The following is a 57,671-nucleotide window of genomic DNA, read 5'->3' on the forward strand; positions in this document are numbered from 1 at the left end:
AATAATCTTTTCTTTTTTTAATTTAGTTGTTAATGCTTTTTTAGTGTTTCCTGACTGTAAATCATCAAGTACATGAATTGCTTCTTCAATATAAATATCTTTAGAAAGGCTCTCATGCCATCTTTCGCGTTTTTCTTTTAGTGTTACATCGCTTTTCATTTGCTCTTCTTCATAAGGCAACGATTTAAACCTAAACGCATTTGTATAATCAGCAATTGACTTATACTTTTTATTAGTTTCTTCTAATTGCTTTTGCTCTTGCTTGAATTTGTCAATTTGCAAACTATATACATTTTCATCATTACGAGCTTGACGCCATTTAGCATTTTCATAAATCAAATTCATTTGTGGATTACTTTCAATACGTTTCTTGCTATTTTGAATTGCCAAATCATAATTAGCAGCTTTACTCCAAAGTTTGTAATCAGCAGCTTCTATTTTATCCCAAGGCATTGCATTGTCTACGTCACGTTCACCCATTTTTAAATAAGCATAACTATCTGGCATCACAATATCGCTACTTACTCCTTCTAATTGCGTTGAACCACCATTGATTCTGTAAAACTTTTGAGTAGTGGTTTTTAACGCACCTAAATCACCCAAAGTATTACCTCTTACAAACTGATTCAAATCGATAACATTTTGAACGGTTCCTTTACCATAAGTTTGTTTACTTCCTAAAATAACGGCACGTTTATAATCTTGCATTGCTGCAGCCAAAATCTCTGAAGCAGAAGCAGAAAATTCATTGGTCATAATAACTAATGGTCCGTCCCACTCTACTTTAGCATCTTTGTCATAAAGAACTTCTCTTTTTCCGGCAGCTGATTTAATTTGTACAATTGGTCCTTGCTCAATAAACAATCCGCCAATATCAACTACTGTTTTTAAAGAACCTCCTCCATTATCTCTAACATCTACAATAATTCCTTTAACTCCTTCGCTTTTCAATCTGGCTACTTCTTGAGCAACATCTTTTCCGGCATCTCTACTGTCTTTATTTTCAAAATCGATATAGAATTTTGGTAAATAGATAATTCCATACTTCACACCATTTTTCTCAACAACACTTGATTTTGCATAGGTTTCTTCAATTTCAACTTCATCTCTTATAATTGAAATTACCTTAAGTGAACCATCTGTTTTCTTAACAGTAAGACGAACTTCAGTTCCTTTTGGACCTTTTATCTTTTTAACCACGTCATCCAAACGCATTCCTACTACATCTACAGGATCGCTATCAGCTTGAGCAACTTTTAGAACTACATCGCCTGCTTCTAATTCTTTTCCTCTCCAAGCTGGTCCTCCAGAAATTAATTCTGTGATTTCAGTAAAGTCATTTTTCTTTTGAAGGCGTGCTCCAATTCCTTCCAATTTTCCACTCATACTTACATCAAAACGCTCTTTTTCGTCTGGTGCAAAATAAGAAGTATGTGGGTCAAATCTAGACGCGATGGCATTTACATAAACCGAAAACCAATCAGAACGATCTAATTCTTTACTTATAAAAGTGAAATTTTCATTCAATGATTTTAAAGTACTTTCTCTTGTTTCTTTTTCTAATTGCTCAAATGTTTTTGGAGTATCATTCTCAGTTTTAGCAATACTTTCTTGAAATTTCTTCTCCAATTCAGGAGTCAACTTATCACCCATTTTTAAACGATATTCTTTCAAACGCTCTTCTGGAGATTTATTTTTATTCTTTTGAATGTCTTCTTGAATTTTTTGTTTTTCAACTAAAGAAGATAATGTTGAAAGTTTCACTTGTTTTCTCCAACGCTCTTTTAAATCAGAAACATTTTTAGAATAAGGTGCTTTCTCATAATCTGTATCAATATCTTCATTAACAGAATAATCAATAGGATTTTCTAATGCAGCTTTATAGTAGCTTTCACTTTCTTTCATTCTTTTGATAAGACGTGTATAAGTCAAATCAAAAAAAGTAAGTTGTTTGTTATTGATTTGATCATCAATTTGCAATTCATATTTAGAAAACTCATCAATATCTGATTGCAAAAAGAATCTTTTTGATGGATCTAAAGCCGTGATATAATCTTTGTAAACTCCTTTAGAAAAAGTATCATCTATTTGAGCCGGACTGTAATGTCCTTTTTCAATTACATAAGTCAATAACTCAATAAGCAATTTATCTTTTTCTGGATCATTTTTATCTTTTGGGATAAAACTCCATAAACCAACGGAAAGCGCTAGCACTAAAAGTACTATTTTATAATGTCTTTTCATAAATTGAACTATTGTATTCATTAATTTTTCTACTAAAATACATAAAAAACTATGCCATAAAATAAAGACATCGCATAATTTTTTGTTAAAACCATTGCTATGGCTCAAAGTTATAAAATTTGTAATGGAATAAGTCTTAAAATAATTACTTTTGTTACACAAATAAAATTCAAATGTCTAAGAAACCTTTAATTCTAATAACCAACGACGACAGCATTTCTGCACCAGGAATTCGCACATTAATTGCTGTTATGTCTGAAATTGGTGAAGTTGTTGTTGTTGCACCTGATAGTCCGCAAAGTGCCATGGGACATGCTATTACTATTAATAACACTTTACATTTGAATAAAATTTCAGCAGAAAATGCTCAAATCACCGAATACAGTTGTTCTGGAACTCCAGTAGATTGTGTAAAAATGGCAGTAAACGAGATTTTGAAAAGAAAACCCGATTTGTGCGTGTCTGGCATCAATCATGGTTCAAATTCTTCCATTAATGTAATTTATTCAGGGACAATGAGTGCTGCTGTTGAAGCTGGAATTGAAGGAATTCCTGCTATAGGATTTTCATTATTAGATTATAATTGGAATGCCGATTTTGAACAAATAAAACCTTTTGTAAAGAAAATTGCTTTACAAGTTTTAGAACATGGTTTACCAGATGGAACGGTTTTAAATGTGAATTTTCCTAAGTTAAAAACAGAAGAAATTAAAGGCATTAAAATATGTCGTCAAGCAAAAGCCATGTGGCAAGAAAAATTTGACAAACGAGTAACACCTTTTGGAAAAGAGTATTATTGGTTAACTGGCGAATTCATTAACCAAGATAAAGGAGAAGATACAGACGAATTTGCTTTGGCTAAAGGATATGTTTCAATTGTACCTGTTCAATTTGATTTGACGGCACATCATGCAATCCAAACCCTAAATACATGGGATTTATAATACTATAATTTAAAAAAATGAAGAAAACAGATTTACTTATCGGATTTTTTATTGGACTTGTTACTACATTTATAGGTTCCTATTTATTTTTAAAAACTCAAACCGAATATGATTTAATTGAAGACTTTTCAATTTTAAAAAGTGAAGGAATTCTCGGAAAAGTGGTGGCACTTGGCGCAGTTTTGAATATTATAATCTTCTTCATTTTATTAAAAAAGAATAAAGAATTAATGGCAAGAGGTGTTGTAATGGCAACAATAATTTTAGCAATAACGACAATGTTTTTATAATTTTATGAAATCGCCATTAACAACTAGTTAGCGTAAGTAAACACCAATAAATAAAAGGCGATAACATATATGACAGCCAAAAAACAACTTTTACATATATGAAATATTATATCATTGCTGGAGAAGCATCAGGCGATTTACATGGTTCCAATTTGATGAAAGCATTGTATAAAGAAGATACAAATGCTGAAATTAGATTTTGGGGTGGTGATTTGATGCAAAATGTGGGTGGAACTTTGGTAAAGCACTATCGTGAATTAGCTTTCATGGGATTTGCTGAAGTGGTTATGAATCTAAAAACCATTTTAAATAACATTAAAATTTGCAAATCAGATATTGAAAAATTCAATCCAGATGTGGTAATTTTCATTGATTATCCAGGTTTTAATATGCGCATTGCAAAATGGGCTAAAGAGCGAGGTATAAAGACGCATTATTATATTTCGCCTCAAATTTGGGCATGGAAAGAAAGTAGAATTAAAGACATCAAACGTGACTTTGACAAACTTTATGTCATTCTTCCATTTGAAAAAGATTTTTATGAAGTAAAACATAATTTTCCGGTAGAATTTGTTGGTCATCCTCTAATTGATGCAATACATAATCGTAAATCAATTAATTCGGAAACATTTAGAAAAGAAAATAATTTAGATGAAAAACCAATAATTGCTATTTTACCAGGAAGTAGAAAACAAGAGATTTCTAAAATGCTTTCAGTAATGCTAAGTGTTGTCGATGATTTTCCAGACTATCAATTTGTGATTGCAGGTGCTCCTAGTCAGGAATATTCTTTTTATGAGCAATTCCTAAATGTGAAAAACATAAGGTTTATTTCAAATAAAACTTATGATTTATTGAGTAATTCTTATGCTGCATTAGTTACCTCTGGAACGGCCACTTTAGAAACAGCTCTTTTCAAAGTTCCAGAAGTGGTTTGCTACAAAGGCGGTTGGATTTCTTATCAAATTGCAAAACGAATTATTACTTTAAAATATATTTCGTTGGTAAATTTAATCATGGATGAAGAAGTAGTGACTGAATTAATTCAAGATGATTTTAATCCAAAAAATATTAAGGTCGAATTGACTAAAATTCTCGAAGAAAATCACAGAAAAAAGTTGCTAAAAAAGTATGATGATTTAGAGCAAAAACTGGGAGGAATTGGTGCAAGTGAAAAAACGGCATGCTCGATAGTTGGTTCATTAAAATAATATTAGCTCCATTTTATCGTTAGAAAATAATAAAGTCTACTATTTTGAAAAAAATCCTACTACTTTTCACACTACTTCCAATTGTCTATTCTTGTAAAACAAGTTCTTCATTAACAAGTTCAAATAACAAACTAGTAGAAAAAATCATTGATGAAGCAAAGAGTAAAATTGGATCTCCATATCGTTTTGGAGGCACTACAAATTCTGGATACGATTGTTCTGGATTAGTATTTATATCGTTTAAAAAGTATGATTTATCACTTCCGAGAACTTCAAAAGAAATGGCTAAAGAAGGAAAAATTATTACTAAAAGTAACGCTCAAAAAGGTGATTTAATTTTTTTCAAAACTGGTGGCTCAAGTCAAATTAATCATGTTGGATTGATTGTTGATGTTAATCGCGATGATATAAAATTTGTTCATTCGTCAACCAAAAAAGGTGTAATCATCTCTTCAATAACCGAAGATTATTACCAAAAATCCTTTGTTCAAATTAATCGAATTTTAGAATGATTATTTTTTTGTAGGAATATACTTTTTTGTATACTTTTATAGAAATGAAAGCATTACAATTTCCTTTAGTAAGAATAACGCTTTGTTTTGTGTTTGGAATAATTTTTTCTCAAATCACAAAACCAAATTTGACGTTGGTTATTATTTTATTATGTCTTGGAATTTTTTCATTACTTTTTTATTATTTCAAAAATAAAAACGACTTAATTCAAAAACCTTTTTTTGGTGTAACTTCTCTTTGTACGGCTTTTTTGTTAGGTGCTTTTACTTTATGCATTAGTAATCAAACTTTAAATAAGAATCATTATTTACGCCATATTGACCAAACAGAAAATGAAATTTCTACAGAACTAATTATCAAAGAAAAACTTAAAAACACTTTGAATAATGATCGTTACGTTACCGAAATGATTCTATTGAATGGCAAAAAAAGTTATGGTAAAATAATTTTAAATATCAGAAAAGATAGTGTGCTTGCCACAGTAGAAATTGGTTCTCATTTAATGGTTGATGGCTCTTTCTACAAAAACAGAAAGCCCAACAATCCAAATCAATGTGACTATGGAAAATATCTCGAAAATCAACAAATATACGCTCAGATTTATGCCGATGCGACAGATATTAAAATCAATCCAATTATAGACAAAAGTATCTCTTATTACGCAAGTAAACTACGTAACAAAATTATAAAAAATTTAGAAAAAAGTAATTTTAACAAAACCGAATTAAGTGTTGTTGTTGCCTTAATTCTTGGCCAACAACAAGATATTTCTCAAGAAGTAATACGTGATTATCAATATGCTGGTGCGGTTCATGTTTTATCCGTTTCAGGTTTACATGTTGGTTGTATTCTATTATTCGTAACCTTTTTACTAACTCCAATTCCAAATACAAAAAGAGGTTCAATTATTAAATTAGTTCTTGTCATTCTATCACTTTGGATATTTGGAATATTAGCTGGATTAGCACCATCTGTTGTTCGTTCTGTAACAATGTTTTCTTTTGTTGCAGTTGGAATGTTTTTAAGACGAAGCATCAATATTTATAACACCTTACTTGTGTCTGCTTTGCTAATCCTATTGGTAAAACCGTCTTTTCTTTTTGATATTGGATTTCAATTGAGTTACGTTGCTTTATTTTTTATTGTTTGGCTGCAACCACTTCTAACTTCCATTTGGACACCAGAAAATAAAATTGTTAAGTATTTTTGGGACATAATTACGGTTTCATTTGCGGCTCAAATTGGAACATTTCCGTTGAGTATTTATTATTTTCATCAATTTCCTGGATTGTTTTTTATTACCAATATTGTAATTCTTCCTGGTTTGAGTTTAATTCTTGGTGTTGGAGTTATTGTAATGATACTAGCTGCTTTTAATGTTGTTTGGATTCCGTTGATGAAATTGTTAGAATGGAGCATTTGGTTATTGAATAAGATTATTTCTTGGGTAGCATCGTTTGAAGATTTTATTTTTAAAGATTTATCGCTCAACTCCTACATGATGTGGTGCTGGTATTTAGTCATCATCGGAATAATTATTTGGTTCAAAAAACCGACTTTCAAGAAACTAACATTTAGTTTAATTGCCATTATTGGATTACAACTTGTTACAATTTATGCAAAATATGACAGTCAGAAGAACAGTGAATTTATCGTTTTTAGCAAAAAGAAAGTAACTATAATTACTGAAAGACAAGGAAATAAGGTTACACTTTATAGTAACGATAGCATACTAAAAACAACTGACGACAATCTTGCTTTAAAATCTTATTTAGTTGCCAATTTTTGTAAGATTGAAAAGAAAAAAGCTTTGTCAAACTTGTTTTATTTCAAAGACAAGAAAATTCTTTTAATAGATAGTAGTGCTGTTTTTATTGAAGATGAAAAACCAGATATTTTATTACTTACAAATTCACCAAAAGTAAATCTAGAACGTATCTTTCAATCATGGAAACCTGAGCAAGTTGTTGTTGATGCTACCAATTATAAAACCTATATCAAAGTGTGGCGAGAAACTTGTAGAAAAGAAAAAATCCCTTTTCATGATACATCAGAAAAGGGATTCTATAAATTGTAACTAAGATTTTTTCTTTTTAGCTGCTTTTTTAGCTGCTTTTTTAGCTGCTTTTTGTTCTTCTGCCGTGTAAGGAACAAATTTGTCAACCATTTTATTGGCTCCATCTAACCAAACTATTGGTCCACCAGCTAAATAACCAGTTTCTCCTAGAAGTTCAAAACTAGTTTTACCATCAATAGGCCCACCAGCTTTTGCAATTCTAACTGAAGGATAACCACGTATAGCAAAAAATTGTTGCAATTGACTGTTTTGAATTTTTAAAGCATCTGATTGTGGTGTTCTCCTTGGAAAATCTAACTCTACCAAAACCACTTTCTCTTTTGCCCATGCGATGAACTCCGGTGTTTTAAAAACTTCGTTTTGTAAACGAATACACCATCCGCACCAGTCACTTCCTGTGAAGAATAAGAACAATGGTTTGTTTTCAATTTTTGAAACTGCAATGGCTTCATCGATATTAGTATGCCAAGTTAATTTTTCTTGGGCTTGAATTGTCATTGATGAAACGACAAGTAATAATGTTATAAATAATTTCTTCATTTCTTTTTTTTTACAAATATATTCAAAAATAGTACCAAAAAATGTCGGCTACTTTACTTCCTGCATTAGTTTTTTAATTAGTGGAGAAATTGCTATTAAAACTAATCCAGCAGCTAAGGCGTAAATTGCTAATTGGTAGTAACCATCAGCATATACGTTTAATTTCTCTAAATTGGATGCGTTTTTGGAAGCTTTTGCAATGTTTGCACCTAGTAATCCTGCAAAATATTGACCATAAGCACTTGCTAAAAACCACATTCCCATAATTACAGCTTGTGTTTTTTGTGGCGATAATTTCGTCATGGCCGACATTCCAATTGGCGATAAACAAAGTTCTCCAAAAGTGATTACAAACCAACCAAAAGTAAATAAATCTAGAGAAGTTTTACCAGAAGCATCTGCGAAAAATTTAGTATAATAGAAAACCCAAAAACCACCAGCTAAAAATAAAAATGCTAAACCAAATTTAATAACTGTATTAGGTTCAATTTTTCGTTTTGCCATCCATAGCCAAACCAATCCAACTAATGCTGCAAATGCAATTACAAAGAAAGAATTTGCCGAATTATTAACACCATTTGGGTCTAATGAAATTCCCAAAACAGTGCTATTCAAATTTTCAGCAGCAAAATCGCTTAAGGAACCTCCGCTTTGTTCAAAAAATGCCCAAAAAATAATTGAAAATAACATAAAAATTACTGCAGCTACAAGCTTTTTGTTTTCTACAATTGAAAAGCCTTTCATTTCATAAGCTAAATACAAAATTGAAATTGGACCAATGGCATACATAAAGTAATCAGTATAAACAGTATTAGAAACCATTACAATAATTATTGGAACAATTAAAATAGAGCCAATATAGGTTATCCATTCATAGATTCTCCTTTTAGATTTTTCTAGATGTAGTAATGGAGAAAGACCAATTTCTCCCAAACTTTTTTGAGTTTGTGTAAAGGTTAATAAACTAATTAACATAACAACTGCCGCTAAACCAAATGCAACATTCCACTTTAGGTTGTCAGGAATTAAATTAGAAAGCATTTGTCCTTTTCCAATAGCAATACAAACATATCCACCAATTAAAGCACCAAGATTTACACCTGCATAAAATAATGAAAAACCTGCATCCGTTCTTGAATCACCTTCCTTGTATAATTTACCAACCATTGAAGAAATATTTGGTTTAAAAAAACCTGTCCCCACAATGCTAAAACTCACACCTACGAAGAAAAATGATTTTGGATTGATTGCTAAAATTAAACTTCCAACAATCATTAACAAACCACCCCAAAAAAGTGATTTTCTAAAACCAAAAATTTTATCAGCAAATAAACCACCAATAAAAGTAAAAGCATAAACCCATGCTTGGGTAGCACCATATTGTAAATTTGCTGCTTCTTTATCCATCAATAAATAATGAACCATATAAAAATAAAGCATTCCACGCATTCCGTAGAAGCAAAAACGTTCCCACATTTCACTAAAGAACAAATACCAAAGCTGTTTTGGATATTTTCCTTTAAAATTTTGAATCTCTTCTATTGACTGATTGATTTCCATAATTAATTAATTCCGTGGTCTTTCATTACTTTATTTAAATTTTTCACTAAGGCAAACATTAATATTGTTGCAAACATTAACAATCCGAAATTTACCCAAAAGAAATTAGCTTTATCGTCATATTGGTCCCACATACTTGCTAAAACTCCAGATAATTTATTTCCGATGGAGGTTGATAAAAACCATCCGCCCATCATTAATGCAGTAATATTTTTTGGAGATAATTTAGAAACAATCGATAATCCCATTGGACTTAGGAATAACTCACCAATAGTTATAATTCCGTAATTAGCAACCAACCACCAAACGGATACTTTTTCCATTCCGTTGTTTCCAATATGAACCGCAGCAACCATAACTAGAACGGATAAAGCCGAAATTAATAATCCAAAAGCAATTTTTGTTGGAGTTGATGGTTCTTTCTTTCTACTTCTTAAAAAGGTAAAAAAGGCGACAACAAGTGGTGTCAAAATGATAACCCAACCTGGATTAATAGACTGACTTAAATTGGTTGCCCAAATAGAAACTTTGGAACCTTCTTGAGGTAATTTCTCTTTTTCAACATTTCTAAAATAAATTGGATAATCAACTACTTTTTTAACTTCACCATTTTCTTTTTGAAGTCTAAAACTTGCATCGTATAATTCGGTTGAATCCTTTTTGTATTCAATATCTTTTGCTAATTTTAAATTACTAAAAACAGCTTGAGTCGTTCCGCTTATTTCTCTATCTGTATACCTATCAGCCCATGTTGTTAATGCCGAACCATTTAATTTAAAAACTGCCCAAAACAAAATTACCACAGCAAATATTGAAAGTAAAGCGCCAATTGGTCTTTTCTCTTCAGGTTTTGCTTTAAAGTATAAACTTCCGTAAAAGTAAACTACTGGAAGACAAGCAAAAATAAAAGCATCAGTACTATCAGAACCAAAAATGGCACTATCAAGATTTACATCTGATTGTACTCCTTTAATCAACCAACCAATAACTCCAAAAACTACCGATGGGACTAAAATGTACAATACAATTTTTGAAAACGGCATATCACCTTCTTGAATTCCTTTTTTATCGGTTTTATCGCCATAATGTTTTGTTCCTAAAAGAAACACGATTACACCAATAAACATTCCTAAACCAGCAGCCATAAAAGCATATTGCCAACCTAGTAAAATTTGTAAAGCAGCACCAAAAAAGTTACAGATAAAAGCACCAACATTGATTCCCATGTAGAAAATGTTGTATCCTTCATCTTTCTTCTCTTTGTATTGGTCTTCGTTGTAGAAATTTCCTAGTAAAGTTGAGATATTTGGTTTAAAAAATCCATTTCCAACGATAACTAAAGTCATGGCAAGATATAACATTGGTAAACTATGAATTCCCATCATAAAATAACCTGCACCCATCATTATTCCACCAATTACAATTGATTTTTTGTAACCTAAATATCTATCAGCAACTAAACCACCAATGAAAGGTGTTAAAAATACCAAAGCGATAAAAGTTCCATACAAATCGGATGCTTCTTTCTCTGTCATTGCGAAACCTGCTTCTACATCTTTAAGATATAGCGTAAAAATTCCAATCATTAAATAATAACCAAAACGTTCCCACATTTCAGATAAAAATAAGTAAGGCAATGCTTTAGGATGACTTTTCCACATAATAATTCAATTTAAAAAACAAACCTACAAGGATTTCTTGTAGGTTTGAAAGATATAAAAATATTTTTTAAAATTATCTAATGCCGTGCATCATCTTTTTAATCACTGGTGTTAAAGCAAATAAAATAACTGCAGCAACTCCTGTTAACACAACGAATACCATAAAGAATTCAAATAAGGTTTTAATTGTAAATCCAGCAAAAACAGGATAAGTTACCGTTACTACTTTTTTCTCCTTAATTAAATCTAATTCAGTAGCTGTAAAAGTTGTGTCAGAAGCAATAAACTTATTTACAAACTGTTTTTTATCTTTCTTAGCAATCTCCTTTAAACTTTTGATTTCAGCAATATTTTTAATTTTTCTATCAACATCAAGTTTAAACTCTATAGCCTTTTCTTTATCAATTTTTGCTAAATTTAATTTCGCCAAGGTAAACAACTGAGTTCCGTCAGCAACTTTGTTTCCATCTAAAATTCCTCTCAAATCAATATTGTTTTTTTCAGCCGTTAAATATTTATCCCCAGTTGGAGGAAGAATTGAACCTAAAGTTCCTGATAAAGCATAACCTGCAGCATTTGATAAAAAGAAAACTCCAAATAATAGTGAAGCGAAACGCTTTGGAGATAATTTACCAACTAAAGACAAACCAATTGGAGACAAACACAATTCAGCAAAAGTTTGAATTAAATATAAAAGTATTAACCATTTGATAGCTAGCAATCCGCTATTTCCTAAATCTTTCACATTGTGAGCAATAATGAAGTAACTAACTGCAATTAAACCTAAACCTATTGCTTGTTTTACAGTTGACAATGGCTCTTTTCCACTTGCTCTTAATTTATCCCATAAAATACTAAATGGTAATGCAAAACCAAAAACGAAAATTCCATTAAAAACTTGTACCATTGAAGCTGGCATTTGCCATCCAAACATAAAAGTTCTATCCGTTTGATTTGCTGCAATAAATGTTAAAGAGGAACCAGCTTGTTCAAATGCAGCCCAAAAGAATATGATGAAAAATCCAACTATATAAATTACAAAAATTCTATCTCTTTCAATTTTGGTTAATGAACTATCAGAAACAATTAATCCAGCTAATGTTAAACCACTTGCATAGATAATTGGATATATAATAGTTTTAATAAAATTATCCCCATCCAGAAGAAATCTAAAAGCAAAAAATAAAACTATAAAGGCTATAACAGCACCAATTAATGATTTAGTTGAAAACACAGCGCTTTGAGATTCACCTTCTTCATAATCTGAAGTATCATTATATTTTGGTAATCCGCCAAGTGGTTTTCCTTCTGGAGTTACTACATATTTATTTTTCAATACATAAAATACAGCTGTACCAATTAACATTGCAATTGATGCTGCTAAAAATCCCCATTTGAAAGCATGAACATTTTGAACACCATTTACTACTTCATCACCTAAATAGGGACAGATAGTTTGACCTAAGAAAGCTCCTAAGTTAATTCCCATATAGAAAATTGTAAAAGCAGTATCTAATTTTGTTTTTTCTTGTTTTGGATACAAACTTCCAACCATTGAGGAAATATTTGGTTTAAAGAAACCATTACCAAAAATGATAATTCCTAATGCTGACCACATTAAAGTATTTGCCAAAGATAAATTTGTTCCAAACACACTTGCACTTGTAAACAATAAAAATTGCCCAACTGCCATCATTAAACCACCCAGTAAAATACAGTTTCTGTTTCCAAAAAATCTATCGGCAATGAATCCACCTAACATAGGTGTTAAGTAACAAAGTCCTAAAAATCCACCATAAATTAATGATGCCTCTTCTTCTTTCATCATCAATGAATTTACTAAGAACAATGTTAAGATAGCTCGCATTCCGTAGAAGTTGAACCTTTCCCACATCTCGGTTCCAAATAATACCCAAAGTCCTTTTGGATGTCCTGTTTTTACTGCTGTTTCACTCATTTTAATTTATTTTAGTTTGTATTTAGTTGATTATAGTTTCTCTTTAATGTAATTCGTCATTTTGTTAAACAACTGAATTCTTGTTTTACCACCGTATATTCCGTGGTTTTTGTCAGGATAAATTGCCCAATCAAATTGTTTATTAGCTTGAACTAATGCTTCAATCATTTGCATTGAATTTTGAACATGCACATTATCGTCAGCCGTTCCATGAATTAGTAAAAAACTTCCTTTTAATTTACTAACATGATTGATTGGCGAATTGTCATCATAACCACTTGCATTTTCTTGTGGTGTTGTCATGTATCTTTCAGTGTAAATACTATCATAAAATCTCCAATTAGTAACCGGAGCAACGGCAATTGCCATTTTGAAAACATCAGCACCTTTGAACAAACAATTGCTCGACATAAAGCCACCATAAGACCAGCCAAATATACCAATTCTAGATTTATCTACATAAGCATAGTTTCCTATAACTTTTGCAGCATCGATTTGATCTTCTACTTCAAATTTTCCTAATTCATTTTGAGTACATTTTTTAAAAGCAGCACCTTTATAACCTGTTCCTCTTCCGTCAACACAAGCAATGATATAACCTTGTTGTGACAACATCATAAACCACATGTCGTTAGTATCTAACCAATTATTGGCCACTTCTTGCGAACCTGGTCCAGAATATTGAAACATGAAAACTGGATATTTTTTAGTTGCATCAAAATCTTTTGGTTTGATCATCCAAGCATTTAGTTGGTGTCCTTTTTCCGTCGTAAGTTCAAAAAACTCTTTTGTTGGTAAATCATATCTTTTTAATTTATCAACCAAAGCTGTGTTGTTTACAATTTCTTGAGCTTGTTTTCCGTCTTTAGAGCTATTCAAAGTATACGTTGGCGGAGTTGTCACACTTGAATAAGTATTGATAAAATAAGTAAAATCTGGACTAAAAGTCGCTGCATTTGTTCCAACTTGTGAAGATAATTTTACTTTCTTTTTTCCGTCAAGCGAAATTTTATAAACGTCTCTCAAAATAGAACCTTTCTCTACTGATTGATAAAAAACTGTTTTAGTTTTTTCGTCAAAACCATAATAAGAAGTTACTTCCCAATTTCCTTTGGTAACTTGATTTTTTAGTTTTCCGTTTTTATCGTATAAATAAATGTGATTGTAACCATCTTTTTCTGAAGTCCAAATAAAACTGTTGTCTTTCAAGAATGTTAAATTATCAGTAACATCTACATAAGCCTTATCTTTTTCATTCAAAACTACTTTTGGGCTAGCTGTAGTTGCATCAACAAAAATTAAATCTAAATTGTCTTGATGACGATTAAGAACTTGAACCGAAACTAAATTAGCATCGTTAGTCCATTTCATTCTTGCAATATAGAAATCAGAATAATTTCCTAAATTAATTGGTTGAGAAATATTGCCGCTTAAATTATAAATATGCAATGAAACTAAGGCGTTTTTCTCACCAGCTTTTGGATATTTAAACGTTTCTGAAGTTGGATATAAGTCCTTTTTGTACATATCCATTGAAAATTGTGGTACTTCGCTTTCGTCGAAACGAATGTAAGCTAGTTTTTTACTATCCGTACTCCAATCGAAAGCACGAACAAAGGCAAACTCTTCTTCGTAAACCCAATCAGTGATACCATTTATTATTGCATTTTTCGCACCATCATTAGTAACACGAGTTGTATTTCTTGATGCTATGTCATAAACATACAGATCATTTGCTTTTGCATAAGCAATTTTAGTTCCGTCAGGAGAAAATGTTGGCTCTTGAACTTGACCTAAAAATCCAGAAATTTTTTGAGATTTTGTGTCATACAAAAAGTAATCTGCAGTAAACGAATGACGGAAAATTTGGTTAGAATTATTAGCAATTAAAATTTGCTTTTCATCATTACTAAACACATAACTATCAATTCCATCATCGGATAATTCCTTGAAGTTTTTAGTATCTATTAATGTCGACACTTTTTTTAATGTTGCAAAATCATAAAGATCGATTTGCTGGCTTTTTGTAGCTCTGTCAGTATTTAAAACCGTATACTGATTAGTGTTTTTCATGGATTGTAATGCATCCATTCCTTTGGCACGAAAAGCGCCTGTGTAAATTTCTTCAACCGAAATTTTTTGCTGTGCTACAACAGAAAAAGTTGTTAAAAGAAAGAGCGTAATAATTTTAGTAATTTTCATTTTCTTGATTGATTATAAAACGAGTTCAATTTTAGTGAAAAATTCCCAAATAATGGCATATTTTTATGTTAAATGCAATTTTTAGTATTTTTAAATTCCTCCAAAACAAAATATAAGAATTAATTCTAAAGCGTATCTTTGCTAAAAATAAGAATTAATCATTTGAACATGAATAACGCTGTTGCCGGATTTTCAAAATTAACAAAAGAAGATAAAATCAATTGGATTGCTAATGAATACTTTACCAATCCATCAGAAGCTATTGCTACCATAAAACAATACTGGAATTCTGATTCCAAATTGCAACAATTGCATGATGAATTTATTGAAAACACGATTACCAATTTCTATTTACCAATGGGAATTGCGCCAAATTTTCTAATCAACGATAAATATTATTCAGTTCCAATGGTAATTGAAGAAAGTTCAGTTGTTGCTGCGGCTGCGAAATCGTCTAAATATTGGAGTACTCGAGGCGGATTTAAAGCCACTGTTTTGAATTCTGAAAAAATCGGACAGGTACATTTTATTTATAAAGGTGATGTTCAAAAATTAGAAAACTTCTTCAATACAACAAAATCAAAATTCTTTTCCGAAACCGAAAACATCACCAAAAACATGCAAAAACGCGGTGGTGGAATTTTGGATATTGAACTAAGAAATAAAACCAACGAATTAGAAAACTACTTTCAATTGCATGCTACTTTTGAAACGAAAGATTCTATGGGAGCAAATTTTATAAATTCTTGTTTAGAGCAATTTGCAAAAACATTAAAAGTAGAAGCTCAAAATTATGATGGTTTTTCTGAAGAAGAAAAAAACATTCAAGTGGTGATGAGCATTCTTTCTAATTATGTTCCCAATTGTATTGTTCGTGCTGAAGTTTCATGCAAAATTGAAGATTTAGCCGAAAAGAAAATTGAGAATCCTCAAGAATTTGCAGAGAAATTTGTTCAAGCGGTGAAGATTGCAGAAATAGAACCTTATAGAGCAGTAACGCACAACAAAGGAATTATGAACGGGATTGACTCAGTAATTCTTGCAACTGGAAATGATTTCCGAGCTGTTGAAGCTGGAGTTCATGCTTATGCTTCTCGAAACGGAAAATATTCAAGTTTATCTCATGCTAAAATTGAAAATGGAGTCTTTACTTTTTGGATGGAAATTCCATTAGCTTTAGGAACTGTTGGCGGATTAACTTCATTGCATCCTTTAGTTAAAATGGCTTTACAGATTTTAGGAAAACCATCGGCACACGAATTAATGCAAATAGTTGCTGTAACTGGATTAGCACAAAATTTTGCTGCTTTGCGTTCCTTAACTACAACCGGAATTCAGGAAGGCCATATGAAAATGCATATAAATAATATTTTGAATCAGTTTCAAACTTCTGATGAAGAGCGAATAATGATTAAAAAGCACTTTGAAAGTAATACTATTTCTCATGCTGCAGTTGTAGAATTTATTGAGAATTTAAGAAAATAATCTTGTGAAAAAAGAATTCTACAGCAACGGAAAATTACTAATTACAGGAGAATATGTAGTTCTTGATGGTGCAAAAGCATTGGCTCTGCCTACAAAATTTGGTCAGAATTTAATTATTGAATCTTCAGAAAATGAAGTTATTCAATGGAGAAGTCATGACAATGATGGAAGTATTTGGTTTGAAGAAAACATTCCTTTTTCCAGTATCATTGAAAAGAAGAATTATGATGAAATTCATAACATCAAAAATACATTGATTGAAATTTTGCATGAAGCTTACTTAATGAATTCTGATTTTATTACAAATTCAAAAGGTTATAAGATTACAACAGAGCTCACCTTTCCTAAATTTTGGGGTTTGGGCACTTCTTCTACTCTTATTAATAATATTGCTCAGTGGTTAGAGATTGATGCCTATGAATTACTTAAAAGAAGTTTTGGAGGAAGTGGATATGACTTGGCTTGTGCTCAAAATGATTCAGCAATTATCTACCAATTAATCAATGAAAAACCAACAGTAGAAAAAATATCTTTTGAACCTGACTTTACTGATAAAATACATTTCGTTTATTTGAACAGAAAGCAAAGTAGCAAATCTGCAATTGCTTCATATCTAGACAAGCAAGGAGATATTGGGAAAACTGTTAAAATAATTGATGCAATTACAAAGACAATTGTAGATGCAACCGAACCAAAAGAATTTGCATTAGCATTACATAAACATGAAATTGAAATGAGTAATGTTTTAGAACTTCAAACAGTTCAAGAAGCTTTGTTTGATGATTTTCATGGTGTTATCAAAAGTCTTGGTGCTTGGGGTGGCGATTTTGTTTTAGCCATTTCAAAAGAAAATCCATCAGAGTATTTTAACAATAAAGGATACAAGGTAGTGATACCTTATAAAGACATGATATTATAAAACTAAAAAATCCCGAAATAATTCGGGATTTTTTATATAATTATTAGAAAGAATCTACTAGTAGAATTCTAATCTATTATCATCAATTTTAGCATCATTTTTCAAAGCTGGGAAAACTCTTCCTGAAGCTTGACCTGCATTAGACTTCAACTTGTTTACATAATCATCATACTTAGGCAATTTTGGTGCTTTAGCAACAGATTTTGTTTTGATAACATAAACTCCAGAATTTCCTTCGATTGGAGCAGATACTTTATTTGCTGGAGATCCAAAAGCAGTTCCAACTACTTTTTGCTCTAATCCAACATTTGCTAAAACAGCGTTATCAACAGATGCAGCTGGAGCATTTTGAACAGTAGTTGCATTAGCTTTAGCAATCGCTTCTAATGAAGAACCTTTCATTTTAGCAATAATTTTTTCAGCTTTCTTTTTGTTTTTGATAATGCTTTCAACCATTGGTTTAGCTTCTTCAACAGTCATTAAACCTTTTTCGTTGATTTTTTTTAATCTAGCAATGATGTTTCCAACGTTAACGACTTCAAATCTTTTTACATCACCAACATTAGTATCATTGCTGTAAGCCCATTTTATAACTTGTCTTTGATTACCAGCAGCACCAAAAGCTTCATCCATTGGTTTAGCTTTTATTGATGGATTTACAGTAAGTTTAGCTGCTTTTGCAACTGTAGCAAAATCTTTACCTGCTGCGTCCATTTCAAATTGTGTAGCTTTTGTAAAAGCTTCGTTTGTTGTTTGCTCTGATGCTTCAATTTTTTGAGCAACTGTAGCTAAACGAACTGCGTCTTGCTTATCAGTAACATTGATAATATGGTAACCGAATTCTGTTTCTGCAATACCTATTTTTCCTACTGGATTTGCAAATACAAAATCTTTATATCCTTTAGCAAAACCAGTTTCTTTTGAGATGAATCCCATATCACCACCATTTTGTTGAACAGATGGATCTTCAGAATTTGTTAACGCCATCATTTGGAACATTGAAGGATTCGCCAAAACTTGAGCTAACAATGCATCAGCTTTAACTTTAGCTTCTTCTTTAGTTCTTTTTTCTTTTGGAGCAGCTCTTTCAGCACCAACCCAACTAATCAAGATGTGACTAGATTTAACTTGGTCACCAGCTTTTCTTCCCATCACTTTAGAAATACAGTAATAGTTTCCGTTGATGTATGGTCCGTAGATTTCACCTGCTGGTAAAGCAAATAATTTATCAGCATGTTCTGCAGGTAAATTTTGTTTTGTTACGTATGTTGAATCGTACGGTTTATCTGAATTAGCGCCAACGAAATCAGCAACATCAGTAGCAGTTTTAAAACTTGGTAAAGTATCGTTTTTACCTGTTTCTTTATTATAAACAACGCTACCTGTTAAAAGTCCGTTGATTTTAGCTTTCATTTCTTCTTCATCTTTTACAGATGGTTTGTCTTCAATTAAAACATATTCAATTTCACGAGTTTCCTCAGATTTGAAACGTTTTTCATTTTTCTTCATATATTCTAAGATGTCAGCATCTGTAACTTTTACATCACTATCTTTAATTGTAGAATATAACACAGAAACGTAATCAAAATTAACTTTGTTGGCTTCCAATTCATACTTGAATTTTCCTTCAGCATTTGTTGTGTACATACCAGCTTTAATCATTGAGCTATAGATTTGAAATTTAGAGTTGATTTCTGCATCTTTTTCTCTATCTTTCATCATCTGAGCTTGCTCTGGATTATTTTTAAAATATTCTTTAAACTTAGCCAAATCAAACTTTCCTAATTGATTTAAGAACATCGGATTTTGACCAATATTTGGGTCTTTTTTGAAAAATTCAACAATATGATTATCACTAGTACGTATACCAGCTTTTTCAAATTGCTCATTTATTAAAGCAATTGCAACTTCTTGGTCCCAAACTTGATTAGCTGCTTGCGTTTGCGTTACAGGTTGTCCGTTTTGTCCGTTCTTTTCAGTGTTTGCAACTTTAATTCTAAAGTCTTCAAAAGCAATGTCTTTTCCATTAACGCTTCCTACATCATGTGATTGACTTTTCATTCCATTTGAAAACAAATCTTGAATAACAAATGCTAACAAAGCAAGACCAATAACTAATAAAAGTAATCCTGAGCGCTTTCTAATTTTTTGTAAAACTGCCATTTTTTATATATGTTAATTTTTTAATTCAGTTTGCGAAAATACAATTATCTATGAAATAATTATAGTTGATATGCTATAATTTACAATAAAATGTGATTTTTTTTTATTCTTAGTCAGAAATAGTCATTTTTACTACTTCAATTTTGGTGTTTGTTGCCTCTTCAATCACAAAATGGAAGTTATCAATTGTAATTTGATTACCTTTTTGTGGAATTTCTTTTGAAGTATTAACTATAAATCCGCCAAGAGTTCCGTAGGAATCATTTTCAGGAATATTGAGTTTGTATTCTTGATTAAGATATTCTACATCTAAACGTGCAGAAAAAAGATAGGTAGTTTCATCAAGTTGTTGTTCTACCAATTCTTCATCGCTATCGTGTTCATCTTCAATCTCTCCAAAAAGCTCTTCGATAATATCTTCCACAGTCATTATTCCTGCAGTTCCTCCATATTCATCTAAAATTACTGCAACACTTTTTCTTTTCTTGGTTAGTAAATTTAAACCATCCTTTATAAAAATCGTTTCAGGCACATACTCAACTGGAATCATTACCGATTTAATACTTCGTGGTTTTTTAAACAATTCAAAGGAATGAACATAACCTATAATATCATCAATAGAGTTTTGGTATACTAAAATCTTAGAATAACCAGTTGAAATAAACAGTTCTCTTAATTCTGTGACAGAATCGTATATATCTACTGCAACCAATTCTGTTCTAGGTGTCATAATATCTCTTGCTTTTACACCAGAAAACTCAAGTGCATTTTGAAATATCTGAATTTCAGAATCAACATCCTCATGATCTTCAACAGAACTCATTTGCTCATTAATATAGTTTCCTAATTCAACTTTACTAAAAAATGATGGAACGTAATCACCTTCTGTATTGAAGAATTTTTTTAAAATAAAATCAGAAATCCATATGATAAATGTTGATATATAATTGAAAATTAAATAGAATACATAAGATGGAATCGCAAAAAATTTCATCAAATTATTAGAATAAATCTGAAAAAAAACTTTTGGCAAAAACTCTGAAGTAATTAAAATTATTAATGTAGAAATAACCGTTTGTAATAATAAATTTGAAAATTCAGAAAATTGAAATTCGAAAGAATTAATCCAATTCATTAACAAATCACCCATAAAAAAACCATAAACTACAATTGCAATATTGTTCCCAACAAGCATTGTTGCGATAAATTTGGATGGTTTTTCAGTAATTTTAGTTAAAATTTTTGAAAGAAATGTATCTTGTTTTTTTTCAATTTCAAGATAAATTTTATTGGATGAAATATAGGCAATTTCCATCCCTGAGAAGAAAGCAGACAGTAATAAACATATTATAATTACTGTTATCTCCATTAAGTATTATTAGGTTTGTTTTGACTTTTTCTGTCTTCAAATTTCTTTGCAAAACGGCTTCTAAAGAAAAAAGTGAAAAAAGCTAATCCTGCAAGAACAACGCTCAACCATGGTTTTTCCGCATCATTCCATTTTGAAATTGCATCATAAACCATGATGAAACCAATTAGTAAATAAATATATTTTGTTATTTTAAGATAGTTCATGTTTAATTATCGTTTTCAACTTCTCCAGAAACACTCTGAGAGTTTATTATTTTAAAATCTTTACTAAAATCTACGCCTTCACCAAAAGACACTCCTTTTGGATCGGTAAATTTATATCTTTTTTCGGTATAAAACCATTCGTTTTTTTGATCAAAATACAATTGTTCCGTTTCAAATAACTGTCCTGTTTCATTTGTGATTTTCACGCTACCTTGCAAATCAATTAAATCGGTGTTTTTGAAAGTCACAGCGTATTTTGAAGTTACAAAGGTTCGCTTTCCATTTTCATCATACAAAGTTACATTTACACCTTTTGGAAACTCTGTAAAAGGAAATTCTACAGTAGCATAATCTAACATTTTATCGCTAATAAGAATAGATTTAATTCTACCAGAATCTGTGTATTTAATATTTATAGAGTCTGCCTCTCCACTTGGAGTAAACTCTGCAAAAGTAGATTTTTGAACTTCTTTAAAATTACTTTCACATGAAAATAGTAAAAAAACCACGATTGCAGTTAATGAAAAAAGTAGTGATTTTTTAAACATTAATTGCATTACAAAATTACTGTTTGATTAATCCAACAACCAATTTTTACAGATTTTGTATTTGACTTAGTTGTAATTATTTTCTGTAAATATGATTTAGACAATTCTTCTGAAGTACCTTTTAATCGTGGCTCGACTGTAATTGCCTTTAAAACTGTATCAGAAGCCAATTTGTAAATAGCATTTTTTTCTAAATCATTTGTACCACATTCTGAAACAGCATTTGCATATAAATTACCTAAAAAGATAAAGTATTTTCCATTTGTTGGATTGTTTTCAATTGCTGTAAGAACCATTTCTTTTGACTTTTCCTTATCAGTTATTGAAAGTATTGATGCAATTGTATAAGCTGTTGTTGCTTTGGTCATTTTATCACTTTCTAATTTCACTGACTCCGAAAAAAAATCTATTGCTTTATCTTGTTTAATTGTATTTAAATAGTAGGTTGCAAGATAATAAGCCGATTTTCCAGAAGGTTTTTTAGAATGCAATTCCGCTGCAATCGATTCAAAAATTGGCACTTTTTTACATGAAACTGAGAGCATTTTTGCTACAGATTGCAACCAATTAATATCGTTTATTTTATTTTGGAAATTTGCTTTAGCGTGAGAACCAATGTTTTCACAAACCAAAAAATCTTTCATAAGGGATTCCATAGAAACAAGAACTCTATCATAAATTTCTTGATTAGCAGGCACTGTTTCCTTATTCATTTCTATAAGTGAAATAACTCCAATATACTTACTGAATAAATTATCAATAGTAATCGTTGACTTTTCAGCTTTATACTTTTCTACATACAACTGAAGATAAACAAAAATTGCTTCTGGATCTTGAAATGTTTTTTTCTGTAACTCAAATGCTTGATCTAATAAACTGTAGATTTCATTGTTGGTTCCAACTTTATTTAAGTACAAAGCCATGGCACTTTTCTCAAAGTTACCATTACTATTATTTGGAAAGGTTTTATCGTATAATTTATAAATCCCTAAAATTTCTCGAACTTCTTTCTCTTTATCTTCTCTTGATGCAATCTCAATGTTATATTGTTGTAATTGCAAACCTAATTGAAGCGACTTTTCACTAGAAGTAAGACAAGTCATTTTTATGTCGTTCCAAACTTCTTTTGCTTTAACATAATTATTTTCTGATAAATACTTTGCAAGCTTACTTTCTTTATCTGCACAATTCGCTTCTTGAGCAGTTCCAAATTGGAATGCAAAAATCATTAATAGAATAATTAATTTACGTTTCATGCTAATTGAGATTTAAAATTAGTCGTATTTTCTTTTTTGGAACCATCTATCATTAAGAGATAATCCAATGCTAAAGTTCATGTAATGCTCTCTAACTAATCCTCCTTTTTGAGTTCCTCTGTTTCCTAACTCGAAGCCAACATTTACATTTGAGAAAGCTCCTCTTAGAGGCAAACCTAATCCAAGAGTTAGTGCTGCATCTTCTATTGGTTGGTTATTGATAACTAAACCAGTATTTTCAAATCTAAACCCACCTCGATAAACTACTCTTTCAAAGTAATTTGTAAATGACTTATAGTTTGGAATATAATAACCTCCTACAGTAAATCTAGTAGCATTCTCATACGACACATTGTCTATATCATTAAATCGATTTCCGAAATTACTTGTTCCTTGAAAAGTAAGTTCTGTACCAACAATCCATTTTTTTGTATCACCAATACCTACTCCAAAAGAAAACTTAGAAGGCATTTTTAGTTTCGTATCAGCTACTTGAATCTCTTCTTCATCACCAACAACTGCATCTGCAACACCATCAACAGATTGAACAATTGCTATAAATCTTTCATTATTCAAAGTAATTGTTGCTTCTGGAGTATATGTTAAACTAGAAAAAAGAGAAATATTTTTATATAGTTTAGTATTGTATGACAAACCTGCATTGAAATTCACTCCACTAGCAGATGATGAATTAGTTTCTCTAGTACTATATTGCACTTGCTCATATTCATTTGATGAATTTAAAGTAAACTCTGTCGATAAGCTTCTGGTATCTATTTTTCCAAAATTATATTGAACATCTGCACCAATACTGAAGTTTTTAGCTAATTGATATCCAAAACCAAAGAAAACTTTATTTAGACCTCCAGTCCCTTTATAGTAATTATCCGTTCTTCCATCTGGAGCATAAACTGAATTTTTGATGTTGTATCCAACAGACGAATAAGGAATAAGACCAAATCCAAGACCAACTTTTTTCAATGGAATCCCAATAGCAAGATAATCAAGAGTGGTACGCTGTGCTTTTTCGTCTTTTTGATTTGTTTTCAATTGATTTACTGAATAAGTACCTCCAACTGAGAAAGAAGTTAATTTCAAACTAGAATACATCGCTGGATTCTGAAGGTTGATATGAATACTATCTGGAAGAATTGATAAACCTGCCATAGAACGTGTCTCTACTGTACCTCTAAATCTAACATCACCAATTCCGTAGAATGAATAAGGAGAAGACGTTCCTTCTTGAGCAAATGAAACTAGCGAAAAAAGTAAACTAATGCTTACTATAATTTTTTTAATCATTGTTATTGTATTGAAAAGTTTGGTTCAAACTTTCTAAAAGAAAATTTGGATTGGCAAATATGGTATTTTTTAATCGTTCAGCCAAAAAATCTGAGTCTCCACCAGTTAAAATTATGATAAAGTTATCATTTTTATCTAAAACAGAGTTAATAAATCCATCTAATTCAAAAGAAATTCCATTAATAACTCCTGAGTGAATTGATTGTAGCGTTGAATTTCCAATAACTTCTGAAGGAGATTCTCTCTTTAATAACGGCAATTTTGCGGTGTAATTGTGTAATGATTCGTATCTCAATCTGATTCCAGGCGATATAGCTCCGCCTAAATAATTATCATTTGAATCAATAAAGTCATAGGTGATACAAGTTCCAGCGTCAATCACTATCCTATTTTTATTAGGATACTGAAGTACTGCACCTGAAGCCAATATCATTCTATCGATTCCTAAGGTTGATGGTGAAGCATAAAGATTATTAAAAGGAAACTTACTTTCTCTAGTGACGAAATAAACATTTAGTCCTGAATCTAATGTCAAAAAATCATTTTTTTCTAGTTTTCCAACCGATGCAACTACTAAAATACTGATTTCTGAAAATTTTTTTATGACTTTTTTCAATGAGATTTGCCAGTCTTCATAGGCTATTATTTCTTTTTTCAAAAGCGTATTCTGTTCAAAAACAGCCGCTTTGATTTGTGTATTTCCCACATCGATGACTAAAAGCATAATTCTAAGTTTAGAGTTGCAAAGTTACAAATAGATTTTTTTTAAAAATTGTTTTGAATAAATTAAAAATCGTTCTATATTTGCAACCGCAATCAAGTAGCAGTAATGCTCCAAATTGTAAAGGTACCTTAGCTCAGATGGTAGAGCAATGGACTGAAAATCCATGTGTCCCTGGTTCGATCCCTGGAGGTACCACAAAACCCGAATAGCAATATTCGGGTTTTTTGTTTTTAAAAATACCCAAATAGTGTCTAACTTTTTTGTGGCATGGGTAAATGCTTTTAAACTAATCCAAAGTTAGTGACGGAAAATGATTGAAAAAGGAGAGATTTGCTTCTTTAAAATTTAGTTCACCTTTTAGATTTTCATTTGCAAAACTTTTAATTCCCTTTTCAATTTTACCAGGAAAAATTATTGGAAATAAAAACATTACCAACAATAAAACTGCAATTGTGATGCCAAAGACTTTTAGGGATTTTACTACTAATTTCTTCATTTAACTATTGACAAATAATTCTGCAAAGTTATAGTATAAAAAAGACCCTTCAAAATTATGAAAGGCCTTTAGAAAATTCTATATTAAACTAACTAAACAAAATTATTCTTTTATTAATCTTAATGTTTTTTCACGATTATTTGCATCTGAAATTTTAACGATGTAAACACCTTTAGTTAAATCTTCAATAGAGAAACTATCGTTGATTGAAGTACTTGAAAACGCTTTTACTAATTGACCCGTGATAGAATAGATTTGAACTTTCTCTACCAAAGTATTAATTGTAAAATAAGTTGAAGCTGGATTTGGAGACAATGCCACAAAATCTAAAGCATCAAATGCATCATTATTAAGAAGTGATCTATTTCCAAAAACTCTGTATCCTCCTGGCTCAATACTGATATTCATATTAACATTTGATACATTAAATGTTGTATTATCCATTAAATTTGCCCAAGTTCCGGTGAATGGAAAACCTCCAACAACATTGTAAGTATTGTCAGTAAAATTAGTTAAAACAAAAACATAGCTTAATGCAGCTGTTTGTGTGGTACTTGTCCAAACATCCAATCTAGGATGTCCTGTATTTCCAATATTCCAAGCATAAGCTCCATTTTCAAAAACATTTTCAGTTTTTTTTATGTCTATCATTTTTGCCCAACTATTGTAAATAGCACTTCTATTTGTATCTGTTAACCAGTTTCCTGTCCATTGTGGTTGTGGTTTAGTATCTAATTTACAATCTGGGTTTGAATAAGAAACTACACCATTATTACATGTCCACAAAGAGCTACTCCATCCTAGTTCACCAAAATGCCAAATCATTTTTGGTCCTGGCACTAATAAATGTACAGCTCCCATTGCTTGAAGTCTTTGATGTACCTTAGTAAGATTACCTTGTGTTTGACCTGCTTCATTTAATGCTTTGTATGCAACTCTCTCTTCATCATGACTTTCTGCATAACCAATAAATCTGTCAGTAGCGTCTGCAATTCCTGAAATATCTGCAAAGTTACCTTTTAATAAATCTGCATATGGGTCAGTCATTTTTCTCCATTGCATTATCCCTTTTGTATCTCCTGAACGAAGATAATTTGCCCATTCTACTTCTTCTGTATATGAACCGCCATTACCAAGGTGCTCAAATATCACAAGAAAATTTGGATCGATTTCCCATTGTTTGTCAGCGTACCATTTTAGTTTTGCAACTCTATCTGAACGATATCCATTAGTACAAGCATCTTGACCTCCAGAAACATTTGGTGGACATTGTTGTGTAAATCCTTTTGTCAAATCCCATCTAAAACCATCAATTTTATATTCTTGAATCCAGTGCTTAATTGTAGCAACTGAATATGCGTTTGTTAAATTATCTGGTTCTCTAAAATGATTTAAATCACTACCTACACTATATGAATGCATTGCGTCTTGGTTGATATATGGGTTCTCCGCAGATGTTTTATAACCTGTTCCATTAGCCCAACCATCATTATCTGTGTCAAGCATCCACATTCTTTCAAGTGGAGAACGTCCAAAAACATGATTTAATGCAACATCTAGAATAACAGCTATTCCATTTTGATGACATAAGTCTATGAACTCTTTCAATTTAGATGGAGGCCCATAACGCTTATCTAAAGCCATGTGAAATACAGTGTTGTAACCCCAACTTTCATTTCCTTCAAACTCCATCACTGGCATTAATTGAATAGCATTAACTTTTAAGTTCTTAAAATAATCTATTTTATTTATTAGATCTTGATAGCTTCTATTTGAATCAAAATCTCTAACTAAAGCTTCGTAGATAACTAAATCTTTTTTCTTTGGTTTTACAAAATTGGTAGTAGCAGCACTCCAATTATAATTATAATAAGCCGTTGGTCCTGTTTGCAGCACAGTTACTTCTCTTTCTTGTCCTGGAGCTATTGTGTTGTATACAGGAAGACCAGGATATACACCTAAAGAAATAATTTGAGGATCATCGAAAGGAGAAAGTACTAAAGTTGAAAATGGATCTGCCGTTTTAACAATTGCTGGAGAATTTGCAGGTCTGCTGGTATTATCACAAACCCAATATTGATAAGCATACATTTGACCAGAAGTTAAACCTGTTAACTCTAACCAAAATTTACCTGTAGTAGGGTCTTTTTTCATAGCATATGCGGCTGTTGGGGACCAATTATTGAAACTTCCTGCTACGTAAATAAAATCTTTAAATGGTGCATTTAAAACCAAAGTTGCAATTGTAGCATCAGTTGGATCATAATTGATTCCGTCAACCAACCCTGCCTCCATTGGAGCATTTATTATTCCCGGATTGACAATTACTGTAAATCTTTTAGTAACTGTTGTTGTTCCTAATGTCGCTGAAACAACATATACTTTAGTTGTAGTCACATTTGTGTCACCACAAGTAAAAAATGATGTTGGTGCAGTTGAACATGTAATTGGAACACCATTAGCCGTAACAGAATAAGTAGCATTACCACCAGTGTTTGAAGCAACAATACTAACATTAGATCCTGAATTGATAATTGTATTACTATTTTCTACAGGAGATATTAAAGACATTTGAAAAGCACCGACTTCTGAAGTGATATCTTGCGATTTTTTATCTCCACTTCCATCTTTAGCTTTAATTAAAAAACCTATCTTACCAATACCTGTTCTGTTGTAAAAAGTATTTGGTACAAATGTTATAGTATAAGTATCATTTCCCGAATTATAGGTAAGTCTATTAGTTTCACTAGAACTTGTCCATGCGCCATTTGTTGGACAATCTTGAATATTAGCATCATTAGCGTCAAAGCTCCAAGCCCAAAGGTATAGTGCGTTATTAGTCACACCCCATGTTGACTCATTAATACTACTTCCATTAAAAGTAATAGTAATTGATTGATTTTCTTCAAAAACTGTAGGTGCAATAGTATAAGTTACTGTTTGTTGCTGAGCAAAAACAATAACTGGAAAAAGTAAGCATAATAGTAAAAATCTTTTCATAGCGTAGATTTGAATTAAAAAAACACATTCCCGAATTATTAAAATAAAACGAGAATGTGTTATAAATTTATTTTATTATTGCGGCATTAACCTCAAGTTGTAATTAGCAGAATTTCTGATATCTAAAACTACTTTATAATTACCTGCTGCAGGAACTTTCATGTTTCCTCCATTCAATTTTATTTTGTATTGACCACCTGTAGTAGTATTTTCAGTATTACCTGATAATGTTCCCATTTTTACAGACCAATCATCTTTTAAACGAATTAAAAACTCATCATTAGTCAATGCTAAATCAAGAGTATACATTCTATAATAAGGAGATGCTGGGTTAGTGTCAAAAGTTAAATAAGTTGGCGAACCCCAACCGTTTGGAGTAGCCTGACCAATTATTGCAACTTGTCTTTTAGCCATTGTATAAGTAAGTGCTGGCCAGTTTACAGTAAAGAAGTATGTACCTGCGCCATCAGCTGGCTTAATATTACTACCTCCTAAATTACCTGTAAATGATCCATCTGCACTACTCTCTCCTTTGTCATTACCAGACCAAGTTGGGTCAGAATTGAATTTAAACTCAGGACTTGAAACATTCATCCATACAAAACCTTCGTATTTTCCATCATTACCTGCTGAGAAAATAGTTGCTGAATTACCAGCACCAGACCAATCTGCAAAAGTACTTGCTCCACCATAACTTCCTGGTAAATATAATTTTTGAAATTCATCAAAAGTATCATATGGAGTTGCAGTAATAGTTACTTCATTAGAAACTGCACTAACACCATTAGTTGAACTTGAAAGTTGAGTTGATGGTTTTCCGATAATTCTTAATTTAAAACTACCTGAAGTTCCTATTGAACCTCCTGCACTTAGTAACAAGTTATTCAAAATTCTTTGTGTAACTGCTTTTTCATTTACGTCTGCATCAGAGCTATAAGTTCCTAACACAATTGCTTGTGAAGAATTAGAAAAACTGTCTGTACTCTTAACTGCTTGCAATGAATAAGTAACTGATGAAGAAAACCCAAATTCTGCTGGAGTCCATGAAGCTGTAAAAGCATTATTACCAGCCGTTGTACCAGTTAAAACAAAACTTCCTCCTGTTGGTGAAGTCATATTTATTGAACTAGACGATGCCTGCGGATCTAATTTTTCATCACTACAAGAAACAATTGATGTCATTGTTCCTGCCAATAAAATTAAACTTAAAAATATTTTTTTCATAATTTTCTATTTTAAATTCCTCGAAAATGATTTACCATTTCCGAGGATATTTTGTTATAATTAATAACCAGGATTTTGTTGTAAAGTTGGGTTAGAACCAATTGCAGTAGCTGGTATTGGGAAAATTTTGAATTTATCATCAATACTTGTCCCTGCTTGAATTCCACCTTTCCATTGCCAATTATAAACTCCACCAGTATACTTTCCAAAACGAATTAAATCTTGTCTTCTGTGTCCTTCCCAGTATAACTCACGTCCTCTTTCATCAAGAATAAAGTCTAAATTAATATCTCCAGCAACTACAGTTGCAGAACCTCCAGCTCTTGTTCTCAATGTATTTACATAAGTAGCTGCTTGTGAAGTACTTCCTTGTCCTCTTGCTGCTAACTCAGCATACATTAAATAAGCATCTGCCAATCTAAATACAGGGAAATCAATATCTACAAAGTTTCCTGAAACATCAGAACCTTGACCACCTGTTGATTTAATGTTTTTGTATTTTTGAACAGCATATCCATCACCAAAGTTACCAATATTACCAATAGATAAAGATTGTCCAGTTGTGTAGAACATTCCTCTTGGATCTCCAGCAAACTTAGCTACAAATTCTGGTCTTGTTCTTAAACCAAACCAACCTCCATTGATACCAAAGTTAGAAGGATTCATTGATCCACCAACAGCTGCATGAGTTATGAAAGTTGTTCCTCCATAAGTTTGAGTATTCAATCCACTATATCTAATAGGGAAAATCATCTCACTTTGAGAACCATTACTATCATTGTCTGCCATAAATACTTTTCCATAGCTTGAACTTGTATTAATAGAGTAAGTAGAACTCAATACAGGAGTTAAAGCTGCTGAAGCTTCAGCAAATTTGTTTTGATTGATGTAAACTTGAGCATTTAAATAAACTTTTGCCAATAACATTTTACCAGCAATTTTATCAACTCTACCAAATTCGTTTGATCCTGATGCTAATAAATCGGCATCAATTGAATTTAATTCACTTACAATGAAGTCAAATATAAAAGCTCTGCTTTGCTGCTGTGGAAAACTGAATCCAACAGTATCATTCTCTGTTGTGAATGGAACGTTACCAAACATATCCATTAAATGCCAGTAAGAAAAAGCTCTCAAGAAACGTGCTTCAGCTCTATAATTAACAATTTGAGCACGAGTAGCAGATGACACATTTCTACTGTTCAATTTATCGGCTGTAGTTTGTCTTAAAAACTCATTACATAGAGATACTTGATACATACAACGAGAAAACATCGCATAAATAAATTCATTATTTGAAGCCCATGTTTGATTGTTTAATGAAGGTAAGTTACCATCTGCCCAAGCAATAATTGCCTCATCAGTTGTAATCTCATTCATAACCCAATACGCTCTCAAATATTGACCAAATCCTTCATCAATTCCTGCAATATCTGAATTACCAGCAGGGCCTTGTTGTCCAGAAACAGCTAAACCTGCATAAAGTTTTGCAAGAAACTGCTTGTAAGAAGCTTCATCTTGATAAAATACTTCTGATGAATAGATATCTTCATCAATTTCGATTTTATCTAGTTCTTTAGTACATGACGTCATTGATAAAATGGTCACCACTGAAAGAACTAACATTTTAATAATTCTACTTTTTTTCATAACTTTTTATTTAAAAATTTACATTACATCCAAAAACAAACATTCTTGCTCTTGGGTAAATTGTTTGATCAATACCAGATAAAATTTCAGGGTCTAAACCTTTGTATTTACTAATGATAAGTGCGTTTTGTACACCAAAACTTAGCCTAGCTGTTGTTGCATTACCGAATGGCTCTGCAAAGCTATATCCAAAACTAATATTATCTAACTTAATAAACGAAGCGTCTTTAATATAATGGTCTGAGAAAAATCTATTATTTCCTTCATTAACAAAACCAGTTTCAAAGAAAGATGGATTAATATTGTTAAGTGGTGTAATTTGATTGATTGAGTTGTCTAAATAACCATAAGACGAACCATTGTTGTCATAGATATAGTTTCCTAAACTTGCTCTCCAAGACATTGACATATCCCATTTTTTGTAGTTAAATGAAGACATTAAACCAAATGTAAAATCAGCATAAGGTTTTTTGTATTGGTACATATCTTTTGGTGTGATTAAACCATCGCCATTTCTATCAACGTAAACTCCTTCTAATGGTTTTCCGTCAGTTCCATAAACTTGCTCATATACATAAAATGCATTTGGAGCAAAACCTGTTGAATTAATTTGAATTGTGTTACCAACACCTCCTCTAATTCCTCCTGTAAAGAATCCTGGAGACTCAGTTCCATCAAGTGCGGTAGCTGTAATTTTTCTATCTTGGTAGTTTGCGTTGAAATTAATATTCCAATTTAAATCTGTAGATTTTAAAATATCAAAGTTTAAACCAAGCTCAATACCTTTAACTTCTAAATTACCAAAGTTTCTAGGACCATTATTTGTTAAATTCGCACCATCTGGATATGCTACGAAAGCTAATAAATCTTTAGTTTCTTTTTGATAAACATCTAATGTTCCCTTAACTTTTCTAAACAATTCGAAATCTAAACCTGCATTGTACGTAGTTGTCTCCTCCCATTTAATTGTATTAGAATAAAATGATGGTCTAACAGTTGTTATAAATGTATTTCCAAATTGATATTGAGCTTGTGGATTACCGGCTACATACTGAGGTATGTATGAGAAACTAGTTGATAATTCTTGTTGACCCGTAACTCCCCATCCTAATCTTAATTTTAAATTAGTTAAAGATTTACTGTCTTTTAGGAAGCTTTCGTTAGAAACATTCCAAGCAAATGCAGCTCCTGGAAATATTCCAGATCTTACATCTTTAAAGAAGTTGTTAGTGATATCGTTTCTTAAGTTTAATGTTAATAGGTATTTATTGTCAAAACCTAGATTAGCTCTTCCGAAGTAAGATTCTAATTTACTAACAGGACTTGTAAATGTATTTAAAGAATTGATAACATTTGCAGGATTTCTTAATTCACCAGAACCATAACCAACATTATTTCTCTCATAATAAGTATGACCAGCAGTAACATCAACATTTAATTTTCCAAATGCTTTAGTATAATTTACGTAAGCATCAAGTGCTGTATTGGTTCTGTTATTCCAAAACTCGCTATATCTTCCTAAATTATTGGTACCATTAAAAAACCCATTAATACTTTGTGCACTTAATTCATTTCTTCCTTTTGATTGTTCTCTATCGATACCTGCTAAAACTGTAAACTTTAACTCAGGCAAGAAATGTAATTTATAATCTAATTGAACATTACCATAGTAACGGTATCTTTTTGTTTGGTTGTTTCTTTGTTGAAGTGCCGCAACTGGATTATCAGCAGCTAAAAAGTTTGGATTATTAGAACCATCTAGCCATTCAAAATAACCTCCAAATTGCTGATTATCAACAGTAACAGGTTGAGTTGGGTCAAAATTAATAGCATTACTTATTGCTCCTTCATCTGCAAATCTTTCTTTTACAACAGAAAAGTTACCATTAATTGCAATTTTTAGATGATCTTTAAATAAAGATGGATTTAATCTAAGTGAGGCAGTTGTTCTATCAAACTTAGAAGTTTCTAGAATACCTGGTATATAAGTATGACCATAAGTAAACGATGTTGGTAATTTACCGAACAAAGCTCCTCTCAAACCAACATTATTATCAATAGAAACAGAATTTGAGAAAATCTCTTCTTGCCAATCTGTACTAGAATTACCTAATCTAGCCAATCTTGAAGGCGCAATGTTATATTGTGCAATATTAGCAGGATTAGTCATAAAACTTCTAAAATCAGCAGCTGAAGTAGTGTTGATTTTTTCTGCTAAAGTATTAACTGTAAAAGTAGTTCCAACCGAAACCTTTAAAGCTCCTTTTGCTCCTTTTTTAGTAGTAACTAAAATAACACCATTAGACCCTCTGTTACCATAAATCGCAGTAGCAGATGCGTCTTTTAAGATTGATATATTCTCAATATCGTTTGGATTAATTGTTTGTAAATTACCATCAATTGGCAATCCATCTAACACAATTAAAGGATCGTTGGAAGCTTGTAATGAAGCTCCACCACGAATTCTAATAGCAGCACCATCTCCAGGACGACCTCCTTGTGTTACAACAACACCGGCAACTCGTCCATTTAATAAAGATTCAGTGTTTGAATTAAATCCTTTGTTAAAATCTTTTGTTGTTAATAAATCTACAGCACCTGTAGCATCTTTTTTCTTAACAGCTCCATAACCAACTTGAACTACAACTTCTTGTAACACGTTAGCTTCTTCTGTCATAGAAACGGTAATCGATTTTTGACCATCGAAAGTGATGGTTTCGTTTTTATAGCCAATAAAAGAAAACACTAATTTGTCTCCATTTTTAATCTTGGCTAACTTAAACTTACCGTCAAAATCAGTTGATGTACCCACTTGAGTACCTTGAACAATTACATTTACTCCAGGAATCGGTTGATTTGATTTTGAATCAACAACAACTCCTTCCACAGTGGTTTGAGCCAAAACACTTAATGGGAGGATTAGCAATAAAAATAACAACTTTTTATAAATTGTTTTCATACATTTTGTTTAGGTTAATAAATTTGTTTTTTGCTTATACTTTAACTTCGAATGTTAAATTTAAGATAAATTTTCAGATAAAAAAATTAAACCTTAATTATATACCACCGAAAACGTTTTCGTGTTGAAAACTTTCTGAATATTTCATTTTTTTTGTTACAAAATTGATAGTATAAAAAAATAAATATATCTTTATTAAAAATTAAACATTTATCAAAATCACATAATGAGAAGAAAAGTCACTTTAAAGCAAATTGCCAAGGAACTGGACGTATCAATTTCGACAGTTTCAAAATCATTAAGAGACAGCTCAGAAATCAGTGAAGACACCCGTCAAAAAGTTCAAGCTTTTGCTAAATTATACAATTACAAACCTAACAATATTGCTTTAAGTTTAAAGAATAGAAAATCTAAAACTATATGCATAATAATCCCTGAAATTATTCATCATTTTTTTGCAACAGTAATTAGTGGTGTTGAACATGTTGCTAATGAAAATGGCTACAATGTAATTGTTTGCCTTTCCGACGAATCATTTGATAAAGAGGTAATTAACATGGAAATGTTAGCCAACGGTAGTATTGACGGATTTATCATGTCATTATCAAAAGAAACGCAACAAAAACGAGATTTCCATCATATCACTGAAGTCATCAATCAAGGTATGCCTGTTGTAATGTTTGATAGAATTACTAATGATATTTTGTGCGATAAAGTAATTATTGACGACAACTTAGCTGCTTTCAACGCAACTCAATTTCTAATCGATAAAGGATTTAAAAAAATTGCTTTACTAACAACCGTAGATTATGTTAGTGTTGGAAAATTAAGAACTGAAGGCTACATCAAAGCTTTAAAAACTAATGACCTTAAAATGGATGAAAATTTAATCGTTAAAATAGAGGATACCGACAACTTTGAAAATCAAATCGAAAACTTAATATTGAACAATGATTTAGATGCTATTTTCGCTGTAAACGAAATTTTTGCAGTAACAGCAATTAAAGTTGCTAAACGATTAGGAAAATCAGTTCCAAGTGATGTTTCTGTAATTGGTTTTACCGATGGAATCATTTCAAAATACTCTTCACCATCAATTACTACTGTTAGCCAAAATGGCATAAAAATGGGTGAAAAAGCAGCAAAAATGCTTCTTGAAAAACTCGAAATTGAAGAAGAAGATTACGAAGAACAATACAAAACAGAAGTAATTGAAACCGAACTAGTTGAGAGAGAATCCACAAAATAACTTCAAAAATTTTATCAACAAAAAAACGTTTTCGTAATTCATTTCTGCAAAAATCTGAAATCCGAAATCTGAAATCTGAAATCTTTTAATATCTTTACCGAATCAAAGCTTATACTTTTTACTTCGAAAACAAAAAATAAGTTTTGATAAGCATCGCGCTTATCGTATTTCTAATCAATAAATTACGATAATGGAAAAGCGTAAGTTAAGTTTCTGGCAAATTTGGAACATGAGTTTCGGATTTCTAGGGATACAATTTGGATTTGCTCTTCAGGGTGGATTCATGTCTAGAATTTTTCAAACTCTTGGTGCAGAAGTAGATGACATTCCAGGTCTATGGATTGCAGCACCTTTAACAGGTCTTTTAGTTCAACCAATAATTGGTTATTTATCAGACAATACTTGGAGTCCAAAATTTGGTAGAAGGAAGCCATTTTTCCTTATCGGAGCGATTTTAGCATCTATAACTTTATTTTTCATGCCTCATTCACCAGCTTTATGGATTGCTGCTGGATTATTATGGGTTTTAGATTCTTCAATAAACATTAGTATGGAACCTTTTCGTGCTCTTGTTGCCGACAAATTACCTGAATCTCAGCGCTCAAATGGGTTTGTAATTCAAACACTAATTATCGGAATTGGAACTTGGATAGCTAGTAATTTACCTTGGTTAGTAAACAAATTAGGTGTTTCAAACGAAGCAGCCGCAGGAGTTATTCCAAATTCTGTAATAGTGGCTTTTTCAGTTGGAGCTTTTGTGTTTTTTGCAAGTATATTATATACAATATTTACAACAAAAGAGGATCCACCAAAAGATTTAGAAAAATTTCTTTCTGAAAAAAAAGAATCCAGTTTTATTCCTGATTTAGTTGAAAGTTTAAAAGACATGCCTTCAACTATGAAAAAACTTGGACTGATTCAGTTTTTTAGTTGGTTTGCATTTTTTACAATGTGGAGTCTATCAATGCCTGCATTAACTGAACACGTTTTCAATTCTCCAAAACCTGATGTAAAAGAATATGCACAATTAGATAAAGAAGGAAAAGCGCTAAAAAATGACAAGAAAGAAGTTATCTATCTTAGTGCTAACAAAAAACAAGAATATGAATCTAAAGACAAAGTTTATAATGATGCTGCAGATTTAGTAGGATCAGCAACTGGAGTTTATGGATTATCTTCAATGGCTTTTGCCCTATTACTTACTTTTTATACAATGAAAAATAAGATAAATAGAAAATACATCCATATGGGTTCATTAATTCTTGGTGGATTAGGTTTCATTTTTATGTTTTATGCAACACCTTCAACTTTAATGTATAGCTTTATATTAATAGGTTTTGCCTGGGGAAGTATTCTATCTATGCCTTATGCCATGTTATCAAGTTCAGTTAACCCAAATAAAATGGGTATGATGATGGGATTATTCAATATGTTTATTGTTATTCCTCAAATTATTGCAGCTCTTGGCGGAATCAATTATTTATATAAATTAATTGGAGAAGCTCACATTAATGCTATGCTTTTAGCAGGATTATCACTAATTATTGCTGGATTGTGTAATTTCTTTATAACGGATAAAAACGCAATTTCAGGTTAAAAAAACTATAATGACTAACAAAAAAGCATTCATATTCGACCTTGACGGAGTAATTGTTGACACAGCTAAATATCATTTTTTAGCTTGGCAAAAATTAGCTCAAGAACTAGGAATCGAATTTACACCCGAACACAACGAAGAATTAAAAGGAGTTAGCCGCGTCCGTTCTCTTGATATTATTTTAGAACTTGGAGGAATTCAAGCTTCTCAGGAGGACAAAAACAAATGGCTTATTCAAAAAAATGAAGATTATCTATCCTATTTGGTAGATATAGATGAAAGTGAAATTTTACCTGGCGTACTTCCTGTATTACACTATTTAAAAGATAAAAACCAACTAATTGCATTAGGTTCTGCAAGTAAAAATGCACGACCAATTTTAGAAAAAACAGGTATTATAAATCTATTTGATGCAATCGTTGATGGAAATGACGTTTCCAATGCAAAACCCGATCCAGAAGTATTTCTACAAGCTGCAAAAAAATTAGGTGCAACCAATGAAAATTCAATTGTTTTTGAAGATTCAGTTGCAGGAATTCAAGCGGCTAATATTGCAAATATGACCAGCATTGGAATTGGAGAAGCAACAACATTATACGAAGCAAAATATATATTTAAAGATTTTACATTTATTGATGTTTCTTTTATTGAATCGTTGATAAATTAGAAAAAAGAGAATAGAAAATAGAGTATAGATGTTTTGAAAGTTTAAGAATTAACTTTTAAACTTTTAAACCTCTAAACTTTTAAACTTAAAATAAAAATGAACCAAGATTATATCAAAGCAGACAATTGGTCCATCATTGAAGAAGGATTTGATGCCGAAAGAGTAAAATCGTCTGAAAGTTTATTCAGTATCGGTAACGGTGCTATGGGACAACGTGCCAATTTTGAAGAATACTATTCAGGAAAAACATTTCAAGGAAGCTATATTGCAGGAATTTATTATCCTGATAAAACAAAAGTGGGTTGGTGGAAAAACGGCTATCCAGAATATTTTGCAAAAGTATTAAACGCACCCAATTGGATTGGAATTGACATTGAAATAAACGATGAAGTTTTCGATTTGGCAAAATGCAAAACTGTAGCCAATTTTAAACGTGAATTGAATATGAAAGAAGGTATTTACTATCGTTCTTTCACAGCAACATTACAAAACGGACTAGAAATTTCGGTTAAAGTAACGCGTTTTCTGTCATTAGATATTGATGAGCTAGGTGTGATTAATTTTGAGATTACTCCGTTAAATGGTGATGCCAAAATTGTTTACAAACCTTATATTGATGCCGGAGTTCACAACGAAGATGCTAACTGGGAAGAAAAATTCTGGGAACCACTGAATGTTCAACATTCAGATAATGAAGCATTTGTTACTGCTAGGACTTTCAAAACGCATTTCACGGCAACGACTTTTATGCAAAATACCATTCTGTTGGACGGTTCAAACGTAAATGCTTCACCTATTAATATTGAAAAAAACTACGAAAAAGTTCAATTTTCGTATGAAATAAATGTAGCAAAAGAACAAACTGCTACAATTCAAAAATTAGGTGGTTATACGGTTTCATTAAATCATGAAAACACTCAGATTGCTGCTCAAAATGTTATTGAAGAAGGTTTGAAAATTGGTTATTCAAATTTGGTTGAAAGTCAAATTCAAGCTTGGGCAAAAATTTGGGAAATGAGCGACATTACTATTGATGGTGATGTAAAAGCGCAACAAGGAATTCGTTTCAATATTTTCCAATTAAATCAAACCTATTTAGGGAAAGATTCTCGATTAAATATTGGTCCAAAAGGATTTACCGGTGAAAAATATGGAGGTTCTACCTATTGGGATACCGAAGCATATTGCATTCCTTTTTATATGGCAACCAAAGACCAACAAGTAGCAAGAAATTTATTGACTTACCGATACAATCAATTGGATAAAGCGATTGAAAATGCAGGCAAATTAGGTTTCAAAAATGGAGCTGCTTTGTATCCGATGGTTACAATGAATGGTGAAGAATGTCATAACGAATGGGAAATTACTTTTGAAGAAATTCATAGAAATGGCGCTATTGCTTTTGCCATTTACAACTATTTCAGATTCACAGGAGATTACTCATACATTCCTGAAAAAGGATTAGAAGTTCTTATCGGAATTGCACGTTTTTGGCACCAAAGAGCAACCTACTCTACTTACAGAAATCAATATGTGATTTTAGGAGTTACAGGTCCAAATGAATATGAAAATAATGTGAATAATAATTTCTATACTAATTATTTAGCTAAATGGTGTATCGATTATGCAGTTGAACAAATCAATAAAGTTGAAAAAGAATACACTTCAGATTATTCTCGAATATTGAGTAAAGTGAATTTGGATAATGCTGAAATCGTACATTGGAAAGCGGTTGCCGACAATATGTATTTTCCATATTCAAAAGAACATGATGTTTATTTGCAACAAGATGGTTTTTTAGATAAAGAATTGGTAAAAGTGCACGATTTAGATAAAAGTCAACGTCCAATTAACCAAAAATGGTCTTGGGATAGAATCTTGCGTTCGCCATACATCAAACAAGCAGATACTTTACAAGGTTTCTATTTCTTTGAAGATCATTTTACCAAAGAACAATTAGAAAAACATTTCGATTTTTACGAACCATTTACTGTTCATGAAAGTTCGCTTTCACCTTGCGTTCACTCTATACAAGCTGCAACTCTTGATAGAATGGAACAAGCATACACTTTCTACTTAAGAACTTCTCGTTTAGATTTAGATGATTACAACAAAGAAGTAGAAGAAGGTTGTCACATCACATCAATGGCTGGAACTTGGATGAGTATTGTAGAAGGTTTTGGTGGAATGAGAGTTAAAAATGACACCTTACATTTTGAACCAAAAATTCCTTCACAATGGCAAGGTTATTCGTTCAAAATAAACTTCAGAAATCAAATTTTAAAAGTTGAAGTACAACAAAATGAAACGAAATTTTCATTAGAAGGAAATAAAGAAATTACTGTTTTCGTCAACGGAAAAGAAGTATTAGTTGAGCCGAATAGTTTGGTAACTGTTTAGTTTCTCGCAAAGACACAAAGTCGCAAAGGAAAATTTTGCGGCTTTATTTTTTTTATTTGTTTTTATTTTAATTAAGAAAACAATATAAAGTTTGTTTCTATGCACCTTTGATATAAACGAAAAATAAAAATTATGACAGAAAACGAACTTTCAAAAATAATAGTCGATGTAAGTTACAAAATTCACACAAGACTTGGTCCTGGTCTATTAGAAAGCGTTTATGAAGCAATTTTACATCACGAATTAACCAAAAAAGGTTTAAAAGTAGAAAGACAAAAACCAATTCCCTTAGTTTGGGATGAAATTCATTTAGATATTGGATTTCGATCTGACTTGATTGTTGAAGAGAAAGTAATAATTGAAATAAAATCTGTAGAAAGTATTTCAAATGTTCATATGAAACAGTTACTAACTTACATTAGAGTATCTGATTTAAGATTAGGTTTACTAATAAATTTTAATGAAGCATTAATAAAAAACGGAATTAAACGAGTAGCAAATGGACTATATTAAACAAAATTTGCGCCTTTGCGCCTTTGCGAGAATAACAAAATTAATCATCTTTTTGTTTTTTTCAATTTCAACTTTCGCTCAAATTGACCGAGTTGAACCTCCTTTTTGGTGGAATGACATGGAACATTCTGATGTTCAAATAATGTTCTACGGAAAAAATATCGCAGAAAATCAAGTTTCCGTTTCCAATGGAATTATCATTAAAGGTATTCAAAAAACAGAAAATCCTAACTACGTTTTCGTAACCATAGACACAAAAAACACAACGGCTCAAAATTTGGTTTTCACTTTCAAAAACAAAAACAAATCGTTTACTCAAAACTATTCTTTAAAATCGAGAAAAGAAAATTCTAGAGACAGGAAAAGTTTTGATAGTTCTGACATGATTTATTTATTAATGCCCGACCGATTTGCAAACGGAAATACCAACAATGACAGCCATCCATCGGTAATTGAAAAAGCTGATAGAACAAAAATTGATGGTCGTTATGGTGGTGATATTGATGGGATGATAAAAAATTTAGATTACATAAAGGACTTGGGAGCAACAACTCTTTGGCCAACGCCACTTTGTGAAGATAATGATGAAAGAGGTTCATATCATACTTATGGTCAATCAGATGTTTATAAAATTGATCCACGATTTGGTACAAATGAAGACTATGTTAAATTAAGTAATGAGCTACATAATCGTGACATGAAATTAATCATGGATTATGTAACTAATCACTGGAGTTATAACCATTGGATGATGAAAGACATGCCAACATACGATTGGTTTCATCAATTTCCTGGTTACAAACAAACCAATTATAAAACGACAACACATTCTGATACAAATGCCTCTGAAACTGATAAAAACTTAGCGACAAGTGGTTGGTTTGTAAAATCAATGCCCGATTTGAATCAGAAAAACCCATTAGTGCTTAACTATTTAATTCAAAATGCCATTTGGTGGATAGAATATGCAAATCTTGATGGCTTTAGAGTAGATACTTATCCATATACTGATAAAGAATCAATTGCTCTTTGGACAAAAGCAGTAACTGACGAATATCCAAATTTCAATATTGCTGCCGAAGCATGGTTATATTCTCATGCACAAATTTCTTATTGGCAAAAAGACAGTAAAATTTCAGCTATTCAAAGCTATAATTCTTATTGCCCAACTGTAATGGATTTTATGTTGCAAACCATTTTAGAAAAAGGTGTTTTGAAAGAAGAAAAGCAAAATTGGAATGAAGGCGTAACCAAATTTTATGACACCTTTTCAAATGATTTCTTATATCCAAACATCAACAATATGTTTGTTTTTGCAGAAAATCACGACACACAACGTATCAATTTCGTCTATCCAAAATTTGAAGATTACAAAATTACAATGGCTTTAATTGCTACTATTCGAGGCATTCCACAATTGTACTATGGCTCAGAAATTGGAATGACTGGAAGTAAAAATGTAGGTGATGGCGATATTCGTCGAGAATTTCCTGGCGGATGGTCTGACCATAAACAAAATGCGTTTACAAAAGAAGGACGAACTGCTGAACAAGAAAAATATCATGCAGTAACTAAGAAACTTTTCAATTGGAGAAAAAACAAAGAAGTAATTCACACTGGAAAAACAACACACTATATTCCAGAAAACAATGTTTATGTTTATTTCAGATATAATGAAAAGGAAAGTGTAATGATCATAATGAATAATAGTGTTGAAAAACAAAAAATGAACATTAATCACTTTAAAGAAAGTATCAAGAACAATACTTCAGGAAAAGATGTCCTTACTGATAAATCATTTGATTTAAAAAATGATATTGAAATTGAAGGAAAATCAGTTTTAATTTTAGAATTGAAATAAAATGAAAAAACTACTTTTAATCTTATTAACCGCTACATTTTCATTTGCCCAAAGCAAAATTGAAAGTCATCAAATCATTAACAAAGAAAAAATTGAAGGAATTATCAATCGAATTGATAGTTTTCCAACAAAATTCATTGTTCCGAGAACTGTTGATGTTTGGTTACCATCCAATTATTCTAAAGATAAAAAATACAGCGTTTTGTATATGCACGACGGACAAATGCTATTTGATGCCTCTTCAACTTGGAACAAACAAGAATGGATGGTTGATGAAGTAGTTTCAAAATTGAATTCTGAAAATAAAATTCAAGATATTATTGTTGTTGCCATTTGGAACATTCCAAACTTGCGTCATATGGATTTATATCCAAACAAACCTTATCAATTACTATCAAAAGAAATTCAAGAACAAATTCAAACAGAAGTAAAAAAAGCAAAATTCCCATTTGATGACAAAAAGATAAATTCCGACAACTATCTTCAATTTATTGTCACGGAATTAAAACCTTATATAGATCAAAATTATTCTGTTTATACCGATGCTGAACATACAGGAATTATGGGTTCAAGTATGGGTGGATTAATTTCGATGTATGCTATTTGTGAATATCCTAATATTTTTGGTAAAGCTTCATGCTTATCAACACATTGGGTTGGATTTCGTGATTTTGAAAACAACCCTATTCCAGAAAGTTTTTTTACTTATATGAAGAAAAATTTACCCGATTCAAAAAATCACAAAATCTATTTCGATTACGGAACAGAAACACTTGACGCAAGTTATTTAAAGTATGAATATCGTGTTGATGAAGTGTTACAAGCAAAAGGATATACAACAGAAAATTATAAAAGTCTTAAATTTGAAGGAGAAAATCATTCGGAAGCTTCTTGGCAAAAACGAATTAATATTCCTGTAGAATTTATGTTTGAAAAATAAACAATGAAAATGAAAAAACTACTTGCACTACTATTTATATCAACAATTTCATTTGCTCAAAATGCAGATAGAAAATTCATTAATTTATCAAAAACAAACGACGGATTTGGTGTAGAAGTTTCTGATGGAAATTATTATTTTAAATTTATTAGTGATAAAATAGTCGAAACTTCATTCGTTCCAAAAAAAGAAAAAGTTAGTAATAACTCTCATGCAGTAATTTTAAATTCAAAAATAAAAAATCTTACTTATTTTGCTGAGTCAAATTCAATAGAATGCTATCCTAGTTTAGGTAAATTCAAAGTCAAAATTCAAAAATCTCCTTTCAAAATTTCTTACCTCAATAATAACGCAGAAATTCTTTCAGAAAAATCAGGCTATTTAAAACGCAAGCACATTCCACTTGAAAATGTAAAAGGAAACATTACTGCCGATTCTACTGAAGTTTTACAATTCAATATTTCATCAGACGAAGTACTCTATGGCGGTGGAGCAAGAGCTTTGGGAATGAATCGTCGTGGCAACAAATTAGCGCTTTACAATAGAGCACAATATGGTTATGAAACTCGCGCAGAATTAATGAATTTCTGTATTCCGTTGGTTTTATCTTCCAAATTATATGCTGTTCATTTTGATAACGAAGCCATTGGATATTTGGATTTAGATTCTAAAAAAGATAACACCTTAGAATATGAAACTATTTCTGGCAGAAAAACCTATCAAGTAATTGTGGGCAATTCTTGGGAAGATTTAGTAAAAAACTACACCGATTTAACCGGAAAACAACCTTTGCCACCACGTTGGGCATTCGGAAATTTCTCTTCTCGTTTTGGTTATCACACTCAAGAAGAAGTTGAAAAAACAATTCGCAAATTTGAAGAAAGTAAAATTCCTGTAGATGCAATAATTCTAGATTTATATTGGTTCGGGAAAACCGTTCAAGGCACAATGGGAAATCTAGAATGGGATAAAGATAACTTCCCAAATCCTGATAAAATGATTTCCGATTTGAATGCAAAAGGCGTAAAAACTGTTTTGATAACAGAGCCATTTATCCTTACAACATCTTCAAAATGGAAAGAAACCGTTGACAAAAAAGTCTTAGCAACACTAAAAGATGGAAAACCTGCAACTTGGGATTTCTATTTTGGAAACACTGGAATAGTTGACGTCTTCAAACCCGAAGGAAAAGAGTGGTTTTGGAATGTGTACAAACGATTAATCAATCAAGGTGTTTCTGGACTTTGGGGTGATTTGGGCGAACCAGAAGTTTTTCCATCTTATGCCAATACATTCGCAGGAAAAGCCGATGAAATTCATAATGTTTACGGACACAATTGGGCAAAACTAATTGCTGATGGTTACAAAAAAGATTTTTCTAATCAACGTCCATTTATATTAATGCGTTCAGGTTATTCAGGAAGTCAACGTTTTGGCATGATTCCTTGGAGTGGCGATGTTTCTAGAAGTTGGGGCGGCTTGCAAAGTCAAATGGAAATTGCGCTTCAAATGGGAATGCAAGGAATGGCTTATATGCACAGTGATTTAGGTGGTTTTGCTGGAGATTATTTTGACAACGAATTGTATTTACGTTGGTTACAATATGGTGTTTTCAACCCAATTTTTCGTCCACACGCTCAAGAAGATGTAGCTTCAGAAGTAGCTTATAAAGACATTGATACTAGAGAAATTGCTAAAAAAGCAGTAGCATTACGCTACCAAATGCTACCTTACAATTATAATTTAGCTTTTGAAAATACTACAGAAGGAAAACCTTTAATGCGACCATTGTTTTTTAATGAACCAAACAACAAAGAATTACTTTCAAAATCTGACGGTTATCTTTGGGGAAATGATTTTTTAGTGTATCCAATTACAGAAAAAGGTCAAACTCAAAAAGAAGTTTATTTTCCGAAAAATTCAAACTGGTATGATTTCTACACTGGGAAAAAATACGAAGCTGGAACAACTCAAAAAATAGAATTAAACAAAAATAACATTCCAACATTTGTTCGTGGCGGAAGTTTTATTCCGATGAATAAATCGATTCAAAATACTCAAAATTATGTGCTAAACGATTTTGATGTTCATTATTATTTTGATGAAAAATCGGAAACTTCAAAACTAAATCTTTACAATGACGATGGTGTGACTCCAAATAATTTTGAAAATCTAAAATTTGAAAAGTTCGATTTTAGAAGTAAATTCAAAAACAATAGTTTAAGTATCAGAGCAGAATATGATCATACTTTTGCAAATTCAAATAGCAAAAAAATAAATTTAATTATTCACGGATTTGATAAACTTCCAAAAGAAATTATTTTAAACAAAAAGCAGCTAAAAAATTCTGAATTTACATTTGAAAATAACTTACTGACAATTATTTTAGATTGTCCGTTGGATGTAACTAATGAAATTGAAATCAAACAATAAAATGAAAAAAATAACCTTCATCCTACTACTTACTATTATTTTTTCAAGTTGTAACTCAACCAAAGAGGTAACTTACACTCAAAAAATCAAAACACCTTTCGTTTGGGAAAGTGCCAATGTATATTTCTTATTAACTGATAGATTTTTGGATGGAAATCCAAACAACAATGCTATAATTAAAAGAGATAAACCAACAGCAAAATTGCGTGGTTTTGAAGGTGGCGATATTCGTGGTGTGATTCAAAAACTAGACGAAGGTTACTTTACCGATTTAGGCATCAATGCCATTTGGATGACACCTGTTATAGAACAAATTCACGGTTCAGTTGATGAAGGAACAGGAAATACTTATGGATTTCATGGATATTGGACTAAAGATTGGACAGCATTAGATCCAAGTTATGGAACGCGTGAAGATTTGAAAGAATTGGTCGATAAAGCACACGCAAAAGGAATTAGAATTATGCTTGATGCGGTTATAAATCACACTGGACACGCAACAGAATTGGATGAAAAATATCCTGATGATTGGGTTCGTTCTACTCCAAATTGCAAATACAATTCGTATGATACCAACATCAATTGTACTCTAGTTACTGGACTTTTTGATATAAAAACCGAAAGTAAAGAAAACGTCGAATTACCACCATTTTTGATTACAAAATGGAAAAAAGAAGGTCGTTATGAAGAAGAAGTTGCCGAACTGGATGCATTTTTCAAAAAAACTGGTTATCCAAGAGCGCCAAGATATTACATCATGAAATGGTTAGCCGATTATATTTTAGATTTTGGAATTGACGCCTATCGTGTTGATACTGTTAAGCATACTATGGAAGATGTTTGGTTTGATTTTGGAAAAGTTTGCGAAATGACTTTTGCAGAATTTAAAGCTAAAAATCCTTCAAAGGTTTTGGATAACAATGCGTTTTTTACGGTTGGTGAAGTTTATGGTTACAACATTGGAAGCAAAAGACTATATGATTATGGCGACAAAAAAGTAGATTATTATGCCAACGGATTTACTAGTTTAATCAATTTTGATTTTAGAAATGAGGCCAAAATGAATTATGAAGAGTTGTTTTCAAAATATTCCTATATTCTTCAGAATGATTTGAAAGGAAAAACGGTTATGAACTATGTATCGTCTCACGATGATGGTTGGCCGTTTGATAAAAAACGTGAAAAAACATTTGAATCTGGAACCAAATTATTGCTTACTCCAGGAGTTTCTCAAGTATATTATGGAGATGAAACTGCTCGTTCTTTAGATATTGAAGGAACAAATGGCGATGCAACTTTGCGTTCGATGATGAATTGGGAAGATTTGAAAACCAATAAAATGACTTTCAAAGTCTTAAATCATTGGCAAAAATTAGGACAATTTAGAAAAAATCATCCATCGGTTGGAGCAGGAATTCACAAGCAAATTACGAGTTCTCCTTATGTATTTAGTCGTGACTATTCTAATGGAAATTATTCTGATAAAGTTGTTGTTGGATTGGATTTACCTATCGGAAAAAAAGAAATTTCTGTTGGAACTATTTTTGAAAACGGAACAAAAGTAAAAGATGTTTATTCTGGAAAAACTTCAGAAGTTATTGATGGAAAAGTGGCGATTGATAGTGAATTTGGGATTGTATTATTAGAAAAAAATTAATAACAATATCATAACGTGATAATTTAAAGTAATAATTTTCAACAAATTAGTTTTGAAATAATAATTTCAATTTAATATGCACCAATGAAAATCTGTTATTTATTTTTAATTTCATTTTTATTTATTCAATGCAACGTGATGAAAAAACCACTCAATATTGGACATCGAGGAGCAATGGGACACGAAACTGAAAACACTATTTCCTCCATCAAAAAAGCTTTAGAGCTTAATGTTGATATGATTGAAATTGACGTTTTTGTAATTAAATCAGGTGAAGTTGTAGTTTTTCACGATGACATTTTAGATAGTTTGACTAATGCTAAAGGAAAAATAGAAGACTATAATTGGGAAGGACTTCAAAAAGTAACTGTTAAAGGAAACCATAAAATTCCACTTTTAGAAGAAGTAATCGCAACAATAAATAAAAAAACTCCTTTAAATATTGAACTAAAAGGAAGCAAAACTGCCAAACCTGTTTTTGATATAGTTCAAACGTTTTATGAAAAAGGATGGACAAAAGATAATTTTACAATTTCAAGTTTCCTCTGGAATGAATTAGAAAATTATAGACAACTTGATAATGTAATTTCCATTGGAATTTTAACAGAGGAGAATCCAATTGATGCAATAAACGTTGGTGAAAAATTAAAAGCTCAAAGTATTAATCCTTGGTATAAGACTTTAACATCAGAAAATATTGACCTAATTCATAAAAAAGGTTTCAAAATTTATACTTATACAGTCAACGAACCTGATACCATTAAAAAAATGATTCGTTTAGGTGTTGACGGAATTTTTTGTAATTATCCTGAAAGATTGCGTTAAAGTTTAGTGTTATAAAAGTTTATCTTTGTCAAAGATTAAAACTCTAACAAAGATTTTCAAAAATATGAATTCAAAATACGACATCCTAATTGTTGGTGGTGGTGCAGCAGGTTTTTTTACAGCAATTAACATTGTTGAGAAAAATCCGAAGTTAAAAGTCGCTATTTTAGAACGTGGAAAAGAAGTTTTATCTAAAGTTAGAGTTTCTGGTGGCGGACGTTGCAATGTTACTCACGCGTGTTTTGTTCCAAATGATTTAGTCAAATTTTATCCTCGTGGCGAAAAAGAACTTCGTGGACCTTTTCATCAATTTTGTTCTGGCGATACGATTGAGTGGTTTGAAAAACATGGAGTTGAATTAAAAATCGAAGACGATGGTAGAATGTTTCCAACTTCAGATTCTTCTCAAACTATTATTGATTGTTTTTTGACCGCTACACAAAAACTAAAAATTGACATTTTAACCAATCAAAGTGTGCAATCACTTTTCAAAGGTGAAAATTATTGGAAAGTAGAAACCAATGTAGAAACATTTTCTTGTCAAAAATTAGTTATGACTACTGGAAGCAATCCAAAAATATGGGAAATGCTTACTAAACTCGGTCATTCTATCATTTCGGCTGTTCCATCATTGTTTACATTTAATATAAAAGACAAACGAATTAAAGATTTAATGGGCTTGTCTGCTTTTGCATCTGTAAAAGTTAAAAACACAAAATTGGAATCGTCTGGACCACTATTAATAACGCATTGGGGAATGTCTGGGCCAGGAATATTAAGACTTTCAGCTTGGGGTGCACGAATATTGGCAGATAAAAATTATCAATTTGTTTTACAAGTCAATTGGTTAAACGACCTAACATTACAAGAAACACTTGAAAAACTTAAGGAACTAAAATTAGAACATTCTAAAAAAGCAGTTTCAAAGAAATCTCCGTTTGAATTTCCTAACAGACTTTGGGAAAGTTTTGTTTTAGCTTCTAATATATTGGAAGATACTAAATGGGCAGATTTATCTAAAAATCAACTATCCAATTTAGCCAATCAATTAACGAATGGCGAATTTCAAGTAAATGGCAAAAGTACTTTCAAAGAAGAGTTTGTAACAGCAGGCGGAATCGATTTAAAAGAAATCAATTTCAAAACTATGGAAAGTAAATTATATCCAAATTTATATTTCGCTGGAGAGATTTTAAACATTGATGCCATAACTGGTGGATTTAATTTTCAAAATGCCTGGACTGGCGGTTTTATTATTGCTCAAACAATTGTTAATTAAATTAAAATTTCTCATCCCTTGATATCATTGAAACTGATTATTTTTCAATAAAATAAATTTACCTTTTGTTTGTAAGTGTTTAAAAATCAACTTATATTTGATTTACCAAAAAACAAACAAACATGAAAAAACAATTACTTTTAAGTTTTTTTGCACTCATTTTCGGAACATTTTTAACCCTTGCACAAACTACTCCTGTTTGTGGAGAAACATTTACCGATCCTGCTGGCGCAACAACAAATTATGCAAATAATTCTAACGTAACAACAACTATTTGTCCGTCTAATCCTGGAGAATTTGTTACTGTTTCTTTTACATCATTTGCATTAGAAAATAATTTTGATAGGTTAAAAATCTACAACGGAACTTCTGCAAGTGCGCCTTTAATTGCAGATTTAACAGGAAGTACAATTCCATCTGCATACACTTCAAGTGATATAAGTGGATGCTTGACTTTCGTTTTCACATCAGATACTTCTATAAATCAGGCAGGTTGGGTTGCAAATATTACTTGTGGATCAACTCCAATATGTTTAGCACCTATTTCAGTAAATGCAACTCCAACAAACAATACTTCGGTTGTGTTGAATTGGGTAGATCCTAATCAAGGAATTGGTCCATGGGAAATCTTGTTAACTGCAAATGGCACAGCAATTTCGCAAACAATTATAGCACAATCAAATCCATTTGACTTAACTGGATTAACACCTGGTGTAATTTATACAGCTTCTGTAAGATCAATATGTGGAAATACTACAAGTAATTGGTCATCTCCGATAACTTTTACAACAGGAACAACAGCAACATGTACTGAACCAACTAACATAGCTATTTCTGGTGTAACAACAACTACAGCTAATATAAATTGGGCAATTTCTTCTAACAATTCTCAATGGGAAGTTTTTATAGCACCATGTGGAACACCAAATCCAACACCAAATAATACCGGAGTATTGGTTACTACAAATACCTATCAAGCCGTTGGATTGAATCCAAATACTTGCTATTCTGTTTTTATTAGATCGATCTGTTCTACTACATCAACTAGTTCTTGGTCGCAAGCCCATACATTCACAACATTAGCAAATACAACAAACCCATTAACCTGTGGAAGTATTTTTACAGATCCTGAGGGTTCTAGTACAAGTTATTCAAATAATGCTAATTCAACTGTTACAATTTGTCCTACCAATACAGGCAATCAAGTTACAGTTACCTTCACTTCATTCTCTCTTGAAGCAAATTATGATGGATTATATGTTTATAATGGAAATTCAATTACATCACCTCAAATAGCAAGTGCAAATGGAGCGGCAAACGTTCCTGGAGGTTTAGCCGGAGCTTATTGGGGAACAACTCTACCTGGTCCATTTACTTCAACACATTCTAGTGGATGTTTAACTTTTGTATTTAGAAGTGATACTTCAGTAGTTCAATCGGGATGGATTGCAAATATTACATGTGGCGTAGCTCCAACTTGTCCAAAACCAACAAACTTAGTTGTTACTGGAATTACAACAACTTCAGCAACTTTAGGATGGGTTAACAATAGCTCAGCAACAAGTTGGGAAGTAATTGCTTTACCATGCGGAACTGCTCCGACTGCAACATCAGTAGGTATAGTAACAACTGTTAATCCTTATACTTTCACAAATTTAACTCCAAATAGTTGTTACCAATTGTATGTTAGAGCAATTTGTTCTCCATCAGATATTAGCGATTGGTCTGTTGGCGCAACTCTTAATACACCTGCAACTTGTCCAAAACCAACCGCATTGATTACATCTGCTGTAACATCACAATCTGCTTCGGTAGCTTGGACAAATAATAGTACTGCCTCTTCATGGGAAGTTGTTGCTCTTCCATGTAACACAGTTCCTGATAGCTCAACAACAGGCACAATTACAACAACTAATCCATTTATTGTAAATGGACTTACCGCAAACACTTGCTATAGTATTTTTGTAAGAGCTATTTGTTCAGCAATTGATTCAAGTGATTGGTCAAACGGAATTAGTATCAATACTATGCCAACACCACCAATATGCGGAGGCGTATTTGTTGACAATGGTGGTTCAATCGCTAATTATACCAACAATGCCGACAATACTTATACTATATGCCCAACAAATCCTGGAGAAGTTGTAACAGTAACATTTACACAATTTGATACTGAAACAAATTGGGATGGATTATATGTTTTTGATGGTAATTCAATTACCTCACCACAAATTCCAAGTACAAATGGAGCAGCACAAGTTCCAGGAGGTTTAGCTGGTTCTTTCTGGGGTACAACTATTCCAGGACCATTTACATCTTCAGATCCTAGTGGCTGTCTTACCTTCAGATTTAGAAGTGATTCTTCTGTTGTAAGATCTGGCTGGTCTGCAAATATTACTTGTGGTCTAGATTTGGATAAAATTATTCTTGTTGCCTTCAATGACCAAAATAATAATGGCATTAAAGATTCAGGTGAAACCTATTTTACAAATGGTTCATTTAATTATCAGCAAAATAATACCGGACCAATTACAAATGCCTTTTCATCTACAGGAAGACAAACAGTTTACGATTCAAATCCAGTAAATACTTATGACTTTTCATATAGTATCCAAACAGAATATCTTCCTTACTATAGCTCTGGAACAACTTCATTCAATGATGTAAATATTCCAGTAGGAAGTGGAACACAAATTCTTTACTTCCCTATTGTTCTAACTCAAGCTTATAATGATGTTACTATTTCTATTGTTCCAATGGGCTCTCCAAGACCAGGATTAACTTATACAAATAAAATTGTATATAAAAACTTAGGAGTAGCTGCAACAGACGGAACAATAACTTTTGAAAAGCCAACACAAGTAACCATTACTGCAATTAGTCAAACAGGAACTATTGCTAATGCGACTGGATTTACGTATAACTTTACTAATCTTCTTCCTAATGAAACAAGAGTGTTTTATGTTACAATGAGTGTACCAGCAAGTCCAGTAGTAAACTTAGGTGATTTACTTATTGCAAATGCAACAATTTCAGCTCCTTCAAACGATATCAATTTAACAAATAACTCAACTAGAATTACACAAATTGTAGTAAATTCATTTGATCCAAATGATAAAATGGAGTCGCATGGAGAAGAAATTCTTTTTAGTCAATTTAACCAAAATGAAGATTTAATTTATACAATTAGATTCCAAAACTACGGAACTGCTAATGCCATTGATGTAAGAATTGAAGATGTTTTAGATTCACAAATTGACCCTGAAAGTATTAGAATGATTAGCTCAAGTCACAATTATGTTATGACAAGAGTTAATAACAATATTGTTTGGAATTTCAATAACATACAACTAGTTCCTATATCAGTAAATGAGGAATTAAGCATGGGATATGTGCAATTTAGAATCAAATTAAACCCAGGTTTTGCTGTTGGTTCAATAATACCAAATACCGCATCTATCTATTTTGATTCAAATCCTGCAATTGTAACAAATACTTTTACAACTGAGTTCACAGCAGCATTAAACAATCAAGCTTTTGATGGTACTAATTTTAAATTGTATCCAAATCCAGCAAGCCAATTTATAAATATCAGTTTAAATAATACTTCTGAAATTATTGATAATGTGATTATTTATGATGTTTTAGGCAAAATCATTAAAGAAGTAAAATCAATTTCTTCTAATAGTTCTACAATTGACACTTCAAGTTTCTCTAAAGGTGTTTATTTATTAGAAATATCTACTGAAAATGGTTTAAAACAAAACAAAAAACTTGTGATAAAATAATTTTTAAAAGTTAATCAAAATCATAATTCCCAATTATTAAATTTATAATTGGGAATTTTTTTTTGTAAATAAATTTGATGAGATATTGGTTTTATTGAGTTTGTAGAATTTTATAAAAAAAACCTTAGATTTTAGATATAAGTTATTAAAAATCAATGTATATTTGATTTCTATAAATCAATCAAACATGAAAAAACAATTACTTTTAACCCTATTCTCTTTGTTATTTGGGGCTATTTTTTATAGCGCTGCACAATCAGGATGTAGCCAATTTTTTTATGACAATGGTGGTCAAAATGGAAATTATACTGATTCCGCTTATGACATTAATACTTTTTGTCCAAACACACCTAACGAAACATTACTGATTAGTTTTAATTCTATTTCTTTGGAAATGGATGATGTACTTTATGTATATGAAGGTTCTAGTCCAAACGGAAATTTACTTTCAATTATTGATAGCAATAGCCCAACACAAATGACATTAAGTACAAATAATCCTGGACAATGTGTAACATTTGTATTTCAATCTAACACATCAGGAAACAGTGGTGGTTGGGAAGCAATGATTGATTGCGTAACAACAAATTTGCCTTGTTTAGCACCAGTTTCATTAAACACAACACAAATTGATAGCAATACGGTTTCTTTATCTTGGATAGACATCAATCAATCAAGTAATCTTTGGGAAATAGTGGTTACTCCTGCATTAGGAGGAAGTTCGCTTATAGCTGGTTCAAGTCCTTTTCAATTAACTGGATTAACTCCTGATGTAACTTATATGGTTGTTATAAGACCTATATGTAATGGCATACCAGGTGATTGGTCTACACCACATACTTTTAGCACCACACAAGTATTAACTTGTATTGAACCAACCATTCAATCTGTTACTGGAATTACAAATAATAGTGGTGTAGTAAATTGGACTTTGACAAGCAGTACTAATGAATGGGAAGTATTAGTTTTACCATGTACTGCAACAAATCCAACACCTAATAATGCTGGAATGTCAGTTACCACGAACACTTATCTTGCACCTGGATTAAATGCTAGCACTTGTTATAAAGTCTTTGTTAGAACAGTTTGTTCTACTACACTTACTAGTCCATGGTCACAGCCTATTACATTTACAACTTTAGCAAATCCAATACCATCACCAGTTTGTGGTGGACAGTTTATAGATAATGGTGGTTTAACTGCTAATTATGCAAATAACTCTGACAATACATATACCATTTGCCCAACTTCTCCTGGCGATCAAGTTGTTGTTACATTTACAGCATTTAATACAGAAGCTAACTGGGACGGATTGTATGTTTTCAACGGACCAACAATTTCATCAACACAAATTTCAAGTGGAAATGCTGGTGCAAGTGTTCCTGGTGGATTGCCTGGTGCTTTTTGGGGTACCGTCATTCCAGGTCCATTTGTTTCATCTGACGCAAGTGGATGTTTGACTTTTAGATTTAGAAGTGATTCTTCTGTAAACAGAGATGGTTGGTTAGCAAATGTAGAATGTCTACCACAAGCAACTTGTTTACAACCAACAATTTTAGCAGCTACAAATATTACAGGTACTACAGCAACTATTAATTGGACCGAAAATGGTACAGCAACACAATGGGAAGTTTTAGTAGTACCATCAACAGCTCCTGCTCCAACTCAATCTTCAGTTGGAACAATAACTAGTTCAAACCCATTACAAGTTACTGGATTAAATTATGCTACAATTTACAATGCTTATGTAAGATCAATTTGCTCGGCAACAGATTCAAGTTATTGGTCTTTTGCAAGAACGTTTACTACACTTTCTAACATTTGTAGCGTACCAACGAATGTATTAGCAAACAATATCACTACAACAAGTGCCAATTTAAGTTGGACTCAATCTGGTACTGTTTCACAATGGGAAGTTTTGGTTTTACCATTAGGATCTCCTGCTCCAACAGCTGCCTCAACTGGAACGCTTATTTCTACAAACCCTTATCAAGTAACTGGATTAAATATAGGAACATCTTATGTTTTTTATGTTAGAGCAGTTTGTTCGTCAACAACAATGAGTAATTGGACATCTAGAGCATTTACAACACTTCAAACCAATTGTATTACACCATCAAATGTTGTTGTAAATAGTACTACACCAACAAGTGCAAATTTAAGCTGGACTCAATCTGGTTCTGTTTCACAATGGGAAGTTTTGGTTTTACCTTTTGGTTCACCAGTACCTACAATAGCATCAACTGGTATATTAGCTCCAACAAACTCTTATCAAGCAACTGGATTGACTACAGGAACAACTTATACTTTTTATGTTAGAGCAGTCTGTTCAACTACTGAAGTAAGTAGTTGGGCATCTAGATCATTTACACCAAACATTACATTGCCTCCACTAACAACTAGTACTAATCAATACACAGTTGACCAATTAGTGACAAATGTTTTAATCAATAATCCATGTCTAACAGTTTCAAACATAACTTCTAGCACAGGAACTAACTTTGGTTCTGTTAATGGAATTGGTTCGTTTACAAATACTAATCCATTATTTCCAATTTCATCAGGTATTGTTCTATCATCAGGAAACGCAATGAGTGCACCAGGTCCGAATACTTCAATATTAAGTGAAGGAAGTTCTGCTTGGACAGGAGATGCCCAATTAGAAGGAATAATTTCAAGTGCTATTGGTGTACCAATGGTTTCTAAAAATGCTACAAAATTAGAATTTGATTTTACTAGTTTAAATTCTTACATGAGTTTTAATTTCTTATTAGCATCTGACGAATATGGTACTTTCCAATGTGATTTTGCTGATGCTTTTGCTTTCCTTTTAACTGATTTAGACACTGGAATCACAACTAATCTTGCAGTTATTCCAGGAACAACTATACCAGTCTCTGTTGTTACTATTAGAAATAATTTACACAACAATTCGTGTGCCTCTGCAAATCCATTATTTTTTGATTCTTATTACGCAAATAATCAAACAGCTTCAGCAACAAACTATAATGGTCAAACCGTTAAAATGACTGCATCGGCTAACATTATTCCAAATCATAATTATCATATTAAGTTGGTAATTGCAGATAGAAGTGATACTGCTTATGATTCGTCTGTATTTATTGAAGCTGGAACTTTTGCTTCTGGTCCGCCTCAATGTTCTGATAAAATTGAACTAGTAGCATTCATAGATGAAAACGGAAATGGAATTAAAGATACTAATGAAGTAAACTTTACTTATGGTTCGTTCACTTCATTACAAAACAATGCAGGAAATGTTACCAATATTTCATCTCCATCTGGAACATACACAATTTATGATGCAAATCCTTCAAACGTTTATGACTTTGGATATCAAATCAATACAGAATATGCTCCATACTATACATTAGGTACTGTAAATTATAATGATATTAATATTCCATTGAATAGTGGAACACAAACATTGTATTTCCCAATTACATTAACTCAAGGGTTTAATGATGTGTCTGTTACCATTGTACCAGTTGGTGCTCCAGTTCCTGGATTCAATTATGTTAATAAAATCGTTTACAAAAACTTAGGTGTTATTGCTACTGACGGAACTTTGACCTTCAATAAAGATGCAAATGTTTCTATAACTAATGTTTCTCAAGCTGGAACAATTGCAAATGCAACAGGTTTTACTTATAACTTCACAAATCTAGCTCCTTATGAAACGAGATACATTTTCGTAACAATGAGTGTTCCTGCAATTCCTACAGTTAATCTTGGAGATTTGTTAACTAATACAGCAAGTATTGTAGCTACTGCAAATGATATCAACTTGACTAATAATAATCATTCAAATACTCAAGTAGTTGTAGGTTCTTACGATCCAAATGATAAAATGGAAGCTCATGGCGAACAAATTCCATTCAATCAATTTAGTCAAAATGATTATTTGTACTATACTATTCGTTTCCAAAATGAAGGCACAGCTA

The 57,671-nt window shown here is 31.6% G+C and carries 38 protein-coding genes and 1 tRNA gene (2 of these 39 running past the window's edge); 21 read left to right on the plus strand and 18 right to left on the minus strand.

Going from position 1 to position 57,671, the window contains the following annotated elements:
• A protein-coding gene (locus ABD771_RS03290; RefSeq protein ID WP_345090617.1) for a carboxy terminal-processing peptidase crosses the window boundary here: on the minus strand, positions 1-2,265 show its 5' portion. Its footprint begins 9 nt before the window's first position; 2,265 of the gene's 2,274 nt are visible here — the first part of the coding sequence; it begins with the start codon at positions 2,263-2,265; the stop codon falls past the left edge of the window.
• A gap of 152 nt (positions 2,266-2,417) precedes the next feature.
• On the opposite strand from ABD771_RS03290, the gene surE reads away from it, so the two are divergent.
• From surE to ABD771_RS03315, 5 genes are all read left to right on the plus strand, one after another.
• Positions 2,418-3,188, plus strand: coding sequence for a 5'/3'-nucleotidase SurE (gene surE / locus ABD771_RS03295; protein WP_345090620.1), 771 nt, complete (start codon positions 2,418-2,420; stop codon positions 3,186-3,188).
• A 17-nt stretch (positions 3,189-3,205) separates the two neighbouring features.
• Entirely contained in the window at positions 3,206-3,478 is a 273-nt protein-coding gene (locus tag ABD771_RS03300) for a hypothetical protein (protein WP_345090623.1), read from the plus strand.
• A 98-nt stretch (positions 3,479-3,576) separates the two neighbouring features.
• Positions 3,577-4,689 carry a lipid-A-disaccharide synthase gene (lpxB, locus tag ABD771_RS03305; RefSeq protein WP_345090626.1) on the plus strand — a complete coding sequence of 371 codons (1,113 nt, stop codon included), beginning with the start codon at positions 3,577-3,579 and terminating at the stop codon, positions 4,687-4,689.
• 44 nt (positions 4,690-4,733) lie between these two features.
• A complete protein-coding gene (locus tag ABD771_RS03310; protein WP_345090629.1) occupies positions 4,734-5,201 on the plus strand; it encodes a C40 family peptidase in 468 nt (155 codons plus the stop codon).
• Between the two features lie 44 nt (positions 5,202-5,245).
• On the plus strand, positions 5,246-7,279 hold the full coding sequence (locus tag ABD771_RS03315; RefSeq protein ID WP_345090632.1) for a ComEC/Rec2 family competence protein: 2,034 nt from the start codon (positions 5,246-5,248) through the stop codon (positions 7,277-7,279).
• On the opposite strand, the gene ABD771_RS03320 is transcribed toward ABD771_RS03315, so the two are convergent.
• The 5 genes from ABD771_RS03320 to ABD771_RS03340 all read right to left on the minus strand — a co-directional run bounded on the left by ABD771_RS03320 (position 7,280) and on the right by ABD771_RS03340 (position 15,199).
• A complete protein-coding gene (locus tag ABD771_RS03320; RefSeq protein ID WP_345090635.1) occupies positions 7,280-7,819 on the minus strand; it encodes a thioredoxin family protein in 540 nt (179 codons plus the stop codon).
• 48 nt (positions 7,820-7,867) lie between these two features.
• A complete protein-coding gene (locus tag ABD771_RS03325) occupies positions 7,868-9,379 on the minus strand; it encodes a peptide MFS transporter (protein ID WP_345090638.1) in 1,512 nt (503 codons plus the stop codon).
• Positions 9,380-9,381: 2 nt separating this feature from the next.
• A complete protein-coding gene (locus tag ABD771_RS03330) occupies positions 9,382-11,040 on the minus strand; it encodes a peptide MFS transporter (RefSeq protein ID WP_345090641.1) in 1,659 nt (552 codons plus the stop codon).
• Positions 11,041-11,113: 73 nt separating this feature from the next.
• Entirely contained in the window at positions 11,114-12,997 is a 1,884-nt protein-coding gene (locus ABD771_RS03335; RefSeq protein ID WP_345090644.1) for a peptide MFS transporter, read from the minus strand.
• A gap of 30 nt (positions 12,998-13,027) precedes the next feature.
• Positions 13,028-15,199: a S9 family peptidase gene (locus ABD771_RS03340; protein WP_345090647.1), complete on the minus strand. Its 2,172-nt coding sequence runs from the start codon at positions 15,197-15,199 to the stop codon at positions 13,028-13,030.
• A 168-nt stretch (positions 15,200-15,367) separates the two neighbouring features.
• Here ABD771_RS03340 and ABD771_RS03345 point away from each other — a divergent pair, with 168 nt between their 5' ends.
• Both ABD771_RS03345 and ABD771_RS03350 read left to right on the plus strand, forming a co-directional pair.
• Positions 15,368-16,684 carry a hydroxymethylglutaryl-CoA reductase, degradative gene (locus tag ABD771_RS03345; RefSeq protein WP_345090650.1) on the plus strand — a complete coding sequence of 439 codons (1,317 nt, stop codon included), beginning with the start codon at positions 15,368-15,370 and terminating at the stop codon, positions 16,682-16,684.
• 4 nt (positions 16,685-16,688) lie between these two features.
• Entirely contained in the window at positions 16,689-17,603 is a 915-nt protein-coding gene (locus ABD771_RS03350; RefSeq protein ID WP_345090653.1) for a GYDIA family GHMP kinase, read from the plus strand.
• 57 nt (positions 17,604-17,660) lie between these two features.
• On the opposite strand, the gene ABD771_RS03355 is transcribed toward ABD771_RS03350, so the two are convergent.
• The 7 genes from ABD771_RS03355 to ABD771_RS03385 form a co-directional block, all read right to left on the minus strand.
• Complete coding sequence (locus ABD771_RS03355; protein WP_345090656.1) at positions 17,661-19,766, minus strand: peptidylprolyl isomerase; 2,106 nt, start codon at positions 19,764-19,766, stop codon at positions 17,661-17,663.
• Positions 19,767-19,875: 109 nt separating this feature from the next.
• Positions 19,876-21,135 carry a hemolysin family protein gene (locus ABD771_RS03360; protein ID WP_345090659.1) on the minus strand — a complete coding sequence of 420 codons (1,260 nt, stop codon included), beginning with the start codon at positions 21,133-21,135 and terminating at the stop codon, positions 19,876-19,878.
• Positions 21,135-21,341: a hypothetical protein gene (locus ABD771_RS03365; protein ID WP_345090662.1), complete on the minus strand. Its 207-nt coding sequence runs from the start codon at positions 21,339-21,341 to the stop codon at positions 21,135-21,137. The genes ABD771_RS03360 and ABD771_RS03365 overlap by 1 nt, the downstream gene beginning before the upstream one ends.
• A 2-nt stretch (positions 21,342-21,343) precedes the next feature.
• Positions 21,344-21,898, minus strand: a complete 555-nt coding sequence (gene lptC / locus ABD771_RS03370; RefSeq protein WP_425556440.1) for an LPS export ABC transporter periplasmic protein LptC — start codon at positions 21,896-21,898, stop codon at positions 21,344-21,346.
• Positions 21,898-23,145, minus strand: a complete 1,248-nt coding sequence (locus ABD771_RS03375; protein WP_345090668.1) for a tetratricopeptide repeat protein — start codon at positions 23,143-23,145, stop codon at positions 21,898-21,900. The genes lptC and ABD771_RS03375 overlap by 1 nt, the downstream gene beginning before the upstream one ends.
• Before the next feature lie 18 nt (positions 23,146-23,163).
• Positions 23,164-24,447, minus strand: coding sequence for a BamG family beta-barrel-assembly machinery protein (gene bamG / locus ABD771_RS03380; RefSeq protein ID WP_345090671.1), 1,284 nt, complete (start codon positions 24,445-24,447; stop codon positions 23,164-23,166).
• On the minus strand, positions 24,440-25,171 hold the full coding sequence (locus tag ABD771_RS03385; RefSeq protein WP_345090674.1) for a type III pantothenate kinase: 732 nt from the start codon (positions 25,169-25,171) through the stop codon (positions 24,440-24,442). The genes bamG and ABD771_RS03385 overlap by 8 nt, the downstream gene beginning before the upstream one ends.
• Positions 25,172-25,293: 122 nt before the next feature.
• On the opposite strand from ABD771_RS03385, the gene ABD771_RS03390 reads away from it, so the two are divergent.
• Positions 25,294-25,366 (plus strand) — tRNA-Phe (locus ABD771_RS03390).
• Positions 25,367-25,457: 91 nt separating this feature from the next.
• Here ABD771_RS03390 and ABD771_RS03395 read toward each other — a convergent pair.
• From ABD771_RS03395 to ABD771_RS03415, 5 genes are all read right to left on the minus strand, one after another.
• Positions 25,458-25,667: a hypothetical protein gene (locus ABD771_RS03395; protein WP_345090677.1), complete on the minus strand. Its 210-nt coding sequence runs from the start codon at positions 25,665-25,667 to the stop codon at positions 25,458-25,460.
• A 102-nt stretch (positions 25,668-25,769) separates the two neighbouring features.
• Positions 25,770-28,667 (minus strand): alpha-amylase family glycosyl hydrolase, encoded by a 2,898-nt coding sequence (locus ABD771_RS03400; RefSeq protein ID WP_345090679.1) that lies wholly within the window; start codon positions 28,665-28,667, stop codon positions 25,770-25,772.
• Positions 28,668-28,742: 75 nt separating this feature from the next.
• Positions 28,743-29,891, minus strand: coding sequence for a SusE domain-containing protein (locus ABD771_RS03405; protein WP_345090682.1), 1,149 nt, complete (start codon positions 29,889-29,891; stop codon positions 28,743-28,745).
• A gap of 60 nt (positions 29,892-29,951) precedes the next feature.
• Positions 29,952-31,541, minus strand: coding sequence for a RagB/SusD family nutrient uptake outer membrane protein (locus ABD771_RS03410; protein ID WP_345090685.1), 1,590 nt, complete (start codon positions 31,539-31,541; stop codon positions 29,952-29,954).
• 10 nt (positions 31,542-31,551) lie between these two features.
• The gene (locus ABD771_RS03415; protein WP_345090688.1) at positions 31,552-34,500 is read right to left on the minus strand and encodes a SusC/RagA family TonB-linked outer membrane protein; all 2,949 of its coding nucleotides are present in this window, start codon (positions 34,498-34,500) and stop codon (positions 31,552-31,554) included.
• Positions 34,501-34,726: 226 nt separating this feature from the next.
• Here ABD771_RS03415 and ABD771_RS03420 point away from each other — a divergent pair, with 226 nt between their 5' ends.
• From ABD771_RS03420 to ABD771_RS03480, 13 genes are all read left to right on the plus strand, one after another.
• Positions 34,727-35,749, plus strand: coding sequence for a LacI family DNA-binding transcriptional regulator (locus ABD771_RS03420; RefSeq protein ID WP_345090691.1), 1,023 nt, complete (start codon positions 34,727-34,729; stop codon positions 35,747-35,749).
• 190 nt (positions 35,750-35,939) lie between these two features.
• Positions 35,940-37,346 (plus strand): MFS transporter, encoded by a 1,407-nt coding sequence (locus ABD771_RS03425; protein WP_345090694.1) that lies wholly within the window; start codon positions 35,940-35,942, stop codon positions 37,344-37,346.
• 10 nt (positions 37,347-37,356) lie between these two features.
• Positions 37,357-38,013 carry a beta-phosphoglucomutase gene (pgmB, locus tag ABD771_RS03430; RefSeq protein ID WP_345090697.1) on the plus strand — a complete coding sequence of 219 codons (657 nt, stop codon included), beginning with the start codon at positions 37,357-37,359 and terminating at the stop codon, positions 38,011-38,013.
• A 96-nt stretch (positions 38,014-38,109) separates the two neighbouring features.
• Positions 38,110-40,413 carry a glycoside hydrolase family 65 protein gene (locus ABD771_RS03435; RefSeq protein WP_345090700.1) on the plus strand — a complete coding sequence of 768 codons (2,304 nt, stop codon included), beginning with the start codon at positions 38,110-38,112 and terminating at the stop codon, positions 40,411-40,413.
• A 132-nt stretch (positions 40,414-40,545) separates the two neighbouring features.
• A complete protein-coding gene (locus ABD771_RS03440; protein WP_345090702.1) occupies positions 40,546-40,926 on the plus strand; it encodes a GxxExxY protein in 381 nt (126 codons plus the stop codon).
• Positions 40,913-42,787: a glycoside hydrolase family 13 protein gene (locus tag ABD771_RS03445; protein ID WP_345090704.1), complete on the plus strand. Its 1,875-nt coding sequence runs from the start codon at positions 40,913-40,915 to the stop codon at positions 42,785-42,787. The genes ABD771_RS03440 and ABD771_RS03445 overlap by 14 nt, the downstream gene beginning before the upstream one ends.
• A 1-nt stretch (position 42,788) precedes the next feature.
• The gene (locus tag ABD771_RS03450) at positions 42,789-43,727 is read left to right on the plus strand and encodes an alpha/beta hydrolase (RefSeq protein ID WP_345090706.1); all 939 of its coding nucleotides are present in this window, start codon (positions 42,789-42,791) and stop codon (positions 43,725-43,727) included.
• Positions 43,728-43,736: 9 nt separating this feature from the next.
• Positions 43,737-46,160 carry a glycoside hydrolase family 31 protein gene (locus tag ABD771_RS03455; RefSeq protein ID WP_345090709.1) on the plus strand — a complete coding sequence of 808 codons (2,424 nt, stop codon included), beginning with the start codon at positions 43,737-43,739 and terminating at the stop codon, positions 46,158-46,160.
• Between the two features lies 1 nt (position 46,161).
• Positions 46,162-47,817: an alpha-amylase family glycosyl hydrolase gene (locus tag ABD771_RS03460; protein ID WP_345090713.1), complete on the plus strand. Its 1,656-nt coding sequence runs from the start codon at positions 46,162-46,164 to the stop codon at positions 47,815-47,817.
• A 138-nt stretch (positions 47,818-47,955) separates the two neighbouring features.
• Positions 47,956-48,642, plus strand: coding sequence for a glycerophosphodiester phosphodiesterase (locus tag ABD771_RS03465; RefSeq protein ID WP_345090715.1), 687 nt, complete (start codon positions 47,956-47,958; stop codon positions 48,640-48,642).
• 64 nt (positions 48,643-48,706) lie between these two features.
• Positions 48,707-49,921: a BaiN/RdsA family NAD(P)/FAD-dependent oxidoreductase gene (locus ABD771_RS03470; protein WP_345090718.1), complete on the plus strand. Its 1,215-nt coding sequence runs from the start codon at positions 48,707-48,709 to the stop codon at positions 49,919-49,921.
• Positions 49,922-50,043: 122 nt separating this feature from the next.
• A complete protein-coding gene (locus tag ABD771_RS03475) occupies positions 50,044-53,709 on the plus strand; it encodes a DUF7619 domain-containing protein (RefSeq protein WP_345090720.1) in 3,666 nt (1,221 codons plus the stop codon).
• A 187-nt stretch (positions 53,710-53,896) separates the two neighbouring features.
• On the plus strand, positions 53,897-57,671 hold the 5' portion of the coding sequence (locus ABD771_RS03480) for a DUF7619 domain-containing protein (protein ID WP_345090723.1). The gene runs 575 nt beyond the window's last position; the window shows 3,775 of its 4,350 coding nt (coding positions 1-3,775); the start codon lies at positions 53,897-53,899; the stop codon falls past the right edge of the window.

Source organism: Flavobacterium chungnamense (assembly GCF_039539165.1).
Classification (GTDB): Bacteria; Bacteroidota; Bacteroidia; order Flavobacteriales; family Flavobacteriaceae; genus Flavobacterium; species Flavobacterium chungnamense.

Bases quoted from the DNA above. Each gene is read 5' to 3' on its own strand.
- lpxB (WP_345090626.1), top strand. From the start codon at position 3,577: ATGAAATATTATATCATTGCTGGAGAAGCATCAGGCGATTTACATGGT.
- ABD771_RS03465 (WP_345090715.1), top strand. From the start codon at position 47,956: ATGAAAAAACCACTCAATATTGGACATCGAGGAGCAATGGGACACGAA.
- ABD771_RS03415 (WP_345090688.1), bottom strand. From the start codon at position 34,500: ATGAAAACAATTTATAAAAAGTTGTTATTTTTATTGCTAATCCTCCCA.
- ABD771_RS03320 (WP_345090635.1), bottom strand. From the start codon at position 7,819: ATGAAGAAATTATTTATAACATTATTACTTGTCGTTTCATCAATGACA.
- ABD771_RS03385 (WP_345090674.1), bottom strand. From the start codon at position 25,171: ATGCTTTTAGTCATCGATGTGGGAAATACACAAATCAAAGCGGCTGTT.
- ABD771_RS03300 (WP_345090623.1), top strand. From the start codon at position 3,206: ATGAAGAAAACAGATTTACTTATCGGATTTTTTATTGGACTTGTTACT.
- ABD771_RS03425 (WP_345090694.1), top strand. From the start codon at position 35,940: ATGGAAAAGCGTAAGTTAAGTTTCTGGCAAATTTGGAACATGAGTTTC.
- pgmB (WP_345090697.1), top strand. From the start codon at position 37,357: ATGACTAACAAAAAAGCATTCATATTCGACCTTGACGGAGTAATTGTT.
- ABD771_RS03410 (WP_345090685.1), bottom strand. From the start codon at position 31,541: ATGAAAAAAAGTAGAATTATTAAAATGTTAGTTCTTTCAGTGGTGACC.
- ABD771_RS03440 (WP_345090702.1), top strand. From the start codon at position 40,546: ATGACAGAAAACGAACTTTCAAAAATAATAGTCGATGTAAGTTACAAA.
- ABD771_RS03460 (WP_345090713.1), top strand. From the start codon at position 46,162: ATGAAAAAAATAACCTTCATCCTACTACTTACTATTATTTTTTCAAGT.
- ABD771_RS03455 (WP_345090709.1), top strand. From the start codon at position 43,737: ATGAAAAAACTACTTGCACTACTATTTATATCAACAATTTCATTTGCT.
- ABD771_RS03445 (WP_345090704.1), top strand. From the start codon at position 40,913: ATGGACTATATTAAACAAAATTTGCGCCTTTGCGCCTTTGCGAGAATA.
- bamG (WP_345090671.1), bottom strand. From the start codon at position 24,447: ATGATTAAAAAAATTATAGTAAGCATTAGTTTACTTTTTTCGCTAGTT.
- ABD771_RS03450 (WP_345090706.1), top strand. From the start codon at position 42,789: ATGAAAAAACTACTTTTAATCTTATTAACCGCTACATTTTCATTTGCC.
- ABD771_RS03330 (WP_345090641.1), bottom strand. From the start codon at position 11,040: ATGTGGAAAAGTCATCCTAAAGCATTGCCTTACTTATTTTTATCTGAA.
- ABD771_RS03335 (WP_345090644.1), bottom strand. From the start codon at position 12,997: ATGAGTGAAACAGCAGTAAAAACAGGACATCCAAAAGGACTTTGGGTA.
- ABD771_RS03435 (WP_345090700.1), top strand. From the start codon at position 38,110: ATGAACCAAGATTATATCAAAGCAGACAATTGGTCCATCATTGAAGAA.
- lptC (WP_425556440.1), bottom strand. From the start codon at position 21,898: ATGCAATTAATGTTTAAAAAATCACTACTTTTTTCATTAACTGCAATC.
- ABD771_RS03340 (WP_345090647.1), bottom strand. From the start codon at position 15,199: ATGAAAATTACTAAAATTATTACGCTCTTTCTTTTAACAACTTTTTCT.
- ABD771_RS03475 (WP_345090720.1), top strand. From the start codon at position 50,044: ATGAAAAAACAATTACTTTTAAGTTTTTTTGCACTCATTTTCGGAACA.
- ABD771_RS03360 (WP_345090659.1), bottom strand. From the start codon at position 21,135: ATGGAGATAACAGTAATTATAATATGTTTATTACTGTCTGCTTTCTTC.
- ABD771_RS03405 (WP_345090682.1), bottom strand. From the start codon at position 29,891: ATGAAAAAAATATTTTTAAGTTTAATTTTATTGGCAGGAACAATGACA.
- ABD771_RS03470 (WP_345090718.1), top strand. From the start codon at position 48,707: ATGAATTCAAAATACGACATCCTAATTGTTGGTGGTGGTGCAGCAGGT.
- ABD771_RS03355 (WP_345090656.1), bottom strand. From the start codon at position 19,766: ATGGCAGTTTTACAAAAAATTAGAAAGCGCTCAGGATTACTTTTATTA.
- ABD771_RS03375 (WP_345090668.1), bottom strand. From the start codon at position 23,145: ATGAAACGTAAATTAATTATTCTATTAATGATTTTTGCATTCCAATTT.
- ABD771_RS03345 (WP_345090650.1), top strand. From the start codon at position 15,368: ATGAATAACGCTGTTGCCGGATTTTCAAAATTAACAAAAGAAGATAAA.
- ABD771_RS03315 (WP_345090632.1), top strand. From the start codon at position 5,246: ATGAAAGCATTACAATTTCCTTTAGTAAGAATAACGCTTTGTTTTGTG.
- ABD771_RS03365 (WP_345090662.1), bottom strand. From the start codon at position 21,341: ATGAACTATCTTAAAATAACAAAATATATTTATTTACTAATTGGTTTC.
- ABD771_RS03400 (WP_345090679.1), bottom strand. From the start codon at position 28,667: ATGAAAAGATTTTTACTATTATGCTTACTTTTTCCAGTTATTGTTTTT.
- surE (WP_345090620.1), top strand. From the start codon at position 2,418: ATGTCTAAGAAACCTTTAATTCTAATAACCAACGACGACAGCATTTCT.
- ABD771_RS03395 (WP_345090677.1), bottom strand. From the start codon at position 25,667: ATGAAGAAATTAGTAGTAAAATCCCTAAAAGTCTTTGGCATCACAATT.
- ABD771_RS03325 (WP_345090638.1), bottom strand. From the start codon at position 9,379: ATGGAAATCAATCAGTCAATAGAAGAGATTCAAAATTTTAAAGGAAAA.
- ABD771_RS03420 (WP_345090691.1), top strand. From the start codon at position 34,727: ATGAGAAGAAAAGTCACTTTAAAGCAAATTGCCAAGGAACTGGACGTA.